The sequence below is a fragment of the Streptomyces sp. NPDC005263 genome (assembly GCF_042872365.1).
Lineage (GTDB): Bacteria > Actinomycetota > Actinomycetes > Streptomycetales > Streptomycetaceae > Streptomyces.
Map to the genome: position 1 here is coordinate 112,406 of NZ_JBIAKJ010000013.1, position 54,159 is coordinate 166,564.

The 54,159-nt window shown below is 71.8% G+C and carries 49 protein-coding genes and 1 tRNA gene (1 of these 50 running past the window's edge); 25 read left to right on the forward strand and 25 right to left on the reverse strand.

Going from position 1 to position 54,159, the window contains the following annotated elements:
- From ACFYRY_RS38925 to ACFYRY_RS38950, 6 genes are all read left to right on the forward strand, one after another.
- A protein-coding gene (locus ACFYRY_RS38925; protein WP_389156978.1) for an MFS transporter crosses the window boundary here: on the forward strand, window positions 1-127 show its final stretch. The gene continues 1,118 nt to the left of window position 1, outside the view; the window shows 127 of its 1,245 coding nt (coding positions 1,119-1,245); the start codon falls outside the window, past its left edge; the stop codon is at window positions 125-127.
- Between the two features lie 102 nt (window positions 128-229).
- Window positions 230-997, forward strand: a complete 768-nt coding sequence (locus ACFYRY_RS38930; RefSeq protein ID WP_389156981.1) for a hypothetical protein — start codon at window positions 230-232, stop codon at window positions 995-997.
- Complete coding sequence (locus ACFYRY_RS38935) at window positions 984-1,604, forward strand: class F sortase (RefSeq protein WP_389156984.1); 621 nt, start codon at window positions 984-986, stop codon at window positions 1,602-1,604. The genes ACFYRY_RS38930 and ACFYRY_RS38935 overlap by 14 nt, the downstream gene beginning before the upstream one ends.
- 233 nt (window positions 1,605-1,837) lie before the next feature.
- The gene (locus ACFYRY_RS38940) at window positions 1,838-3,178 is read left to right on the forward strand and encodes an ABC transporter ATP-binding protein (protein ID WP_389156987.1); all 1,341 of its coding nucleotides are present in this window, start codon (window positions 1,838-1,840) and stop codon (window positions 3,176-3,178) included.
- Window positions 3,179-3,311: 133 nt separating this feature from the next.
- On the forward strand, window positions 3,312-4,700 hold the full coding sequence (locus tag ACFYRY_RS38945) for an aldehyde dehydrogenase family protein (RefSeq protein WP_389156990.1): 1,389 nt from the start codon (window positions 3,312-3,314) through the stop codon (window positions 4,698-4,700).
- Between the two features lie 11 nt (window positions 4,701-4,711).
- A complete protein-coding gene (locus tag ACFYRY_RS38950; RefSeq protein ID WP_389156992.1) occupies window positions 4,712-5,794 on the forward strand; it encodes a Zn-dependent alcohol dehydrogenase in 1,083 nt (360 codons plus the stop codon).
- Window positions 5,795-5,842: 48 nt separating this feature from the next.
- Here ACFYRY_RS38950 and ACFYRY_RS38955 read toward each other — a convergent pair whose 3' ends face one another.
- The gene (locus ACFYRY_RS38955; protein WP_389156995.1) at window positions 5,843-6,484 is read right to left on the reverse strand and encodes a TetR/AcrR family transcriptional regulator; all 642 of its coding nucleotides are present in this window, start codon (window positions 6,482-6,484) and stop codon (window positions 5,843-5,845) included.
- 77 nt (window positions 6,485-6,561) lie between these two features.
- Here ACFYRY_RS38955 and ACFYRY_RS38960 point away from each other — a divergent pair, with 77 nt between their 5' ends.
- From ACFYRY_RS38960 to ACFYRY_RS38970, 3 genes are all read left to right on the forward strand, one after another.
- Window positions 6,562-7,713, forward strand: a complete 1,152-nt coding sequence (locus ACFYRY_RS38960) for an acyl-CoA dehydrogenase family protein (protein ID WP_389157129.1) — start codon at window positions 6,562-6,564, stop codon at window positions 7,711-7,713.
- 99 nt (window positions 7,714-7,812) lie between these two features.
- Window positions 7,813-8,058, forward strand: a complete 246-nt coding sequence (locus ACFYRY_RS38965) for a YiaA/YiaB family inner membrane protein (protein ID WP_389156998.1) — start codon at window positions 7,813-7,815, stop codon at window positions 8,056-8,058.
- A gap of 90 nt (window positions 8,059-8,148) precedes the next feature.
- Window positions 8,149-8,772, forward strand: a complete 624-nt coding sequence (locus ACFYRY_RS38970; protein WP_389157001.1) for a TetR/AcrR family transcriptional regulator — start codon at window positions 8,149-8,151, stop codon at window positions 8,770-8,772.
- Window positions 8,773-8,785: 13 nt separating this feature from the next.
- Here ACFYRY_RS38970 and ACFYRY_RS38975 read toward each other — a convergent pair whose 3' ends face one another.
- On the reverse strand, window positions 8,786-9,247 hold the full coding sequence (locus ACFYRY_RS38975) for a MaoC family dehydratase (RefSeq protein ID WP_389157004.1): 462 nt from the start codon (window positions 9,245-9,247) through the stop codon (window positions 8,786-8,788).
- Window positions 9,248-9,349: 102 nt separating this feature from the next.
- Between ACFYRY_RS38975 and soxR the strand changes: the two genes are divergently transcribed.
- The gene (gene soxR, locus ACFYRY_RS38980) at window positions 9,350-9,868 is read left to right on the forward strand and encodes a redox-sensitive transcriptional activator SoxR (protein WP_389157007.1); all 519 of its coding nucleotides are present in this window, start codon (window positions 9,350-9,352) and stop codon (window positions 9,866-9,868) included.
- A gap of 370 nt (window positions 9,869-10,238) precedes the next feature.
- Here soxR and ACFYRY_RS38985 read toward each other — a convergent pair whose 3' ends face one another.
- Window positions 10,239-10,841, reverse strand: coding sequence for a hypothetical protein (locus ACFYRY_RS38985; RefSeq protein WP_389157009.1), 603 nt, complete (start codon window positions 10,839-10,841; stop codon window positions 10,239-10,241).
- 221 nt (window positions 10,842-11,062) lie between these two features.
- Between ACFYRY_RS38985 and ACFYRY_RS38990 the strand changes: the two genes are divergently transcribed.
- Entirely contained in the window at window positions 11,063-13,858 is a 2,796-nt protein-coding gene (locus tag ACFYRY_RS38990; protein WP_389157012.1) for a penicillin acylase family protein, read from the forward strand.
- Between the two features lie 71 nt (window positions 13,859-13,929).
- Here ACFYRY_RS38990 and ACFYRY_RS38995 read toward each other — a convergent pair whose 3' ends face one another.
- Window positions 13,930-15,159 carry an exo-beta-N-acetylmuramidase NamZ domain-containing protein gene (locus ACFYRY_RS38995; protein WP_389157014.1) on the reverse strand — a complete coding sequence of 410 codons (1,230 nt, stop codon included), beginning with the start codon at window positions 15,157-15,159 and terminating at the stop codon, window positions 13,930-13,932.
- A gap of 201 nt (window positions 15,160-15,360) precedes the next feature.
- Here ACFYRY_RS38995 and ACFYRY_RS39000 point away from each other — a divergent pair, with 201 nt between their 5' ends.
- Genes ACFYRY_RS39000 through ACFYRY_RS39010 form a run of 3 tightly spaced genes read left to right on the forward strand, consistent with a single transcriptional unit; the run spans window position 15,361 to window position 18,429 of the window.
- A complete protein-coding gene (locus ACFYRY_RS39000; RefSeq protein ID WP_389157017.1) occupies window positions 15,361-16,134 on the forward strand; it encodes an SDR family oxidoreductase in 774 nt (257 codons plus the stop codon).
- The gene (locus ACFYRY_RS39005) at window positions 16,131-17,792 is read left to right on the forward strand and encodes a class I adenylate-forming enzyme family protein (protein ID WP_389157019.1); all 1,662 of its coding nucleotides are present in this window, start codon (window positions 16,131-16,133) and stop codon (window positions 17,790-17,792) included. The genes ACFYRY_RS39000 and ACFYRY_RS39005 overlap by 4 nt, the downstream gene beginning before the upstream one ends.
- Window positions 17,793-17,835: 43 nt before the next feature.
- Window positions 17,836-18,429, forward strand: a complete 594-nt coding sequence (locus ACFYRY_RS39010) for a TetR/AcrR family transcriptional regulator (RefSeq protein WP_389157021.1) — start codon at window positions 17,836-17,838, stop codon at window positions 18,427-18,429.
- A gap of 92 nt (window positions 18,430-18,521) precedes the next feature.
- Here the strand turns inward: ACFYRY_RS39010 and ACFYRY_RS39015 are convergent, their stop codons facing one another.
- The 10 genes from ACFYRY_RS39015 to ACFYRY_RS39060 form a co-directional block, all read right to left on the reverse strand.
- Window positions 18,522-18,728, reverse strand: a complete 207-nt coding sequence (locus ACFYRY_RS39015) for a hypothetical protein (RefSeq protein ID WP_389157024.1) — start codon at window positions 18,726-18,728, stop codon at window positions 18,522-18,524.
- An 11-nt stretch (window positions 18,729-18,739) separates the two neighbouring features.
- Window positions 18,740-20,104 carry a diaminopimelate decarboxylase gene (locus ACFYRY_RS39020; RefSeq protein WP_389157026.1) on the reverse strand — a complete coding sequence of 455 codons (1,365 nt, stop codon included), beginning with the start codon at window positions 20,102-20,104 and terminating at the stop codon, window positions 18,740-18,742.
- A gap of 230 nt (window positions 20,105-20,334) precedes the next feature.
- Window positions 20,335-22,011, reverse strand: a complete 1,677-nt coding sequence (locus tag ACFYRY_RS39025) for a helix-turn-helix domain-containing protein (protein WP_389157028.1) — start codon at window positions 22,009-22,011, stop codon at window positions 20,335-20,337.
- A gap of 186 nt (window positions 22,012-22,197) precedes the next feature.
- A complete protein-coding gene (locus ACFYRY_RS39030; protein WP_389157031.1) occupies window positions 22,198-23,412 on the reverse strand; it encodes an acyl-CoA dehydrogenase family protein in 1,215 nt (404 codons plus the stop codon).
- A gap of 5 nt (window positions 23,413-23,417) precedes the next feature.
- The gene (locus ACFYRY_RS39035; RefSeq protein ID WP_389157035.1) at window positions 23,418-24,440 is read right to left on the reverse strand and encodes a phosphotransferase family protein; all 1,023 of its coding nucleotides are present in this window, start codon (window positions 24,438-24,440) and stop codon (window positions 23,418-23,420) included.
- Window positions 24,441-24,627: 187 nt separating this feature from the next.
- Complete coding sequence (locus ACFYRY_RS39040) at window positions 24,628-24,924, reverse strand: hypothetical protein (RefSeq protein WP_389157038.1); 297 nt, start codon at window positions 24,922-24,924, stop codon at window positions 24,628-24,630.
- A gap of 206 nt (window positions 24,925-25,130) precedes the next feature.
- Complete coding sequence (locus tag ACFYRY_RS39045) at window positions 25,131-25,466, reverse strand: DUF202 domain-containing protein (RefSeq protein WP_389157041.1); 336 nt, start codon at window positions 25,464-25,466, stop codon at window positions 25,131-25,133.
- Window positions 25,463-25,855 carry a YidH family protein gene (locus ACFYRY_RS39050; RefSeq protein ID WP_389157044.1) on the reverse strand — a complete coding sequence of 131 codons (393 nt, stop codon included), beginning with the start codon at window positions 25,853-25,855 and terminating at the stop codon, window positions 25,463-25,465. Before ACFYRY_RS39050 ends, ACFYRY_RS39045 begins: the two co-directional genes overlap by 4 nt.
- A 67-nt stretch (window positions 25,856-25,922) precedes the next feature.
- Window positions 25,923-26,438, reverse strand: a complete 516-nt coding sequence (locus tag ACFYRY_RS39055) for an NUDIX hydrolase (RefSeq protein ID WP_389157047.1) — start codon at window positions 26,436-26,438, stop codon at window positions 25,923-25,925.
- Window positions 26,439-26,459: 21 nt separating this feature from the next.
- Window positions 26,460-27,353, reverse strand: a complete 894-nt coding sequence (locus ACFYRY_RS39060) for a DMT family transporter (RefSeq protein WP_389157050.1) — start codon at window positions 27,351-27,353, stop codon at window positions 26,460-26,462.
- A 647-nt stretch (window positions 27,354-28,000) separates the two neighbouring features.
- Between ACFYRY_RS39060 and ACFYRY_RS39065 the strand changes: the two genes are divergently transcribed.
- From ACFYRY_RS39065 to ACFYRY_RS39090, 6 genes are all read left to right on the forward strand, one after another.
- Entirely contained in the window at window positions 28,001-28,945 is a 945-nt protein-coding gene (locus ACFYRY_RS39065; RefSeq protein WP_389157052.1) for a hypothetical protein, read from the forward strand.
- A gap of 130 nt (window positions 28,946-29,075) precedes the next feature.
- Window positions 29,076-30,620 (forward strand): APC family permease, encoded by a 1,545-nt coding sequence (locus tag ACFYRY_RS39070; protein ID WP_389157055.1) that lies wholly within the window; start codon window positions 29,076-29,078, stop codon window positions 30,618-30,620.
- Between the two features lie 218 nt (window positions 30,621-30,838).
- Window positions 30,839-31,582, forward strand: coding sequence for a molybdopterin-dependent oxidoreductase (locus ACFYRY_RS39075; RefSeq protein ID WP_389157132.1), 744 nt, complete (start codon window positions 30,839-30,841; stop codon window positions 31,580-31,582).
- 2 nt (window positions 31,583-31,584) lie between these two features.
- The gene (locus ACFYRY_RS39080; RefSeq protein ID WP_389157058.1) at window positions 31,585-32,211 is read left to right on the forward strand and encodes a cytochrome b/b6 domain-containing protein; all 627 of its coding nucleotides are present in this window, start codon (window positions 31,585-31,587) and stop codon (window positions 32,209-32,211) included.
- A gap of 421 nt (window positions 32,212-32,632) precedes the next feature.
- On the forward strand, window positions 32,633-33,448 hold the full coding sequence (locus tag ACFYRY_RS39085) for an MHYT domain-containing protein (protein ID WP_389157061.1): 816 nt from the start codon (window positions 32,633-32,635) through the stop codon (window positions 33,446-33,448).
- A 50-nt stretch (window positions 33,449-33,498) separates the two neighbouring features.
- Entirely contained in the window at window positions 33,499-35,502 is a 2,004-nt protein-coding gene (locus ACFYRY_RS39090; RefSeq protein WP_389157064.1) for a nitrate- and nitrite sensing domain-containing protein, read from the forward strand.
- Between the two features lie 33 nt (window positions 35,503-35,535).
- Here the strand turns inward: ACFYRY_RS39090 and ACFYRY_RS39095 are convergent, their stop codons facing one another.
- The 4 genes from ACFYRY_RS39095 to ACFYRY_RS39110 form a co-directional block, all read right to left on the reverse strand.
- A complete protein-coding gene (locus ACFYRY_RS39095; RefSeq protein WP_389157067.1) occupies window positions 35,536-36,573 on the reverse strand; it encodes an L-idonate 5-dehydrogenase in 1,038 nt (345 codons plus the stop codon).
- 17 nt (window positions 36,574-36,590) lie between these two features.
- On the reverse strand, window positions 36,591-37,349 hold the full coding sequence (locus ACFYRY_RS39100) for an SDR family oxidoreductase (protein ID WP_389157070.1): 759 nt from the start codon (window positions 37,347-37,349) through the stop codon (window positions 36,591-36,593).
- 10 nt (window positions 37,350-37,359) lie between these two features.
- Window positions 37,360-38,757: a GntP family permease gene (locus ACFYRY_RS39105; protein ID WP_389157073.1), complete on the reverse strand. Its 1,398-nt coding sequence runs from the start codon at window positions 38,755-38,757 to the stop codon at window positions 37,360-37,362.
- Window positions 38,758-38,828: 71 nt separating this feature from the next.
- Window positions 38,829-39,347: a gluconokinase gene (locus ACFYRY_RS39110; protein WP_389157076.1), complete on the reverse strand. Its 519-nt coding sequence runs from the start codon at window positions 39,345-39,347 to the stop codon at window positions 38,829-38,831.
- A 150-nt stretch (window positions 39,348-39,497) separates the two neighbouring features.
- Between ACFYRY_RS39110 and ACFYRY_RS39115 the strand changes: the two genes are divergently transcribed.
- Complete coding sequence (locus ACFYRY_RS39115) at window positions 39,498-40,199, forward strand: FadR/GntR family transcriptional regulator (RefSeq protein ID WP_389157079.1); 702 nt, start codon at window positions 39,498-39,500, stop codon at window positions 40,197-40,199.
- A gap of 43 nt (window positions 40,200-40,242) precedes the next feature.
- On the opposite strand, the gene ACFYRY_RS39120 is transcribed toward ACFYRY_RS39115, so the two are convergent.
- The 4 genes from ACFYRY_RS39120 to ACFYRY_RS39135 all read right to left on the reverse strand — a co-directional run bounded on the left by ACFYRY_RS39120 (window position 40,243) and on the right by ACFYRY_RS39135 (window position 46,578).
- Window positions 40,243-40,653: a YchJ family protein gene (locus tag ACFYRY_RS39120; RefSeq protein WP_389157082.1), complete on the reverse strand. Its 411-nt coding sequence runs from the start codon at window positions 40,651-40,653 to the stop codon at window positions 40,243-40,245.
- 58 nt (window positions 40,654-40,711) lie between these two features.
- Entirely contained in the window at window positions 40,712-42,091 is a 1,380-nt protein-coding gene (locus ACFYRY_RS39125; RefSeq protein ID WP_389157085.1) for a M1 family metallopeptidase, read from the reverse strand.
- 190 nt (window positions 42,092-42,281) lie between these two features.
- Window positions 42,282-46,154, reverse strand: a complete 3,873-nt coding sequence (locus tag ACFYRY_RS39130) for a Pls/PosA family non-ribosomal peptide synthetase (RefSeq protein ID WP_389157088.1) — start codon at window positions 46,152-46,154, stop codon at window positions 42,282-42,284.
- Window positions 46,155-46,493: 339 nt separating this feature from the next.
- Window positions 46,494-46,578 (reverse strand) — tRNA-Leu (locus tag ACFYRY_RS39135).
- 209 nt (window positions 46,579-46,787) lie between these two features.
- Between ACFYRY_RS39135 and ACFYRY_RS39140 the strand changes: the two genes are divergently transcribed.
- From ACFYRY_RS39140 to ACFYRY_RS39150, 3 genes are all read left to right on the forward strand, one after another.
- The gene (locus ACFYRY_RS39140) at window positions 46,788-48,113 is read left to right on the forward strand and encodes a M20/M25/M40 family metallo-hydrolase (protein ID WP_389157091.1); all 1,326 of its coding nucleotides are present in this window, start codon (window positions 46,788-46,790) and stop codon (window positions 48,111-48,113) included.
- 156 nt (window positions 48,114-48,269) lie between these two features.
- Entirely contained in the window at window positions 48,270-48,503 is a 234-nt protein-coding gene (gene chpH, locus ACFYRY_RS39145) for a chaplin ChpH (RefSeq protein ID WP_356772958.1), read from the forward strand.
- A 153-nt stretch (window positions 48,504-48,656) separates the two neighbouring features.
- On the forward strand, window positions 48,657-49,688 hold the full coding sequence (locus ACFYRY_RS39150; protein WP_389157094.1) for a chaplin family protein: 1,032 nt from the start codon (window positions 48,657-48,659) through the stop codon (window positions 49,686-49,688).
- A gap of 128 nt (window positions 49,689-49,816) precedes the next feature.
- Here ACFYRY_RS39150 and ACFYRY_RS39155 read toward each other — a convergent pair whose 3' ends face one another.
- Entirely contained in the window at window positions 49,817-50,005 is a 189-nt protein-coding gene (locus ACFYRY_RS39155) for a DUF5703 family protein (RefSeq protein WP_007380901.1), read from the reverse strand.
- Between the two features lie 47 nt (window positions 50,006-50,052).
- On the opposite strand from ACFYRY_RS39155, the gene ACFYRY_RS39160 reads away from it, so the two are divergent.
- Window positions 50,053-50,736 carry a hypothetical protein gene (locus ACFYRY_RS39160; RefSeq protein WP_389157097.1) on the forward strand — a complete coding sequence of 228 codons (684 nt, stop codon included), beginning with the start codon at window positions 50,053-50,055 and terminating at the stop codon, window positions 50,734-50,736.
- Window positions 50,737-50,829: 93 nt separating this feature from the next.
- Here ACFYRY_RS39160 and ACFYRY_RS39165 read toward each other — a convergent pair whose 3' ends face one another.
- Complete coding sequence (locus ACFYRY_RS39165; protein WP_389157099.1) at window positions 50,830-52,959, reverse strand: helix-hairpin-helix domain-containing protein; 2,130 nt, start codon at window positions 52,957-52,959, stop codon at window positions 50,830-50,832.
- On the reverse strand, window positions 52,956-53,939 hold the full coding sequence (locus ACFYRY_RS39170) for an aldo/keto reductase (RefSeq protein ID WP_389157102.1): 984 nt from the start codon (window positions 53,937-53,939) through the stop codon (window positions 52,956-52,958). Before ACFYRY_RS39170 ends, ACFYRY_RS39165 begins: the two co-directional genes overlap by 4 nt.
- Window positions 53,940-54,159 lie beyond the last annotated feature (220 nt).

Sequence of the window (54,159 nt, forward strand, 5' to 3'; positions counted from 1 at the left end):
GCTGCTGTTGCTCTCGGCGGGCACCGCGCTGCGCGCTCCGGCGCCCCAGCAGGGCGGTCAGGCGGCCGGGGGCGCCCCGCAGGGGAGCGGACCCGGGGCCCGGTTGCGCCGGTCGAGCGATATCTGACGGCGCGTCGGGCCTCGCTCCCGCACGGCGGGTGCTGGATGTGAAAGAGAGTCACGTGAAAGAGCGATTTGTATGAAAATCGTCTGACTCGGAGGAACATCCATGCGCACCTTGATGCCCCCGCCTGTCGCCGGCCGCCTCGGCGTCACGGCCCTGACCGTCCTCACGGCGGCCGGAGCAACCTGGCTCGCGACACCGACTGCCGCGGCCGTCACCGGTCCGGACATCCTGATCCACGACGTGCGCACGCCGTACGGTTCGGCGACGGACGACCTTGTGGTCTGCAGGTTCCGCCTCGACGCCGTCGGCTTCCCAACCACCGCCAACACGACTGTCGGCTACACGATCACCGCGCAGGTGCCCCCCAGCGCCGTCACCACGACGGGCACCATCCCCCTCAACAACGGCGCCGGCCAGAGCAACCCGATCGAGCTGCCCGACGGGCAGTACGTGCTCACCTGGCCCACCCCCCCGGGGACCGTCACAACCCCACCCAACCAGCAGAAGGTCTTCCAGGTCGACTGCGACGAGGAGCGCAAGCACGGCAAGGCGCACGGCCCCGGCGGCCACTCGTACGAGGACCCGAGCGGCGAGAAGGGCGAGCCGGGCGGCTACGAGAGCGAGAAGCCCGGCGGCTACGAGAGCGAGAAGCCCAGCGGCTACGAGAGTGAGAAGCCCAAGGAAGAGGCCGCCTGGGGTGAGCACGAGAGCGGTGGCCCGAAGGGCGGCGTCCACGCCGGTGGCGGCGGTCTCGCCGACACCGCGCAGGCGTACACCCCGCTGAGCGCGGCCGCCGGTGTGGGCCTGGTCGCCGTCAGCGGAGCCGTGTACTTCCGCCTGCTGCGCCGACGCTCGCATGGTGCGGCGTAAGGACAGACGCAGGCCCTGGTACCGGACCCGCGCCTACCGCCTCGCCAGGACGGCCCTGATCGTGGCCGTCCTGGCGACGCTCGTCCGGTGCGGGGGGCACGCGCCCACCGCACCGGACCAGGCCGGGCAGGCCGGAGCGCCCCGGCCGCTGCCCCGGTCGCCGGCGACCACCCTGCGCGTCCCCTCACTGAAGATCGACGCGCCGGTCGTCGGGATGCGGCTCGGCGCCGACGGGCACCTCGGGACACCACCGCTCGACAAGCCCAAACTCGTCGGCTGGTACCAGGACGGCCCCACGCCGGGCGAGAAGGGCACCGCCGTCGCCGTCGGCCACCGCGACACCCTGACCGGCCCCGCGGTCTTCGCCGCCCTCGCGCAGGTGGCCCGCGGAAGCCACATCGAGGCTCGTCGGGCCGACGGCCGTACCGCCGTCTACACCGTGGACCGGGTCAAGGTCTTCGACAAGTCCACATTTCCCGACAAGGAGGTGTACGGGCCGAGCCGGCGCCCGGAGCTGCGGGTTCTCACCTGTGGCGGCCTCTTCAACCGCAAGACGGGTTACACCAGCAACGTCGTCGTCTTCGCCCATCTCACCGCGACCCGCTGACCCGCCGCCGGTCGCTCACCCGCGCGGACCCGCGGGGTCGTGCCGCCCCGCCGCCCCGCCGGCCCGCCGCGTCCGTTTCCGCCCGGCCAAAGGTCGGCCTGGATTCCGTCGTGCGTCTTCCCCCAGGCGCGTACATTCCGTTAACTTCCGTGACTTACAGCCCGTACGACTCGCACGGGCCGTTCGGTCGCGGAGCGTCAGCGCTCGCGCAGTGAGCCCCCGGGGGCACCGTCATGACACGCGCCATCTCCCTTCACGACGTGAGCAAGACCTACACGCGAGGCGTCCGCGTGGTGGACCGGCTGTCGCTGGACATCACGCCCGGCGAGTTCCTCGTCCTGCTCGGCCCCTCCGGCTGCGGCAAGTCCACCGTGCTGAGGATGATCGCCGGCCTGGAGGACATCACCGACGGACACCTGCTGCTCGACGGCGAGTACGCCAACGAGCGGCTCCCGTCCGAGCGGGACATCGCGATGGTGTTCCAGAACTTCGCCCTCTACCCGAACATGACGAGCCGCGGCAACATCGGTTTCCCGCTGCGCTTCGAGGCGCCGGGCGAGGACCCGAGTCCCCGCGTGGACGCCACCGCCCGCATGCTGGGCATCGAGGACATCCTGGACCGCTTCCCCGGCCAGCTCTCCGGTGGTGAACGCCAGCGCGTCGCCATGGGCAGGGCGATAGCCCGCCATCCGTCCGCCTTCCTGATGGACGAACCGCTCTCCAACCTCGACGCCAAGCTCCGCAACCACCTGCGCGCCGAGATCACCACGCTCACCCGGGAACTCGGCGTCACCACGGTGTACGTCACCCACGACCAGGCCGAGGCCATGTCGCTCGGCGACCGGGTCGCCGTACTGCGCGGCGGGGTGCTCCAGCAGGTGGGCACCCCGCGCTCGGTCTACGCCCTGCCGCGCAACGTCTTCGTCGCCGCCTTCATCGGCACCCCGCGCATCAACCTCCTGCGCGGCATGGTCCGCGCCCCGCTCGACGGCGCGATGACCATCAGCATCGGCAAGCAGTCCCTGCGGCTGCCCGAACCCCTGTCCCTGGACCACCAGCTGCTCCGCGTCCAGCAGGGCCGCGAGATCATCGTGGGACTGCGCTCGGAGGCCGTCCGGCTCGCCAAGCCGTCCGCCGCCCGTCCCGGTGAGGTGGCGATCAGCGGCCTGGTGGAGCACGTGGAGTTCCAGGGGCACGAGGTCCTCGTCCACTTCAACACCGGCTCCAGCCCCGCCCTCGTACCGGACCTGGAGGCCCCGCGCCCCGCCGACCGTCTGGCCCGGCGCCGCCACCGCGAGGGCGGGTCGGTCCTCGGCCGCTTCCGGGAGCGTGCGGGCGCCCTGCGCGCCGGACCGGTGGTGGTCCTGGACGACCCGGCGGAACCGGTCACCGTGTCCGAACGGCCGGACAGCCGTTTCCCCGGGGACCTGGTCGTGCGCACCACCCCCGACATCGACCTCCGGCGCGGGATGCAGGTCCCCCTGCTGGTCGACATCGCCCACCTGTTCGTCTTCGACCAGCACGGCGAACGCATCTGCCCGGCCCCGGCGCGGCTGCCGGACCTGGAGGCCTGAGGCCCACCCGGCACCCGCCCGGACCGCACGCCGTCCCCGGAGATCCCTGGCGGTAGAAAACTAACGCCGCTAGTTTATGTGGGTCGCTTACTTTGTGACGCGGACGACGCAGCCCCGCCCGGGAGGACGCACGATGAAGGCACACGACGGCATGTACATCGACGGCCAGTGGCGCCCCGCCACCGGCCCGGACGTCATCGAGGTCGTGAACCCGGTCGACGAGCGGGTCATCGCCCAGGTCCCGGCCGGAACCGCCGAGGACGTCGAAGCCGCGGTACGGGCCGCCCGTGCCGCCCTGGTGTCCTGGGCCGCCACCGCGCCCGCCGAACGGGCCGCCCGCCTCACCGCCCTGCGGGACGTCCTCGCCGCCCGCAAGGACGAGATCGCCGAGACGGTCACCGCGGAACTCGGCTCGCCCCTGACGTTCTCCCAGGCCGTGCACGCGTCCGTGCCGATCGCCGTGGCCGGTTCTTACGCCGAGCTGGCGGCGACGTACGCCTTCGAGGAGAAGGTCGGCAACTCGGTCGTCCACCAGGAGCCCGTCGGCGTGGTCGGCGCGATCACGCCCTGGAACTACCCCCTGCACCAGATCGTCGCCAAGGCCGCCCCCGCGCTGGCGGCGGGCTGCACGGTCGTCCTGAAGCCCGCCGAGGACACCCCGCTGGTCGCCCAGCTCTTCGCCGAGGCGGTCCACGAGGCCGGACTTCCGGCGGGCGTCTTCAACCTGGTCACCGGCCTCGGCCCGGTCGCCGGGCAGGCCCTCGCCGAGCACCCGGACGTCGACCTGGTCTCCTTCACCGGCTCCACGGCCGTCGGCCGGCAGATCGGCGCGACGGCGGGCGCGGCGATCAAGAAGGTCGCGCTGGAACTCGGCGGCAAGTCCGCCAACGTCATCCTGCCGAGCGCCGACCTGGCCAGGGCGGTCAACGTCGGCGTCGCCAACGTCATGTCCAACTCTGGCCAGACGTGCAGCGCCTGGACGCGGATGCTGGTGCACCGGGAGCGGTACGAGGAGGCCGTCGAACTGGCCGCAGCGGCCGCCGCGAAGTACGGCGAACGCATCGGCCCGGTCGTCAACGCCACACAGCGGGCGCGGGTGCGCGGCTACATCGAGAAGGGCGTGGCCGAGGGGGCCCGGCTGGTCGCCGGCGGCACCGAGGCCCCCCGTGAACAGGGCTACTTCGTCAGTCCCACGGTCCTCGCCGACGTCACCCCCGACATGACCGTGGCCCAGGAGGAGATCTTCGGCCCCGTCCTGTCGATCCTGCGCTACGAGGACGAGGAGGACGCCCTGCGCATCGCCAACGGCACCGTCTACGGCCTCGCGGGCGCCGTCTGGGCGGGCGACGAGGCCGAGGCGGTCGCCTTCGCCCGCCGGATGGACACCGGGCAGGTCGACATCAACGGCGGCCGCTTCAACCCCTTGGCCCCGTTCGGCGGATACAAGCAGTCGGGCGTCGGCCGCGAACTCGGTTCGCACGGTCTCGCCGAGTACCTCCAGACCAAGTCCCTGCAGTTCTGAGGAGCGTCGCCGTGGTTCGTGCCGCCGTACTTCCCGCCGTGGGCGCCGCCCTGGAGATCACCGAGATCGACCTCCCCGACCCCGGGCCCGGCCAGGTCCGGGTCCGGCTCGCCGCCGCCGGGGTCTGCCACTCCGACCTGTCCCTGACCGACGGCACCATGCGGGTCCCCGTCCCCGCCGTCCTCGGCCACGAGGGCGCCGGTACGGTCGTCGCCGTGGGCGACGGGGTCGACCGTGTCCGGCCCGGCGACGACATCGTCCTCAACTGGGCCCCTTCCTGCGGCAGTTGTCACGCCTGCACGCTCGGCGAGGTCTGGCTGTGCGCCAACGCGCTCAACGGGGCCGCCGACGTGTACGCGCGTCGCGCCTCGGACGGCACCGACCTCCACCCCGGCCTGAACGTCGCCGCGTTCGCCGAGGAGACCGTCGTGTCGGCGGACTGCGTCCTCCCGGCGCCGGAGGGCGTCCCACTGACCGACGCCGCCCTCCTCGGCTGCGCCGTCCTCACCGGCTACGGCGCCGTCCACCACTCGGCGCGGGTCCGCGCGGGGGAGACGGTCGCGGTGTACGGCGTCGGCGGCGTGGGCCTCGCCGCCCTCCAGGCCGCCCGGATCGCGGGCGCGTCCAGGATCGTCGCGGTCGACGTCTCCCCGGCGAAGGAGGAGCTGGCGCGGGCGGCCGGAGCCACCGACTATGTCGTCGCCTCCGACACCACGGCCCGGGAGATCCGTGCCCTCACCGGCAAGCAGGGCGTCGACGTGGCCGTCGAGTGCGTGGGCCGCGCGGTCACCATCCGCACCGCCTGGGAGTCCACCCGCCGCGGCGGCCGTACGACGGTCGTCGGCATCGGCGGCAAGGACCAGCAGGTCACCTTCAACGCCCTGGAGATCTTCCACTGGGGCCGGACCCTGGCGGGCTGCGTCTACGGCGACTGTGACCCGGCGCGGGACCTGCCGGTCATCGCCGAACACGTCCGGGCGGGCCGCCTGGACCTGGGCGCGCTGGTGACCGAACGGATCGGCCTGGAGGGCATTCCGGCGGCCTTCGAGAACATGCTGGCGGGCAAGGGCGGACGGGCGCTCGTGGTGTTCTGATCTGGGTGGGACGCCCGGAGCCCTCGGCTGCTGCTGCGCGGCCGCGGCCTACGCCGTCCGCCTGACCTGCTCGTACTGCTGGGCGAGCCCGTCCAGCAGTACGGTCAACCCGGTCTCGAAGGCCCGTTCGTCGATCTTCTCCTGCTGCTCGGCGAGGAGGTGGGCCTGGCCGAGGTGCGGATAGTCGGCGGGGTCGTACGCGTCGGCGTCGTCCACGAAACCGGCGGCGAAGGAGCCGAGCGCGGAGCCCATGACGAAGTACCGCATCAGCGCGCCGATGGACGTGGCCTGCGCCGGAGGCCAGCCCGCCGCCACCATCCCGCCGAAGACGGCGTCGGCGACCCGCAGCCCCGCCGGTCGGCGGCCCGGGCCGCGGGCCAGGACGGGCACGATGTTCGGATGGTCGCGCAGGGCGGCCCGGTAGGAGACGGCCCAGTCGTGCAGCGCGGTCCGCCAGTCCCGGCCGTCCTCGAACATCGACAGGTCGACCTGGGCGCTCACCGAGTCGGCGACCGCCTCCAGGATCTCGTCCTTGGTGCGGAAATGGTTGTAGAGCGAGGGCCCGCTGACCCCCAGTTCGGCGGCGAGCCGACGCGTGGAGACGGCCGCGAGGCCCTCCGCGTCCACGAGCACGCGGGCCGCCTGGACGATCCGGTCGGTGCTGAGGAGGGGCTTGCGCGGTCGGGCCATGGCGCACATAGTAGGGCTGCGAGCAAAAACTAGCAGTGCTAATTTAAATGTACGGTCTTCAAGTGGGGTGGCTCGGCGTGAACCTGGAGCTCAGCGAGGAGCAGACTGCCGTGCGGCGGCTCGCGAGGGACTTCGTGGAGCGTGAGATCGCCCCGCACGTCATCGCGTGGGACCGCGCCGAGGAAGTCGACCGCTCGATCGTGAAGAAGCTCGGCGAGGTCGGTTTCCTCGGTCTGACCGTCGACGAGGAGTACGGCGGCTCGGGCGGCGACCATCTCGCGTACTGCCTGGTCACGGAGGAGCTCGGCCGCGGGGACTCGTCCGTGCGCGGGATCGTGTCCGTCTCGCTCGGCCTGGTCGCCAAGACGATCGCCGCCTGGGGGGACGAGGAGCAGAAGCGGCAGTGGCTGCCCGGGCTCACCTCCGGCGCGTACGTCGGCTGCTTCGGCCTCACCGAACCGGGCACCGGATCCGACGCCGGCCACCTCGCCACCCGCGCGGTCCGGGACGGCGCGGAGTACGTCCTCGACGGCACCAAGACGTTCATCACCAACGGCACCTGGGCCGATGTCGTGCTGCTCTTCGCCCGCTCCACCGACGCCCCCGGTCACCGGGGAGTGTCCGCCTTCCTGGTGCCGGCCGACACTCCCGGCCTGACCCGCCGCACCATCCACGGCAAGCTCGGCCTGCGCGGCCAGGCGACCGCGGAACTGGTCCTCGAGGGCGTGCGCGTCCCGGCCTCCGCGATGCTCGGCCCCGAGGGCAAGGGCTTCTCGGTCGCCATGTCGGCGCTGGCCAAGGGCCGGATGTCGGTCGCGGCGGGCTGCGTGGGGATCGCCCAGGCCGCCCTCGACGCGGCCGTCCGGTACGCGGGCGAGCGCGAGCAGTTCGGGAAGACGATCGCCCATCACCAGCTCATCCAGGAGCTGATCAGCGACATCGCTGTGGACGTGGACGCGGCCCGGCTGCTCACCTGGCGGGTCGCCGACCTGATCGACCGCGGCCGGCCCTTCGCCGTCGAGTCCTCCAAGGCCAAGTTGTTCGCCTCGGAGGCGGCCGTCCGCGCCGCCAACAACGCGCTCCAGGTCTTCGGCGGCTACGGCTACATCGACGAGTACCCGGCGGGCAAACTGCTGCGCGACGCCCGGGTGATGACCCTCTACGAAGGCACCAGCCAGATCCAGAAACTGGTCATCGGGCGGGCACTGACCGGGGTTTCGGCGTTCTGAGCCCCAGCGGGCGAGCCTGCCGGGCGGCGAGTGGTCTGAGTACCGCCCTGAGTACTTCGGCGGATGTGACACGCGCCATGTCCGCCGATTCTTTCTCCCATGAGTGACACACCGGGCAAGCAGCAGAACACGGCAGCCTTCTACGGCCAGGCCGTCGCGTCCTTCTCCGTCGCCATGGCGGCCACCGCCATCGGCATCTTCAAGCTGAACGCCGACGCCTGGGTCCGGGCGTTCCTGGCGATCGCCGTCCTGTACCTGGTCACCTCCGCGTTCACCCTCTCCAAGGTCATCCGGGACCGCCAGGAAGCGGCGACACTCTCCTACCACCCCTTCGAGAAGCTCTGAGCTCGCTCAGGGGTCCTTGAAGAGACCCCTAAGCGCTCGCTCACCTTCGGCGGTATGGTGGGAGCCGTGTCAGTGGAGAGGGAGCGTGCGATGGGTACGGCGGAGGAGACGGCCGACGGCGAGGCGTCGGCGTGGGGCGAGGTCACGCCCGACGCGGCTCGGCGGCTGCTCGTCGCGGCGGTGGAGGCCTTCGCCGAGCGCGGCTACCACGCCACGACGACCCGTGACATCGCGGGCCGCGCCGGCATGAGCCCGGCCGCGCTCTACATCCACTACAAGACCAAGGAGGAACTCCTCCACCGCATCAGCAGGATCGGCCACGCGAAGGCCGTGGACATCCTGCGGGTGGCGGCCCGGGGGGAGGGCAGCGCGACCGAGCGGCTCGCCGACGCGGTCAGTTCCTTCGTACGCTGGCACGCGGGCGGTCGTACCACCGCCCGGGTCGTGCAGTACGAACTCGACTCCCTCGGCCCGGACGCCCGCGCCGAGATCCTCGCGCTGCGCCGCCAGTGCGACGCCGAGGTGCGCGGGATCCTCGAGGACGGCATGGCCACGGGCGAGTTCGACGTGCTCGACGTGCCCGGCACCACCCTCGCCGTGCTCTCCCTCTGCGTCGACGTGGCCCGCTGGTTCAACGTCGCGGGTTCCCGGACACCCGAGGAGGTCGGCGCGCTGTACGCCGACCTCGTGCTGCGGATGGTGGGGGCGAAGTAGGGCGTCCCCGGCGTCAGAGGTAGTAGCGCGACACCGACTCCGCGACGCACACCGGCTTGTCCCCACCCTCGCGCTCCACACTGAACGCGACGGTCACCTGGACACCGCCGGTCACATCCGTGACGTCGGTGATCGTGGCGGTGGCGCGCAGGCGGGAGCCGACCGGGACCGGGGCGGGGAAACGGACCTTGTTCGTCCCGTAGTTGACGCCCATCTTCACGCCCTCGACCTTGATCAGCTGGGGGCCGAAGAGGGGCAGCAGGGACAGGGTCAGATAGCCGTGCGCGATGGTGGTCCCGAAGGGTCCCGAGGCGGCCCGCTCCGGGTCCACGTGGATCCACTGGTGGTCACCGGTCGCCTCCGCGAACAGGTCGATCCGCTTCTGGTCGACCTCCAGCCAGTCGGTGTGCCCGAGCTGCTCGCCCACCGCCGCCTTCAGATCGTCGGCGGACGTGAAGATCCTCGGCTCTGCCATGTCCCGGCCTCTCGTGTGATGTCTAAGCGACTGCTTAGCATGGTCGTCCGAGCATCGCATGTCAACGGACCTCGTGGGCGAATGATGGGTAGGGTTCGAGGGGTGCCCCAGATTCCTGAGAAGATCCACGAGCTCACGGTCGGTCAACTCGCCGCACGCAGCGGCGCCGCCGTCTCCGCCCTGCACTTCTACGAGTCCAAGGGCCTGATCAGCAGCCGCCGGACCGCGGGCAACCAGCGCCGCTACTCGCGTGACGCGTTGCGCCGGGTCGCCTTCGTCCGCGCCGCGCAACGCGTCGGTATCCCGCTGGCGACGATCCGCGAGGCGCTCGCCGAACTCCCCGAGGAACGCACTCCGACCCGCGAGGACTGGGCCCACCTCTCCGAGACCTGGCGCTCCGAACTCGACGAACGCATCAAACAACTCAACCGCCTCCGCGACCACCTCACCGACTGCATCGGCTGCGGCTGCCTCTCCCTGGAGGGCTGCGTCCTGTCCAACCCGGACGACGTGTTCGGCGAACGGCAGGCGGGGTCGCGGCTGTTGGTGGAGCGGGGCAAGGACCGCCCCACGCCCGTCGGCCGCCAACAGGGGGAACGGGACCCGGAGAGCTGCTGCTGAGGCCGACGCCCGCGACACGTGCCGGACCTCGCACCCCGCTCTACGGCGGCCGCCGCCGCGCGCGCCCGTACTGGGCAGTTGACGGAAGCGTGGTCGGGAAGCGCGGTCCAACTCAGGATCCGCTCCGCCCGGACCACCGGATCCGGTTCCGCCCGGGCGCCGACTGGACCGCCGCAAGGGAACAAGCGAGGGTGCGGCATCCCCGGCGCACCCCCGCAACGCACGGTTCCTAGGTAGCTTCGGCGGCTCGGGCAGCTTCGTTCCGGCTTGGGTGGTTTGGGTCGCGCTTGAATCGCTCTGGTCGCGTTCAGGTAACTCTGGTCGCGTTCGGGTCGCTCCGGTCGCGTTCGGATCGCTCTGGTCGGTTCGGTCAGGCCGGTACCAGCAGCCTTCCGCGCCTGGCGTCCGCCAGGGCCTCGGGCGTGAGCACGGGTCGCGGTACGAGAATCCCGCAGCCCGCGCAGACCGGGCCGGTCGAGGGTTCGTGGTCCAGTTCGTACTTCCAGACGAGGCGTTCCCCGCCGCACGCCGGACACTCGGCGCCCGGCTCCCGCTCCAGCGCGGAGATCAGGCGGCGCAGTACCTCCGCCAACGGCTCATGGGGATGGACCCGAGGGTCGTCGCACCAGGCGACTCCGAACCCGCCCCAGGTCAGCCGGTGCCAGTCGTCCACGCTGCCCGGCCTGCGCAGCCCGTCGTGCTTCTCCTTCTTGCGCCGCTCGGCGAACTCGACCTCGTAGGCCAGCCAGACCGAACGCGCCTCCTCCAGTTCCTCCAGTGCGGCCACGAGCCGCGCCGGGTCGGGGGAGCGGTCCTCCGGACCGAAACCGGCCCGGGAGCACAAATGGTCCCAGGTCGCCCTGTGTCCGTAAGGGGCGAACCGCTCAAGGCACTTGCGGAGCGAGTAACGCCGCAGCGCCAGATCGCACCGGGGGTCGCGCACCTGTCTCGCCAGACTCCGGAAACCGGCCATCGCCCTGCACCTCCGTCACACCTGCACCTGTACTTCGGTCACTTCGGCGTCGTCCAACGGACGTCGCCGAATAGACGTATCGACAAGCGATTTGGCTCCATCTGATTTCCGATGGCCTCCATAAGCCGACCGACGCCACTCCAAAACTTGACGCATGTTCATCTTCAATCCCGGGGATACCGGCGGTAACGTCCGGCCCACCCCCGTCGGTAGGAGCTGCCATGCCACGGCGCATCCCACACACCGTCCTCCACAGACTGAGAACTCCCGGCAGATTCCCCGGGTTCCTGAAGTCCGCTTCTGTATGCGTCCTGGTTGCCGGTCTCTTGTCCCCGCTTGCCCCGGCGGCGGCCGCTCAGACACCGGCGGCCGAGGCGACCGCCGCCAACGACCACTGCGGCGGACAGTGTTCCGACATCCTGCCGCCGGGTCAGAACGGCAACGCCACCCTCGCGCAGATCCTGCTCAACCAGGCCTTCGGCAGCCAGCCCGAGCACGCCGAGGACCAACTCGCCCCGTACGCCAACCTGGCCAAGGGGTACCCGTCACTCACCAACACCACGATCAACAACTTCTTCAACGACGCGTCCTTCGGGGTCCCCGCCGACCAGGTCGCCTCCACGGTCAAGCCCGCCGGTCGCAGTGACGTGACGATCGTCCGTGACAAGAAGACGGGCGTACCGCACATCACCGGTACCACCAGATACGGCACGGAGTTCGGCGCCGGCTACGCGGCGGCCCAGGACCGGCTGTGGCTCATGGACGTCTTCCGGCACGTCGGACGCGGCCAGCTGACCGGGTTCGCGGGCGGCGCCCCGTCCAACCAGGGCCTGGAGCAGGAGTTCTGGCGCAACGCCCCCTACACCGAGGCCGATCTCCAGGCCCAGATCGACAACGCCGTCGCCTCCGCCGGTGACCGGGGCCAACAGGCCCTCGGTGACGTCAACGCCTACGTCGCCGGCATCAACGCCTACATCGACGCCTCCGACAGCGCCCGCACCTTCCCCGGCGAGTACGTCCTGACCGGCCACAAGGACTCGATCACCAACGCCGGCACGATCGACCACTTCAAGACCACCGACCTGGTCGCGCTGGCCTCCGTCATCGGCTCGCTCTTCGGCTCCGGCGGCGGCGGCGAGGTCAACAACGCGATATCGCTGCTCGCCGCCCAGCAGAAGTACGGCGTGGAACAGGGCACCCAGGTCTGGGAGTCCTTCCGTGAACGCAACGACCCCGAGGCGGTCCTCACCGTCAAGGACGGCAGCTTCCCGTACGCCACCAAGCCCGCCGACGCCCAGGGCGAGGCCCTGCCCGACGCCGGCTCGGTGACCCGGGAACCGCTGGTCTACGACCGCACCGGCAGCGCGGCCACGGCGAAGGCCACCGGTGCCTCCACCACCGCGGCGAAGACGGCCGTCACCTCGGCCAGGCGGGGCATGTCCAACGCCCTCGTGGTGAGCGGCGACCACACGGCGAGCGGCAACCCGATCGCCGTCTTCGGCCCGCAGACCGGTTACTTCGCGCCCCAACTGCTGATGCTCCAGGAGATCCAGGGCCCCGGCCTCAGCGCCCGCGGCGCCTCCTTCGCGGGCCTGAGCATGTACGTGGAACTCGGTCGCGGCCAGGACTACGCGTGGAGTGCCACCACCTCCGGCCAGGACATCATCGACACGTACGCCGTCGAGCTGTGCCAGGACGACTACCACTACCTGTACCGCGGCACCTGCACGGCCATGGAGAAGGTCGAGCAGAAGAACGCCTGGAAGCCGACCACCGCGGACGGCACCGCGGCCGGTTCCTACACGATGCGGGCGTGGCGCACCGAGTACGGCCCCGTCGAGTACCGCGCGACGGTCGGCGGCAAGAAGGTCGCCTACACCACCCTGCGCTCCTCCTTCCTGCACGAGGCCGACTCGATCATCGGCTTCCAGATGCTGAACGACCCCGACTACGTGAAGGGCCCGGCGGACTTCCAGTCCGCGGTGCAGCACATCAACTACACCTTCAACTGGTTCTACGCCGACTCCGAGCACACCGCCTACTACAACAGCGGCGACAACCCGGTGCGGGCGACTGGCGTCGACGCCGAGTTCCCGGTCTGGGCGCGGCCGGCGTACGAGTGGCGCAACTGGAACCCGACGACCAACACCTCGGACTACACCCCGGCCTCGGCCCACCCCCACTCGACGGACCAGGACTACTACGTCTCCTGGAACAACAAGCAGGCCAAGGACTACACGACCGCCTCCTGGGGCGACGGCTCCGTGCACCGCGGCAACCTCCTCGACGACCGGGTGAAGAAGCTGGTCGCCGCGGGCGGGGTCACCCGGGCCGCGCTGACCAAGGCGATGGCGGACGCGGCCCTGGCCGACCTGCGGGCCGAGGACGTGCTGCCGGACCTCCTCAAGGTGGTCAACAGCTCCGCGGTGACCGACTCGACGGCCGCCGCGGCGGTGAGCAAGCTGCAGGCGTGGCTCACGGCGGGCGCCAAACGCACCGAGACGTCGGCGGGTTCGAAGAAGTACGCCGACACCGACGCGATCCGCATCCTGGACGCCTGGTGGCCGCTGCTGGTGAAGGCCGAGTTCGCCCCGGGGCTCGGCAGCGACCTGTACACCGCCTTCACCGCCAACCTGCCCGTCGACGAGGCTCCCTCGGCCGCGCACGGCCCGACCGGCGCGCACGCGGGCAGCTCCTTCCAGTACGGCTGGTGGAGCTATGTCGACAAGGACATCCGGGCGGTGCTCGGTGAGTCGGTGCGCGGTCCGCTCGCCCAGAAGTACTGCGGCGGCGGCAGCCTCGGCGCCTGCCGGGACGTCCTGATCAGCACCCTGAAGGAGGCGGCCGGCAAGACCGCCGCGCAGGTCTACCCCGGCGACGACCTGTGCTCGGCCGGCGACCAGTGGTGCGCCGACTCGATCGTCCAGCGCACCCTGGGCGGCATCAAGCACGGCAACATCAGCTGGCAGAACCGGCCCACCTTCCAGCAGGTGGTGGAGTTCACGTCACACCGGTGAGGCAGCAGTGACGGCGGGCCGGCGGACCCGGCTCGCCGTCACCACCGACGACCTCCGGCGCGTCGGCGTTCTCAGCGGTAGAGGAGGTACTCCCCGCGCATCCGCCGGAACGCCGCCAGTTCCCGTTCCCAGCCCGCCACCACCTCGTCGGTGTCCGCGCCCGCGTCGATCGTCGTGCGCACCAGCGTGGAGCCCGTGAGCTTGTCGATCCAGTTGTCCGGGCGCCAGGCGAAGCCGGTCCACACCTTCTTCGCCGTCACCAGGAGCGCGATCCCGGCACGTACCGGGTCGTAGACGTTCCGGTCGTGCACATGGATCTGCACGCCGCCGATCGTCTTCCCCTGGAACTTGGAGAACGTGGGCGCGAAGTACGCCTCCCTGAAGTGCGCCCCGGGCAGCCGGAGTTCACTCACCGCGGCGGCCCATCTCCCGTCCACGCCCTCCGCGCCAAGGAGTTCGAACGGCCGGGTCGTCCCGCGTCCCTCCGACAGGTTCGTCCCCTCGAACAGACAGGTCCCCGAGTAGACGAGGGCGGTGTCGGGCGTCGGCATGTTCGGGCTCGGCGGCACCCAGGGCAGTCCCCAGGCGTCGTACCACTGGGACCGTTGCCACCCGCTCATCAGTACGGTGTCCAGCTCCACCGGCGCGCTCAGGAACTCTCCGTTGAACAGTCGCGCCAGCTCCGCGACGGTCATCCCGTGCGCCTGGGAGATCGGCTGCCGACCGACGAAGGTCGCGAACTCCCGGTGCAGCACCGGCCCCAGGGCGGCCCGCCCGGTCACCGGATTGGGCCGGTCCAGGACCACGAACCGGCTGCCCGCGAGCCGCGCCGCCTCCATGCAGTCGTACAGCGTCCAGATGTACGTGTAGAAGCGCGCCCCCACGTCCTGGATGTCGAAGACGACGGTGTCCACGCCGGACGCTGTGAAGATGTCGGCGAGGGCCTGGCCGGTCTTGAGGTACGTGTCGTAGACGGGCAGGCCGGTCGCCGGGTCGTCGTAGCGGCCCTCGGAGCCGCCCGCCTGGGCGGTGCCGCGGAAGCCGTGCTCGGGGCCGAAGACCGCCGTCAGTTCGACGCGGGGATCCGCGTGCATGACGTCCACGATGTGGCGGACGTCGCGGGTGACGCCGGTGGGGTTGGTGACGATTCCGACGCGCTGCCCCCGCAGGGAGGCGTAACCGGTCGCCGCGAGGTTCTCGAAGCCGGTTCGCCTGCGGCGGGCCGCGGAGGCCGGGGGTGCGCCGGTGATTGATACGGCTGCGGTGGATGCTGCGAGCAGGGTTCGTCTGGGTAGGTGCATGTGACCTCCTTGGACGGGGGCGTCGGCATGGGCACGTTATGTGCTTCCGCCGGATGTGATGAGGCTGCGGGCCGGATGTGGCTGGTCGCGCAGTTCCCCGCGCCCCTGACTTGCTCCAGTCACCCTTCCTTCGAACATACCGACCGGTTAGTCTGTACGCCGCGGGGGCAGAGCCGTGTCGCGTCGCGTCGAAGGAGACCGATGGTGGAAGCCGTTCAGGGTGCCGGTGTGGTTGTCACGGGGGCCGGGGGTGGGATCGGTGCCGCCCTTGCCCGGCGGTTCGCCGCCGAAGGGGCCCGGGTCGTCGTGAACGACCTGGACGCCGAGCGGGCCGAGGCGGTCGCCGCCCAGATCGGTGGTGTCGCGGTACCCGGCGACGCCTCCGCGATCGTGTCCGACGCCCGGGACGCGCTCGGCGGGACGGTCGACGTGTACTGCGCCAACGCCGGTGTCGCCTTCGAGGACGGGGCCGAGGGACTGTCGGCCGACGAGAAGTCCTGGGCGGTGGCCTGGGACGTCAACGTCATGGCCCATGTGCGTGCCGCCGAGGAGCTGCTTCCGGCCTGGCTGGAGCGCGGCAGCGGCCGCTTCGTGTCCACCGTGTCCGCCGCCGGGCTGCTGACGATGATCGGCGCACCCTCCTACAGCGTCACCAAGCACGGCGCGTACGCCTTCGCCGAGTGGCTGTCGCTGACGTACCGGCACCGCGGGGTGAAGGTCCACGCGATCTGTCCGCAGGGCGTGCGCACCGACATGCTGGCCGCCACCGGCAGCGCGGGTGCCCTGGTCCTCCAGCAGACCGCGATCACCCCCGAGGAGGTGGCGGACGCCCTGTTCAAGGGAATCGAGGAGGACCGTTTCCTGATCCTGCCGCACCCCGAGGTCGGCGGCTACTACCAGGCCAGGGCCGCCGATCCGGACCGCTGGCTGACGAACATGAACCACATCCAGCAGAAGTGGGAGACGACCCGGTGACCGACTCCCGCTACGCAGCCAAGCCCTGGCTCGGCCTGCTCAACGACGCCCAGCGTGCCCCCGTCGACCCCGCCGACTCCTTCGTGCACGCCCTGCGCCGGGCCGTCGCCGAGACCCCGGACCGCACCTTCCTCGCCTACTTCGACGGCCGCCTGACCTACCGCGAGGTCGACGAACTGAGCGACTCGGTCGCCGGTCACCTCGCCGCCCGCGGCCTGCAGCGCGGCGACCGGGTCGCCGTCCTGCTGCAGAACTCCCCGCACTTCGTGCTCGCGGTGCTCGGCGCCTGGAAGGCGGGCGCCACCGTGGTGCCCGTCAACCCGATGTACAAGTCGGGGGAGGTCGGCCACGTCCTGCACGACGGTGAGGTGGCCGCGCTGATCTGCTCCGACCGCGCCTGGGACGCGTATCTGCGTGACGCCGCCGCCGACTCGCCGGTACGGATCGCGCTCACCGCATGTGAGCTGGACTTCCAGACCCGCCAGGACGCGCGCGTCCTGACCTTCGAACGGCTGCCGCAGGCCGACGACGCCGACGACCTCACGGAGGTGGCCCGGGCGGGGCACAAGGCACCCGAGAACCGTGACCCGGCTCCGTCCGGCATCGCGCTGATCAGCTACACCTCCGGCACCAGCGGCACCCCCAAGGGCGCCACCAACACGCACGCCAACCTCATGTACAACGCCGAGCGGCAGCGGACGGGCCTGGGTCTGCCCGAGGCACCCGTCTACTTCGCGATGGCGCCCCTGTTCCACATCACCGGGATGGTCTGCCAGTTCGGGGCGTGCCTCGACAGCGCGGGCACCCTGGTGCTGGCCTACCGTTTCGAGTCCGGGGTCGTGCTCGACGCGTTCGCCGAGCACCGGCCGCACTACACGGTCGGCCCGTCGACCGCCTTCATGGCCCTGGCCGCCCACCCCGACGTCACTCCGGACCACTTCTCGTCCTTCGTCACCATCTCCTCCGGCGGCGCCCCGCTGCCGCCCGCCCTGGTGGAGAAGTTCCGGGCCGGCTTCGGGCCGTACATCCGCAACGGGTACGGGCTCACCGAGTGCAGCGCGCCCTGCGCGTCCGTGCCGCCCACCCTCGAGGCCCCGGTCGACCCGGTCTCCGGGACGCTGGCGGTGGGCGTGCCCGGCCCCGACACGGTCGTCCGGATCGTCGACGACCAGGGCGCGGAGGTGCCCTTCGGGGAACAGGGCGAGATCGTCGTACGGGGGCCGCAGGTCGTGCCCGGATACTGGCGGCGCCCGGACGCCACCGCCGAGACCTTCCCCGGCGGCGAGCTGCGCACCGGCGACATAGGCTTCATGGACCCGCAGGGCTGGCTGTACGTCGTCGACCGCAAGAAGGACATGATCAACGCCTCCGGCTTCAAGGTGTGGCCGCGAGAGGTCGAGGACGTCCTGTACACGCACCCCGCGGTGCGCGAGGCGGCCGTCGTCGGGGTGGCCGACGGGTACCGCGGGGAGACCGTCAAGGCGTACATCAGTCTGCGTCCGGGTGCCGAGACGGACCCCGGTGCGCTCGCCGCGTACTGCAAGGAGAGACTGGCCGCTTACAAATACCCGCGTCAGGTGGAGATCCTGCCCGACCTGCCGAAGACGGCGAGTGGGAAGATCCTCCGGCGGGAACTGCGTTCCCGCCCGCAGGGCTAGAAGCGGCAGCCGAAGAACATTACCCGGAAGGCAGGTGGCGGCAGTGCCCAGGACGACGGACGGTGACGGGATCCCCGTGCCGCAGCGGCTGCTGGCCGCCGCCACCCGGCTCTTCGCCGAGCAGGGCTACGACCGCACCTCGGTGCAGGAGATCGTCGAGGCGGCCGGCGTCACCAAGGGAGCGCTGTACCACTACTTCGGCTCCAAGGACGACCTGCTGCACGAGGTGTACGCGCGCGTGCTGCGCGTCCAGCAGGAGAGACTCGACGCCTTCGCGGGCGCCGACGAGCCGATCGAGAAGCGGCTGCGGGGCGCGGCGGCCGACGTCGTCGTCACGACCATCGACAACCTCGACGACGCGATGATCTTCTTCCGCTCGATGCACCACCTGAGCCCCGAGAAGAACAAGCAGGTACGGGCCGAGCGCCGGCGCTACCACGAACGCTTCCGCGCGCTCGTCGAGGAGGGCCAGCAGGCGGGCGTCTTCTCCAGGGCGACCCCGGCGGACCTGGTGGTCGACTACCACTTCGGCTCCGTCCACCACCTCTCCACCTGGTACCGCCCCGACGGCTCGATGAGCCCGCAGGAGGTCGCCGACCACCTCGCGGACCTGCTGCTGCGGGCGCTGCGGCCGTAGGCCTCCCGGCCGGTGGGACCCCGCCCGGCCCCTGCGGACCGCGGGTCGGGCGGCCCCCTCCCAGACCTGACGGAGTTCTGTCAGCCGTTCCACTAGCCGATGATCTCCCTGAAGAACAGAACGGCCGTGGCCGCCGCGCCGCCGCCGACGCTCACCGCGACGGGCCACGCGTTGCCGCCGAGAGCCGCCAGGACGGTGGCGCCGATGCCGACGAGTGCCGCCAGCAGGAACACGATCGCGGCGCGCTGGGTGAGCAGCGGTCCGTCCCGGTCGGACCGCTGACGATCGGGATGTAACACCTCGGTGCTCCTTACCGGGCCGCACGCTCGACGACGTCCACCGGGCGCCGGAACACGGTGGCCCGCTGGTCGTGGTCCGGCAGGGCCCACGGGTCCTGTGCGGGACGCAGCAACGTGAACGCGATCCGCCCGTCCTCGCCGGTCCGGACACCGTGCACGGCCGGTTCCGGCAGGCTGTTGTAGTGGAACGGCGTCGAGAAGTAGTAGGCGCCGGTGTCCGGGACGACGACGATGTCGCCGGGTTCCAGCGGCGGCAGCGCGCGGTCGCGGGCCAGCAGGTCGCCGGCGAAGCAGGCCGGACCCGCGACGTCCTGGCGAACGGGCCGACCCCGCTTGGCCGCGCCGCCCGCGTCGTGTGCCTCGATCCGTACCGGCCAGGCGTCGGGGCCGAACACGGTCCGCGTGGCGACCTGTACACCGGCGTGGGTGACGGCGATCGGCCGGCCGCCCGCGCTCTTGGTGTACTCGACGTACGCCGCCATGAATCCGTTCTTCGCGAGGACGGAGCGTCCGAACTCGGTGACGACCTGGTACCCGCGCTCGAAGAGGGCCGGGGCGTGTACGCCCAGGTACTCGACGTACGTGTCGAAGGTCGGATCGACACCGTCGTCGGCGAAGTTGACGGGCAGCCCCCCGCCGATGTCGATGCCGACCACCCGGCGTTCACCGAGAGAGGCGTTGACCTCCTCGGCGAACTCCACCGCCTGCGCCACCCCACGGGCCATCAGGTCGAGCGGGCAGCCCTGTGATCCGGCGTGCGTGTGGACCCATGTCAGCCACGGATGGTCCCTGAACGCTTGCAGCAACTGCCGTCGGGTGCCCGGATCCGACAGCGGAACACCGAACTTCGAGGTGGCGGTGGCGGTGCTCATCGCGGCGATGGCGCCGCCCCCGACCTGGGAGTTGACACGCACCCCGATGTTCGACGCGGGGCGGCGGCCGGCCAGTGCCCGGTCGATCCTCGCCAGTTCCTGGAAGTTGTCCGCGTTGACGGCCACCCCCAGGGCCAGCGCGCGGTCGAGCTCCGCACGGGTCTTGGCCGGCGAGTCGAAGACGATCCGCTCCGGCGGGAAACCCGCGGCCAGCGCCCGGGCCAGCTCGCCCGCGGTGGCGACCTCACAGCCCATGCCCTCGCGTTCCAGCTCCGTGAGGACGGGCACCAGGCAGTTCGCCTTGGCGGCGAAGGCGTGCAGGACGGAGCCCGGCGCGGGAAGGACACGGCGGAAGGCGCGGTGCAGACTATCGACGGTCGCGGTGACGCCGTCGAGGTCGACGAAGGCGACCAGCAGCGACTGCTCCGGGTCCAGCAGTCCCTGCCGCACCGCCTCCCGCAGAATACGTTCACGCCGCGCGGCGGCGGGGGTCGGACCGTTCATGGTGAGCCCTCCGATGTCGGGATCGCACCGCCCGGGGGAACTCCCGGGCGCCATCCCAGGCTGCTCGCCGCGACCGGACGCCGTCTTCGTCGGGTCGTCAAAGGCTCCGCGGCCACAACGGCGGCCGGGTCCAACGCCGGACGCCGCGGCCCACGGCGTTGTGCGTCACGACGAGAACGGCGCCCTTCGGTGGTGCGGACGGCCAAGGGGCGGACCCGTCGTCCTCGCGGTCACGGCCCCGCCGACGCTCCCGGGCCCGTGCCGTTGCCCCGGTCCCGCAGGCGTAACTGCAACTCGGCCAGCAGCCGGGCATCCGGGCTGTCGAGGTCGAGACCCGAGACCTGGGTGATCCTGCGCAACCGGTACCGCAGGCTGTTGGGGTGCACCCCGAGCGTACGAGAGGCGCTCGCCACGTCCCCGAAACGGTCGAGGTACGCGCGCAGGGTCTCCACGAGGCAGCTTCCGCTGTGCTCCGCGTCGAACGCGGCCAGCCGCGCCACCGACGTCCGGGGCGGCAGCGCCACGTCCCGCAGCGCGTCGACGACCTGCATGACACCGACCGTGTCCGCGACGTCCTCGGCCCGCGCGACGGTGTGCGTTCCCGCGGCCCGAGTGAGCGCCCGGAGCGCCAGCTCGGCGGACCGGCGCGACTCGGCCGCCCGCGCCAGCACCGGGGCCACGTCCCCCAGACCCACTCTCACCGGCGCGCCGGTGGTGGCCCGCAGCTGTCTCGCCAGCGACTCTCCCAGACGTGTCACCTGATCGTCGGCCCGTCGCGGATCGTGGTCCAGCGCACTCACCAGCACCAGGATCCGGCCGCCCGCCGGCACGACCACGGTCCGGTGACCGAACGCGGCGCAGTGCAGGGTGAGCAGCGCGTCCAGCCTCGACGGCTCGTCGTCGGCCGGTCCTGGACCCGCGCCCACCGCCAGCACGGCGCAGGGCTCCCGGGCCGGGAGCGACGCGCGCTCCGCCAGGACGTCGGGTGAGCCGCGTCCCTCCAGCAGCGCCCGGGCCGCGTCCTCCGCCAGCCGGCCGTCCGCGCCGCGGGTGCGGACGTGCAGGAGGTGCGCGGCCGCCGTACGGGTCGCCGCGCGCAGGGCCTCGGAGGCGCCGGGGGCCAGGGGACGGCCGCCGACCGCGGCCACCCAGATCGACCCCAGTACCTCACCGCCCGCCCGGACGGCCCCGACCAGCCGCTCCGGGTTCTCCCCCTGAGCCCTTCGGTACAGCACGTCGTCCGTGCTCCACAGGGCCCGGAAGAACCCGGCCTCACGCATGGCGGCGACCCGCCACGGGGGCACGCGCCGGCCGAGGATGGTCAGCCGGCGCAGCTCGTCCACGTTCTCCTCCGTCGAGGAGTAGGCCAGCACCCGCGACTCCGTGTCCTCGATGGTCACCGCGCCCCCGACCAGCGCGGCCACCGCGTCGGCCAGTCCGTTGAGGTCGCCCGGGGACAGACCGCGGGTGGCGGGCACCGGCGGCGCACCCGCCGAGGCCAGCCCGGCCCGCAGGTCGCCGACCAACTGGGCCCAGGTGCACCAGGCGGTGCGGGAGAGCACCGCGACACCGCTCTCCTCGGCGACCGCCCGCAGTGCCGCGTCGGCCCGCTCGGGGCGCCCGGGGCCGAACACCACGCCGGTCGCGCCCGCGTCGCCCGCCCGGCGCAGCAGATCCACCGCGTGCGCCGATCCCGCGTCGACGCCGACCGCGAGCAGCAGCTCCCGCGGCCGGATCTCGGGGTCCAGCACATCGAGTACGGTGACGCCGGCGACGGCCACCGCCAGGCCGCCGGGAGCCGTGTCCAGTTCCAGGGCCCCCGAGCCCACGACCGACAGCAGCCGTTCCAGAGTCACCTGCGACTGAGCCGCGACGCCCCATCCCGGCACTTCATCCAGGTCCGTCATCGTCCCCCGATCCCCGCCCGCGCCACCGGCCTCGCGCGACCGATCCGCAAGACGTACGACACCACAGACCGGGTGCGCGCTCAACGGCGCACGAAGGCACACCGAGGCACCGCGCACCGCGCAGGGGCGTCGGGCCGGGCGGCGTGGGCGGGGGAGGCCCGCGCCGCCTTCGTCAGGCCCCGCGCCTCACAGGTACTTCTTCAACTCCCGCCGCGCCAGCGACCGCTGGTGCACCTCGTCCGGGCCGTCGGCGATCATCAGGGTGCGGGCGCCGGCGTAGAGCTCGGCCAGCGGGAAGTCCTGGCTGACGCCGCCCGCGCCGTGCAACTGGATCGCGCGGTCGATGATGTCGACGACCGTGCGGGGCGTGTCGATCTTGATGGCCTGGATCTCCGCGTGGGCGCCCCGGTTGCCGACCGTGTCCATCATCCAGGCCGTCTTGAGGACCAGCAGCCGCAGCTGCTCCACGGCGACCCGCGCGTCCGCGATCCAGTTGTGCACCACGCCCTGCTGGGCCAGCGCCTTGCCGAAGGCGTCGCGTGAGACGGCCCGCCTGCACATCAGCTCGATCGCCCGCTCGGCCATGCCGATCAGTCGCATGCAGTGGTGGATGCGGCCGGGACCGAGACGGGCCTGGGCGATGGCGAAGCCGCCGCCCTCCTCGCCGATCAGGTTCGACACCGGCACCCGCGCCCCGTCGAAGACCACCTCGGCGTGGCCGCCGTGGTAGTGGTCCTCGTACCCGAAGACCCGCATGGCGCGCTTCACCGTGACGCCCGGGGTGTCGCGCGGGACCAGGACCATGGACTGCTGACGGCGGATGTCCGCGCCGTCCGGATCGGTCTTGCCCATCACGATGAAGATCTTGCAGTCCGGGTTCATCGCCCCGGAGATGTACCACTTACGGCCGGAGATGACGTACTCGTCGCCCTCCCGCCGGATGTGCGTGGTGATGTTGGTGGCGTCCGAGGAGGCCACGTCCGGCTCGGTCATCGCGAACGCCGAGCGGATCTCGCCCGCCAGCAGCGGCTGGAGCCACTGCTTCTTCTGCTGCTCGTCGCCGAACTGGTTCAGCACCTCCATGTTGCCGGTGTCCGGAGCCGCGCAGTTCGTCGCCGTGGGCGCCAGCTGCGGGGAACGGCCGGTGATCTCGGCGAGGGGCGCGTACTGGAGGTTGGTCAGGCCGGCGCCGTACTCGGAGTCCGGCAGGAAGAGGTTCCACAGACCCTGCCTGCGGGCCTCCGCCTTCAGCTCCTCGACCACGGCCGGGGTGTCCCACGGCGAGGCGAGCCGCTCGCGCTGCTCCTCCACCACCGCCTCGGCCGGGTAGACGTACTCGTCCATGAAGGCGAGCAGCTTGGCGCGCAGTTCCTCGGTGCGCGCGTCGAACGCGAAGTCCATGTCTGTCAGCCTTCCTGAAGGGTGGTCAGGCCGTGCGAGATGAAGACCGGGACCAGGTCGCCGATGCGGTCGAAGCCGCGGCCGACCGTCTGGCCCAGGGTGTAGCGGTAGTGGATGCCCTCCAGGATCACGGCGAGCTTGAACCAGGCGAACGCCGTGTACCAGGAGACAGCCGACACGTCACGGCCCGAGCGCGTCGCGTACCGCTCGATCAGTTCGGCCGGATCCGGGTGTCCGGGGGCCTCGGCGGTCGTCGACACCGGGGAGTCGGGCGTACCGAGCGGCATGCTGTACATCACCAGCAGACCCAGGTCGGTCAGCGGATCGCCGAGCGTCGACATCTCCCAGTCGAGGATGGCCTTGATCCGGTCGTCCTCGCCGATCAGCACGTTGTCGAGCCGGTAGTCGCCGTGCACGACCGCCGGGGCGGGGGAGTGGGGCAGGGCACGGCCGAGCGACGCGTGCAGCTCCTCGATCCCGGCCAGCTCGCGGTTGCGGGAGGCGTCCAACTGCTTGCCCCAGCGCCGCAGCTGCCGGTCCAGGAAGCCCTCCGGCCGGCCGAAGTCGGCGAGACCCACCGCGGCGGGATCCACCGCGTGCAGCTCCACGAGCGTGTCGACCAGCGCGAGGACGGCCTCCCGGGTACGCGCGGGGCCGAGCGGGGCCAGCTGCTCGGCGGTGCGGTACGGGGTGCCCGCGACGAACTCCATGACGTAGAAGGGCGAGCCCAGCACGTCCTCGTCCTCGCACAGCAGCACCGGCCGCGGCACCGGCACATCGGTCGGGTGCAGCGCGCTGATGACCCGGTGCTCGCGCTTCATGTCGTGCGCGGTGGCCAGGACATGGCCGAGCGGGGGCCGTCTGACGACCCAGTTCGCGCTGCCGTCGGAGAGCGCGTACGTGAGGTTCGACCGTCCGCCCTCGATCAGCCGGCCGGTCAACGGACCCTGCACCAGGCCGGGCCGCTCTCGGTCGAGCAGGGCACGCAGCCGGTCGAGATCGAGTCCTGGCGGGTGGTCGGGGCTCATCGGTGCTCCTTACGAGTGCGCGTGCACGGGTCCGCGGCGCGTGAACGGGACTGCTCCATGATGCCGACCGGTCGGTATGTCGTCCAGAGTCGGGACGGAACGTGATCGGAGCCACGATAGGCCGACAGCTCCCCGCCTCGGGCGGCGGGGAGCTGTCGGCGGGCCGCTTCCTGACCGGCGGGTCGGCTCAGTGATCGTCCCAGTGGCCGTCGTGCCGGGCGTGCCGGTGTCCGTCGTGGAGGTAGTCGACGTGGTCGCCGTGCAGCACGCTCTCGTGCCCGCAGTCGTGCCCGTGCCGGTGATCGTGGTCCTCGTGCGGGACGTGTCCTGCGGCCTCGCACTCGTCCCAGTGGCCGTCGTGCGCGCGGTGCAGATGCCCGTCGTGCGCGTAGTCGAGGTGCTCGCCGTGCGGCACCTCGGCGTGCCCGCAGTCCGGGCCGTGGGTGTGCGTGTGGGAGGCGTGTGCGCGGTGAAGGGTGCTCATGGTGCTCGCCTTCGGATGTGGGGGTGGCCGGCTGCTCGCAGGAGGGGTCGAGGTCGAGTCTGCTCGATCGCATAAAGGTCGGCTCGCGGGCCTGCGGCGCAGTGGGCCGACCGGGTCAGCGCCGCCGTGCGGTCCGGGAGGACGGGGTTCCGGTGGCGCGACCTCTACGGGCGAAGGAGACAGGGGAGCCCCTCTGCGGAGACCCCCTAGAAGACGAGCGCCGCCGCGCAGACGGCCAGCGCCACCGTCAGCAGCGCCCCCGTCGTCGCGTGCCGCGGGGTCAGCGCCGGGGTGGGGCTGCTCGTCGCCGACAGGACGCGGATACGGCGGTGGGCGACGAGCAGGAAGCCCAGCCACAGGACGCCGCACAGCGCGCAGACGGTGATCGAGGCCGCCGAGGCCCCGTTGTGCAGCGTGGTCTTCATGGCCAGCAGGGCGGCCACGGTGCTGGACAGGGTCGTACGCCGCCAGGCCAGCCGGGTGCGCTCCGGCTGGAGCCCGGGATCCCGGTCGACGCCCTCCGACGGGGCCGCCCCGCTCACCCGGCCCACCCGACGAGCACCACGAAGACCATCGCGACGGCCACGACCGCGACCGCGATGCTCAGCAACGCCGGGAACCGTGACACCGGCAGATCCTCGCCACGGCGCATGGCCCGTTCGCAGCGCACCCAGTGGTTGACCGCCCGCAGCGAGCACAGCACGCCCGCCGCGAGCAGCGCCAGCGCGAGCCCGACCCGCCAGCCCCAGCGCAGGTCCGGCAGGAACTGGTCCACGGCGAAGCCGCCGCCGATCAGTGCGAGCGCGGTGCGCAGCCAGGCGAGGAAGGTGCGCTCGTTCGCCAGCGAGAAGCGGTAGTCGGGGGTGCCGCCCTCCTGCCGGAGATCCTGCGGGGCGAACCACAACCGAACGTTCCGTGCCAAACCGTTCACGCCGAGGACCCTACCCGGAGCCGCCGCCACGCCCGGATCGGGGCGTCGCCCGTCTCAGCCCGCCGTCTCAGCCCGCCGACCGGTGCGCCTTCAGCCGCTCGTACGCGGCCAGCCCGTCCGGTACCCACTGCCACTCCGGCAGGCGCCGCTCCACCTCGTCCTCGGGCAGGAAGGCGTGCCAGGCCACCTCCTCGGCCTGGGGGCTGACCGGGAGCTCGCAGCGGACCTGGTACACGGCCGACCACCAGGTCCGCCCGGAGCCGTCGTCGTAGAGGAACCGGAAGAGGTGTTCCGGGCGGGGAAGGCCGGTCACCCCCAGTTCCTCCTCGGCCTCGCGCAGGGCCGCGTCGTCGTAGGACTCGCCCGCGCCGACCACGCCGCCGACGAACATGTCGTACAGCGAGGGGAAGACCAGCTTGGTCGGTGTGCGGCGGTGGACGAAGAGCCGGCCCGCCGCGTCCCGGGCCTGGATGAAGACACAGCGGTGGCGCAGGCCCCGCGCGTAGGCCTCGCCGCGCGGGGACTGGCCGATGACCTGGTCGTTCTCGTCGACGATGTCGAGGATCTCGTCAGCAGCGCTCATGACTCCATACAACCTGAGCCGTCAGCGCGGCTGCAGGTCCCTTGCACGTTCGGACGGTGCCATGCCGCGCGGCATGGCCGGGTGCAGGCCCAGCAGGACGATGCCGGCCACGATCGCCGCGAGTCCCGCCGCCTCCCAGGCCAGCGCGCCGGTGTCGGTGCGCAGCCGGTCGCCGAGGAAGCCGACGCCGCAGACGATCCCGGCCAGCGGCTGGGCCGCCGTCAGGGCGGGCAGCGACATGCGCAGGGGCGCCGTCTCGAACGCGCTCTGCACCAGGACCAGTCCGGTGACCCCGAGTGCCAGGACGGCGTACGGCTGCCAGCCGGTCAGTACCTCGAGGAGGCCGCCCTCCGAGAACCGCTGTCCGCTCACCCGGGTCAGGGCGTCCTGAACGCCGTACAGCAGACCGGCCGCCAGCGCCAGCAGAACCGGGCCGGAGCTGAGCCGGGACCGCTTCGCGTACGTCGTGAGCAGCAGCGCGAGGCCGACCATCACGCCGATGATCAGCCAGTGCCGCACTGGGTCGCTGACCGCGTTGCCGCCGCGTGGCTGGCCCGCCACGATGAACGCGGTCACCCCGCCGGCCAGCAGCAGAAGCCCGGCCCAGCCCTGCCGGCCCAGCGGCTGCTGGGTCTGTCTGCGGGAGAGGGCGAGGGCGAACAGCAGGTTCGTCGCGAGGAGTGGTTCGACCAGGGAGATCTCGCCCTTGCCCAGCGCGATCGCGCCGAGCACCATGCCGGCCACCATCAGTCCGATGCCGCCGAGCCAGCGTGGCACCTTCATCAGGTCCACGAGGAGCCGGAGCGACAGGAAGTCGCTCATCGGCGCCTGGCGGGCAGCGTTCTGCTGGAGCACGAACCCGAAGCCCAGACAGCAGGCCGCGCTCACGGCGAGAACAAGAACCAGTACCGACACGCTGCGTACCTCGATCATCCGGCCGGGTAACGGGATGCGTAGGAGCTGACTGTAGTGGCCCAGGGCCCGGCTTGCCCCGGGAGTACCCGGATTCGGGTGGTCGACCCGGTCACGCCGCCCGATCGATCAAAGGCGGGACCACGTCCGTCCTGCCATGGTGCGGTGCCGGACGTGCCCGCGCCATGGCGTACGACACAGCCGCCGCCCCCGACCGGGGCCCGCGCTCCTCCTGTGATTCACAAGTCCGTTGTGAATGAGCGGAGTTGACGCGTGTAACGTGCCGACGGCCCTTGACGGAAACCGTTGGCTGGGGATTGGCTGTGCGTGATCAGCCGACGACAAGCCGCGACGTCCGGACCGGACGACCGGCCGACCCGTCGGCACAACCGACCACGAGCCGCGTCGCGTGAGGAAGTCCCCGCGGTGTCCCCACCCCCGCCCCACGGCCCCGAGGCCTGCCGTTCCGATCACACCGTGCCCGAGGAGGGCGGCCAGCGCCCACCAGGAACCGTGACCGGCATCGCGTCGCCGCCCCCCGCGCCCCGCGACCGCGCCCTCCCTCCGGCCACCCGCGGATCCGCTCGGGCCCGGGCAGTCCCTATGACCCCTCTCACCCGCGCTTCCAGGCGCCGTCCCGCGGAGCCGACGTGATCCGAAAGACAGGACTCAGCCGCAAGCGTGCCGCCGCCCACGCGCTCGACGCAGCCCTGGACGACACCGAACTCGTGTCCGCGCGGGCCGCGCTCGCGCAGGGGCGATGGCAGGTGGCCCGTGCGCTGCTGGCCGCCACGGGCGACGAGTGGGACCGCCGGGGACACCGGGTGACCGTTCTCGCCCTGGAGCCCTACTGCGCCGCCTGGGCCAACGACTGGCTGCTCGCCGAGCCCGACTCGGCCGACGCCGCCGTCCTGCTCGCCCTCGCGCAGGTCCGGCGCGCCCTGCGCGGCAAGGAGGACCCGTCCCGGGCCCGCGAGGCCTGCCGGTCCGCCGCCTCACGCGCGCCCGCCGACCCCACCCCGTGGCTCGGGCTGCTCCTGCTGGAGCACTCCCGGGGCTCCGGTGACGAGGTCGGCCGGCTGTTCGACGAGGTCCGCGAGCGGCACCCCGACCACCACCACGCCCACCATCTGATGGTCGCCCACCTCGCCGAGTTCCGCTCCGACGCCGGACCGGACCCGTTGCACAAGGTCTACGACTTCGCCGCCTGGGCCGCCGAACAGGCACCCGCCGACTCCCCGCTCGCGATCCTCCCGGTCGTGGCGCACGCCGAGCGGTACCGCGTCCTCGCCGCCACCGGCCACGAACCCGCCGACCCGGCCGCCTCCCGCCACTGGGCCGGCCGCCGGGCCCGGCAGGTGATGAAGGCCGCCTTCGACTGGTGGCTGGAGTGGGAGCAGGAGGGCCACCCCCGTCGGCTGGTCGACCTGAACTTCCTCGCCCACGCCAAGGTCTACGAGGGCCGGGGCGCCGAGGCCGCCGCCCTGTTCCACCGCATCGGCGAACACCCCGCCCCGGCCCCCTGGTCGTACCCGGACCGGGAGCCGTACCCGGCCTTCCGCGCCGCGCGCGACCACGCGCTCGGTACGGCGTGACGCCCCACCCTCACAGCCGCTGAACAGTCCCCATCAGTTCCCGATCTCCCCATCAGTCCCCGAACAGCCTCGATCAGTCCCCGAACAGTCCCGACAGCCCCACACAGTCCCCGAACAGGACGGTCCTCCCGTGACAACGGACAGCTCCAGCACCAGAAGAACCACCGGCGACGGCAGCATCAGCACGTTCAAGGGCCAGGAGCGGGCCCTGCGCGCCGACCGTCTCGGCACCGGGGGCCTGCTGCTCTCCGTCCTGGCGGCCACCGCGCCCCTCATGGTCGTCGCGGGTGTCATGCCCACCACGTTCGCGGTGATGGGCATCGTCGGACAACCGCTCCTTTTCGTTGTCCTCGGCGTGGTCCTCGTCCTGTTCGGCGTCGGCTACGCGGAGATGAGCCGGCACGTCCACAACGCGGGCGCCTTCTACGCGTACATCTCCCGGGGCCTCGGTGCCACGGCGGGGGCGAGCGCGGCCCTGGTCGCCCTGGTCGCCTACAACGCCCTCCAGGTCGGCATCTACGGGATCTTCGGCTTCGAGGTCTCCGGCCTCTTCTCCACCTACGCCGATCTCCAGATCGCCTGGTGGATACCGGCCCTGCTGGCCGCGCTGGTCGTCGGCGCGCTCGGCTGGCTGAAGATCGACGTCAACGCCCGCGTGCTCGGCGTGCTGCTGGTCATCGAGGTCGCCCTGGTCGTGATCTTCGACATCGCGGCGGTCGCCGATCCCGCCAAGGAGGGCCTGTCCCTGCACGCCTTCAACCCGGACACCCTCAGCGGCGCGGGGGTCGGCACCGCGCTGTGCTTCTGCATCGCGGCCTTCCTCGGCTTCGAGCAGGCACCCGTGTACGCGGAGGAGACCAGCCGACCGCACATCCTGGTGCCGCGCGTGATGTTCCTCGCGGTCGGCGGGGTCGCCGTCTTCTTCGCGCTCAGCAGCTGGGCCCTCACCGTCGCCGCCGGCCCCTCCGCCATCGTCGGCGAGTCGCAGAAGCAGAGCGCCGGACTGCTGTTCTCCCTCACCGAGTCCCGCCTCGGCGGCACCTTCACCGACGTCCTGCACGTCCTGTTCGTGACCGGCATGTTCGCCGCCCTGCTCAGCTTCCACAACGTCGTCGCCCGGTACGCCTTCGCCATGGGCCGCGAGGGCCTGCTGCCGGCCGCGTTCGGTCGTACCACCGGCGCGAGCGGCGCCCCCGGCACCGGGTCGCTGCTCCAGACGGCCGTCTCCGTGGTGATCGTCGTCGCCTTCGCGGTCGCCGACGACAAGCCGGCCGGCGACCCGACCGAACCCGTCCTGCACCTGTTCACCTGGTTCGGCAACATCGGCGCGCTCGGCGTGATCGTGCTGATGGCGGCGGCCTCGTTCTCGGTCGTCGTGTTCTTCGCCCGGCGCGGGGCGGTGGGCGCCCAGGCCTGGCGGCTGCTCACCTCGGTCGTCGCGGGCGTCGCCCTGCTGGTGATCGCGGGCTACACGGTCAAGGACTTCGACGTCCTGGTCGGTGCGGGCCCGGACTCCTCGCTGAGCTGGATCCTGCCCGGCAGCATCGCGCTCGCCCTGATCGTCGGCCTGCTGCAGGGCGTGGTCCTGCGGGCCCGCCGTCCCGAGGCGCACGCCCGCATCGGGCTCGGCAACGAGGCGTTCCAGCTGGAGAAGGCGGCGGAGCGGACGCCGTAGACGCTGAGAGCAGGGTGAGAAGTGGTTACGGAACTCTGACGGGCACCCGCCATCCCTGGCAGGACGGGGACCGCGGGTGTTCGAATGAGAACGTGAACTCCGAGCAGCCCGAGGAACACGGCACGTACCCCGCCGAAGAGCCCGGCACGGACCGCGCCGAGGCACCTGGCACGCACCGCGCCCAGCGACCCGGTACGAACCGCCCCGAGGACCCCGGCATGAGCCGCCCCGAGGAGCCGGGCGCGGACGGCCCCGAGGAACGGGGCGCGCCGGTCGGCCGCCGGGTCTTCCTCGGCACCCTCGGCCTGGGCGCGCTCGGCGTGCTCTCCGCCCCCACCCTGCAACGCGGCCTGGAGGCCTTCCTCGGCAGCGCCGCCGACAAGGACCCGACCGGCCTGACCGGTCTGCTCCCGAACGGCGGCGGCTTCCGCTACTACTCCGTCACGTCCTCCGTGCCCAAGAAGAACGCGGCCACCTACCGCCTCACCGTCGGCGGCCTCGTCGACCACCCACGGTCGTACACGCTGGACGACCTGCGTGACCTGCCGCAGACCCGCATGATCAAGGACGTCCAGTGCGTCACCGGCTGGCGGGTCCCGGACACCCCCTTCGAGGGGGTACGCCTGTCCCGGCTCCTGGACGCGGCGGGGGTGCGCCCCTCGGCCGGCGCGGTGCGCTTCACCTGCTTCGACGGCGCGTACACCGAGAGCCTCACCCTCGACCAGGCCCGCCGTGCGGACGTCCTGGTCGCCCTGCGCATGCAGGACAAGGACATCGGCCACTCCCACGGCGGCCCGGTCCGCCTCTATGTGGCGCCGATGTACTTCTACAAATCCGCCAAGTGGCTGTCCGGCATCACCGTGACCGAGGATGTGAAGCCCGGCTACTGGGAGGAGCGCGGCTACGACGTCGACGCCTGGGTCGGCCGTTCGAACGGCCGCGACGACAAGCCCACGAGTTGACCATGAGCCTGCCCACCGACACCCCGACGCCGCAGGCGTCCCACGTCCGCCGCTTCGGCCCCGCCCAGCGGTGGGTGCACCGCACCACTGCCGCGCTGATGGGCGTGTGCGTGCTGACGGCCGCCTGCCTCTACGTCCCGCAGCTCGCCGAACTCGTCGGCCGCCGCGAGCTGGTGGTCCGCGTCCACGAGTGGGCCGGCCTCGCCCTGCCCGTGCCCGTCCTGGCGGGCCTCGCCTCCCGCGCGTTCCGCGCCGACCTGCGCTTCCTCAACCGCTTCGGCCCGCACGACCGCGTCTGGCTGCGCGCCGCCCTGCACCGCGACAAACGGACCGCGTCCCGCCCGGCCGGCAAGTTCAACGCCGGGCAGAAGGTCTACGCGGCCTGGATCGCCGGCGCCACCCTGGTGATGCTCGGCACGGGCCTTCTGATGTGGTTCACCCACCTCACCCCGATCCAGTGGCGCACCAACGCGACCTTCGTCCACGACTGGCTCGCCCTCACCATCGGCATCGTCCTGGGCGGCCACATCGGCATGGCACTCGGGGACCCGGAGGCCCGCCGCGGCCTGCGCACGGGGAGGGTGAGCCGGGAATGGGCCGAGCGGGAACACCCGCTGTGGCGGCCGTAGCTGATCGCTCCTGGTTCGTCGCGTTGAGCTCGTCGCCCCTGCTGCTTCGCCCTTGCCGCGTTTCTCGCTGACGGATCGTGAGGCGGAGGCCGTCGCCGCCGACGGGTCTTCAGAACGCCTTCAGGGGACACCTTTCGGCCATGCTCGAAATGGGTGGATACCCGCCGACCCTGGCCGCCCCGAGCCCGGTCTCGCAGCCCTCGGCGGCCGGGCCACCCGTACCGACAGTGGAAAGTATGGGCACCGTAAGGGGAATGTGAAGCACTCGCATGCAAATGGGGATGTAACCCACACCGCAGTATTTTGATCCTCACCGGCCTCCGGAAAGCAGTGGCTTGATCTCGTTCCTTCAGGTCCCTGCCCACCGGCGGCACCACCGTGCGCGCTGCGCTGTCCGCCCGGCGGGCGAGAGGGGTTTTCCGTGGGACACATGGACCACTTCAGCGCCGGATGGGTCACGCCCGTCCTGTCCTATGTCATGGCCTGCGTCGGCTCGGCGCTCGGCCTGCGCTGTACCGTCAGAGCCCGTGAGGCCGACGGCGCCTCGAAACGGAACTGGCTGCTGCTGGCCTCGTTCGCGATCGGCTCCGGCATCTGGACCATGCACTTCGTCGCGATGATGGGCTTCGGCGTCGAGGGCACCCCCATCCGCTACGACGTCCCGCTCACCGTCCTCAGCCTCGCCATGTCCATCGGCGTCGTCAGCGCCGGCGTCTTCACCGCCGGGTACGGACGCTCGCGGGTGACGGCGGTGGTGCTCGGCGGACTCGGCACCGGCCTGGGTGTCGCCGCCATGCACTACACCGGCATGGCAGCGCTCAACCTGCACGGCTCCGTCGGCTACGACCCGCTCCTCGTCGCCGCCTCCGTCGTGATCGCCGTCGTCGCCGCGACCGCCGCGCTCACCCTCACCCTCGTGGTGCGCGGCCCCGTCCTCACCGTCGCCGCCGCGCTCGTGATGGGGCTCGCGGTCAGCAGCATGCACTACACGGCGATGTTCGCCGTCCACGTCAGCCTCGCGCCCAGCAGCGCGGAGCTGCCCGGAGCCACCGCCACCGAGTTCCTCTTCCCGCTCGCGGTGCTGCTCGGCTCGTTCCTCTTCCTCGCCTCCGCGTACGTGGCGCTCTCCCCGACCGGCAAGCGCGCCGAGTCCGTCGCCACCGAACTGCTGCGCGAGGTCGAGCTGTCCACCGCGACCACCACGGAGCCCGCCCCCGCCACCTCCGTGACCGCCTGAGCCGTACCCCGGCCCCACCGCACCGCACACACCCCCGAAGAGGTCTCCCCATGCGTGTCACCCCTCCAGCGGCTCGGCTGCGCCCCAGATCGGTCCGGGCCAAGATCGTCGCCCTGCTGATGTTGCCCATCGTGTCCCTGATGGCGCTGTGGGGCTACGCCGCGGTGACCACGGCCTCCAACGTCGGTGACATCCAGCGGGTCAAGAAGGTCAACACCCAACTCCTCGCCCCCGTCGACGAGTTCGTCAGCGCACTGCAGACCGAGCGGACCGCCGCGACGCGTCACGCGGCATCCCGGAGCACGGCCGACCTCGACGCCCTCAAGGCCGCGGGCAAAGCCACCGACGACGCCGCCACCGCACTGCGCAACGGCGCCGACGCCGCCACCGCGGACGCCGAGCTCCTCGACGCCGGGCTGCCCACCCGCATCGACCGGCTGGAGGCCGACGCGCGCGGACTCACCGAGCTGCGCAACCAGGCCGAGGAGAAGGACGCCCCCCAGACGGCGTTCACGGGGTACTCGACCATCATCGAGCACGCCTTCGCCGTCACCGGGGCGCTCACCGGCCAGCACGGCACCGACGCCGCATCCGACGCGCGGGTCGTCCTCGAACTCGCCCGCGCCCGCGACGCCGTGGCCCAGGAACAGGCTCTCCTCGCCGCGGGAAGCGGGGCCGGGAAGCTCACCACTCAGCAGTACACGCAGTTCGTCGGCGCCGTCGCCACCCAGCGGGAGCTGCTGAAACCCGCGATCGCCGACCTGAAGGCGCCCCACCGTGCTGAGTACAACGCGGTGCTGCAGAACGCGAGTTACGCCCAGCTCGCGGCCGGTGAGGACAAGGTGCGCGGCGCCGGGCCCGGCGCCCCGGTCGTCTCCGCGGGCTTCCTGCGCACCTGGGACAAGAGCGCCGACGACGTGCTGAAGGGGCTCGGCGACGCCCAGGCGGACGCCGGCACGAAAGCCATGGCCAGGACGAACCCGTTCGGCTGGGACACCCTGGGCGCCTCCGGCGTCGCCGTCATCCTCGGCCTGGTGGGCGTGCTGCTGTCGCTGCTGGTGTCCGTGGGCGTCGGCCGGGGGCTCATCGTCGAACTGCTCGACCTGCGCGACGACGCCCTCGAAGTCGCCGGGCGCCGGCTGCCGCAGGCCATGCGCCGACTGCACGCCGGGCAGGGCGTGGACATCGACGCGGAGGCCCCGATGCGCCGCCTCGTCGGTGACGAACTCGCCCAGGTGGGCACCGCGCTCACCGCCGTGCAGCGGGCCGCGCTCAAGGCCGCCTCCGAGCGAGCCGAACTGATCAGCGGCATCTCCGGGGTGTACGTCAGCATCGCCCGCCGCGGCCAGGTGCTGCTGCACCGGCAGCTCGACCTGCTCCACCAGCTCGAGCAGCGCCCGCGCGACGCGGCCGAGGTGCAGGAGCTCTACCAGGTCGACTACCTCGCCACCCGGATGCGCCGTCACTCCGAGAGCCTGCTCATCCTCTCCGGCATCGCGCCCGGACGCGGCTGGCGCGACCCCATCCCGCTGGCGGACGTCCTACGGGCCGCCGTCGCGGAGATCGAGCAGCCGGGGCGGGTCCAGATCTGGCCGGTACCGCCCGTCTCCGTCCACGGCGGCTCCGTCGCCGACGTCATCCACCTGCTCGCCGAACTCGTGGAGAACGCGGCCTCGTTCTCACCGCCCAGCGCCCGGGTCCGGCTGCGGGCCGCCCGGGTGCGCGACGGCCTCCTCATCGAGATCGAGGACAGCGGCTTCGGCATGAACGAGGAGGCGCTGGCCGAGGCCAACCGCAAGATCCAGTCCGAGAACATCGACCTGCTCGACGCCAAGCAGATCGGCCTGTTCGTGGTCAACCGCATCGCCGCTCGGCAGGGTTTGAGAGTCGAACTGCGCTCCTCGGCGAGCGGCGGCGCCACGGCGGCCGTCCTCATCCGCGAGAACCTCATACGGGACGACATGCCGGTCCACGACGAGGCGCTCCCCGACGAGCAGGACGGCGGCCGCGCACTGGCCCCCGCGTCGGCGTTGATTCCTCCGCAGCGGGGGTAGGGGGTCGCGCCGCTCGCCGGCCGCCGTGCCGTCTCAGGCTGTGCCGGGGACGCCGAAGTCCAGCAGCACCTTGCACGAGCGGCTCCGGTCGGCGGCCAGCGCGAACGCCGATTCCGCCTCCTCGACCGGGAGCACCGCGCTGACCAGCTCGTCGAACGCCGGCTCGGACGCGAGCAGTTCCAGCGCCTCGTCGAACTCCCCGTCGAAGCGGAACGCGCCCCGCAACTCGATCTCCCGGCTCACCACGAGGTTGCCCGCGAAGGGGCTCGGGCCGGGCGGCAGCATGCCGAGCTGCACGACGACCCCGCCGCGCCGCACCCGCCGCAGACAGGCGTCGAGCCCGGCCGCCACCCCGGACGCCTCCACGGCCACATCCGCGTCCGCCGGCCACCCGGCGTCGTCCGGATCGTCCGCCCGTACGACGGTGTCGGCGCCCGCGGCCGACGCGTACCGCAGCGCCGCCGGGAGCAGGTCCGTCACCGTCACCCGCGCGGCGCCCGCGGCCTTCGCCGCCGCGACCACGAGGCACCCGATGGGACCCGCGCCGGTGACCAGCACGTGCCGTCCGTGTACGTCCCCGGCCCGCCGCACCGCGTGCAGCGCCACCGACAGCGGTTCCGCGAGCGCCGCCCGACGCAGCTCCAGGCCGGCCGGCAGCGACCGCAACTGATCGGCCGGTACGACCACTTGGGCCGCGAAGCCACCCTGGACGTGCGGGAACCGGGCCGCGCTGCCGAGGTAGCGCGTGTCCCGGCAGACGTTCCGACGCCCCTGAACGCACTCCGGGCACACCCCGCAGGGACTCGCCGGGTGCACGGCGACAGCGCTGCCCACGGCGGGACCTGACGCTCCGGCACCGTACGAGACGACCGTCCCGACCACCTCGTGGCCGAGCAGCATCGGCTCCTTGAGCCGGAAGTCACCGACCCCTCCGTGCCGCCAGTAGTGCAGGTCGGACCCGCACACGCCGCCGTAGCGGACGGCGATCAGCGCCTGGCCGGGGCCCGGTGACGGTACCGGCACCTCCTCGACCCGCAGATCGTCCTGACCGTGGATCACACATCCCAGCATCGCCGTCTCCTTCGAGGTCACAGCACGCTCGTCATGCCGCCGTCGACATACAGCACCTGCCCGCCGACGAAGTCCGCGGCGGGCGAGGCGAGGAACAGCACCCCGCCCACCAGGTCCTGGGTACGGCCCCAGCGTCCGGCCGGGGTGCGCCGCCGCACCCAGGCGCTGAACTCCTCGTCCTGGACCAGGGGCCGGGTCAACTCGGTCTCGATGTAGCCCGGGCCCAGACCGTTGACCTGCACGCCGTGCGGTCCCCAGTCCGCGCACATGCCCTTGGTGAGCATCTTCAGCGCGCCCTTGGTGGCGGCGTAGGGCGCGATGCCGGGCCGGGCCACCTCGCTCTGCAGCGAACAGATGTTGATGATCTTGCCGTGGCCGCGTTCCGTCATCCGGCGGGCGGCTTCCCGGCCGACCAGGAAGGCACTGGTCAGGTTGGTGTCCAGGATCCGGTGCCAGTCGGATTCGGCGAACTCCAGGAGCGGGGCGCGCAGTTGCATCCCGGCGTTGTTGACCAGGATGTCGAGCGGGCCCACCCGCTGTTCGACATCCGCGATCCCGGCGGCGACCGACGAGCCGTCGGTCACGTCGAACACGGCCGTGTGGACGTCGCCGGGCAGCCGCGCGGCGGCCTCGGCGAGCCGTTCGCCGTCCCGTCCGTTGAGGACGACCCGGCAGCCCGCCTCCGCGAGCCCGCGGGCCAGCGCCAGCCCGATGCCCCGACTGGAGCCGGTGACCAGGGCCGTGCGGCCGCTGATGTCGAACAGGGGGTGACTCATCGTCGTACTCCTAGATGACCAGGGAAAGCAGCAGCACCAGGCCGCCCGCGACCACGGAGATGATCGTCTCCATGACCGACCAGGTCTTGACGGTCTGACCCACGCTGAGGCCGAAGTACTCCTTCACCAGCCAGAACCCGGCGTCGTTGACATGGCTGAAGAACAGCGAGCCGGCGCCGATGGCCAGGACGAGCAGGGCCGTGTGGGCCGTCGACATGTCGGCCGCGAGCGGGGCCACCAGGCCGGCCGCCGAGATGGTCGCCACGGTCGCCGAACCGGTCGCCAGCCGGATCGCCACCGCGATCAGCCAGGCCAGCAGCAGCGCCGGGATCGACCAGTCCTTGGAGATGTCCAGCACCATCTGGCCGACGCCGGAGTCGATCAGCGTCTGCTTGAAACCACCGCCCGCGCCGACGATCAGCAGGATGCCCGCGATGGGCGCGAGCCCCTTCTCGACCAGCTGGGACACCCGGTCCTTGGCGAACCCGGCGGGCCGCAGCAGGGTGAAGATGCCCACCAGCACCGCGGCGAGCAGCGCGATCAGCGGGGAGCCGGCGACGTCGAAGACCCGCTGCACGGTGTTCTCGGGGTCGTCGATGACGATGTCGACCAGCGCCTTGGCCAGCATCAGGACGACCGGCAGCAGGATCGTGGCCAGGGTCGCGCCGAAGCTGGGACGCCGCTCCAGTTCCTCCGAGGCGCGCGCCGGGATCATGCGCTCGGGCGCCGGGACGTCCACCCAGCGGGCGGCCACCTTCGAGAACAGCGGACCGGCGATGACCACGGTCGGGATGGCGATCAGCACGCCGAGCGCCAGGGTGACGCCGAGGTTGGCCTTGACCGCGTCGATGGCGACCAGCGGGCCGGGGTGCGGCGGGACCAGGCCGTGCATCACGGACAGGCCCGCGAGAGCCGGGATGCCGATCCGCATCAGCGAGTAGTTGCCCCGCTTGGCGACCATGAGGACGACCGGGATCAGCAGCACCACGCCGACCTCGAAGAACAGCGGCAGCCCGATCACCGAGGCGATCAGCACCATCGCCCACGGCATGGTGCGGCCGTTGGCCCGAGCCAGGATCGTGTCGACGATCTGGTCGGCGCCCCCGGAGTCGGCGAGCATCTTGCCGAGGATCGCGCCCAGGGCTATGAGCACGCCGACGCCGGCCACCGTCGATCCGAGTCCGGTGGTGAAGCTGAGAATCGTCTTGTCGAGCGGTGCCCCGGCGAACGCGCCGAGCGCCAGCGTCCCGAGGGTCAGCGACAGGAAGGCGTGCAGCTTGAACTTGGTGATGAGCAGGACGATGACGGCGATGCCCGCCAGAACGGCGATACCCAGCTGAGCATGGCCGGCCGAGGTGATCGGCTCGGGTGCGTCCGCTGCCAGCATCTCGACACTGAGTCTGGTCACGGGGGATTCCCTTGCAGGTACGGGGATTGGGGGAGTGGTACTGCGAGTGGGGGGTGCTGTGGGGGGAGTGGCTACCGGGATGTCTCGGGAAGGGCGTCGAGTGCGTTCGCGGCCCGCTCGGTGATCTGCTCCGGGCTGCCCGTGACGTCCACGACGACCCCGGCCTCGTCCGCGCCGAGCGGCTGGAGCGTGGCGAACTGGGAGTCCAGCAGGGCGGTCGGCATGAAGTGACCCTGGCGATGCGCCATGCGGTCCTCGATCAGCGCCCGTTCACCCGCGAGATGCACGAACACGACGCCCGGCGCCGCGGCCCTGAGCCGGTCACGGTACGACCGCTTCAGCGCCGAGCAGCTCACCACCCCGCCGAGCCCGGCCCTCAGGTGCGCCCAGTCGCCGATGGCATCCAGCCACGGCCACCGGTCCGCGTCCTCGAGCGGGGTACCGGCCGACATCTTCGCGATGTTGGCCGGCGGGTGGAAGTCGTCGCCCTCGGCGTACGGGACGCCCAGCCGGGACGCGAGCAGCGGACCGATCGTGGTCTTGCCCGTGCCCGCGACGCCCATCACCACAACGACGTGAGGGGTACGCATCAATGCCTCGCTGTCTTCTTCGACATCCGACGTCGACATCTGACGTCCGCCACACTGAAACCCATTAGGTACGACGAATTCAAGCCCCTGTAGCAAATAAGTCTGACCTTTTCTGGCCGTGGCGTGTGGCGTGCCCCGTAGGCTGAGTGCATGAGCACATCGGGCCGGGGACTGCACGGCCAGGTACTGGACGCCCTCGGCCCCGAGATCACCGCGGGTGACTATCCGCCGGGCAGCGTCCTGCGCACGGACGAACTCGCCCAGCGCTTCGACGTCTCACGTTCCGTGATGCGCGAGGCGGTGCGGGTCCTGGAGTCCATGCACCTGGTCGAGTCCCGCCGCCGGGTGGGCGTGACCGTGCTGCCCAAGAACGAGTGGAACGTCTACGATCCCCAGGTCATCCGCTGGCGTCTGGCCGGCGCCGACCGCCCGCGCCAACTGCGCTCACTCACGACGCTGCGCTCCGCCGTCGAACCCGTGGCCGCGGGCCTCGCCGCCAGACACGCCACGGCGGAACAGTGCGCCGAACTCACCGAGTGCGCCCTGGGCATGGTGGCCCACTCACGCGGCCACCAACTGGAGGGCTACCTCGTCCACGACATGGCCTTCCACCGGGTGATCCTCAACGCCTCCGGCAACGAGATGTTCGCCCGTCTCGGCGACGTCGTCGCCGAGGTCCTCGCGGGCCGAACCCAGCACGAGGTCATGTTCGAGGACCCCGACCCGGCGGCCGTCACCCTCCACGTCCAGGTCGCCGAGGCGGTCCGCGAGGGCGACGCGTGGCGCGCGGAGGAACTGACCCGCCAGATCACGGTGGGCGCGCTCCACGAACTGGACATACTGGCGCCGTAACCCAACCGGACGTCAACGGCCGTCAACGACCGCCACCGGTCTCCTACTGGTCGAGGAACTCCCCGTCCACGTACACCCAGGCCCCCTCCACCCGCTCGAACCGGCTGCGCTCGTGCAGCGATCCGCCCCGGAACGAGGCCCGGAAGGTCACCGTCCCCGTGGTGTGGAACGCGGACCCCTCCGTCGCCCCCAGGATCTCCAGCCCCGTCCACCGCTGCCCCGGATCGAGGTCGACCCGCGTGGGCCGGGTCCGCGGATGCCAGGTCCGCAGCAGATACGCCGAGTCACCCTTCACGAAGGCGCAGTAGCGGGACCGCATCAGCGCCTCGGCGGTGGGAGCGGCCACGCCCCCGTGGAACCGTCCGCAGCACGCGTCGTACGGCTCGGGCCCCCCGCAGGGGCAGGTACCGGCCAAGCGGGCGGGTCGGGCGGGACGGGAACTGCGTCGGGACATGCGCCCATTGTGCCGCCGCCCCCACCACGCTCGGCCACCGGCCCGTCGCCGGGGCGTCCTACGCGGGCCCGGTGTTGGTCGGCGGATGCGTGGGACGGGCCGGTATCCGCGCGCCCGGCACCGGCAACGGCGGCAGCGCGGTGCCGTACACCCACGCCTCGAACACCTCGTCCAGCGGCTCCGGAGCGAAACGGGCCGCGTGCGCCGTGAACGTCGTCGTGCTCACCACCCCGCCCCGGTGCAGCGTCGCCCACCCGCGCAGGATCCGGAAGAACGCCTCGTCGCCGGTCGCGCACCGCACCGCGTGCAGGGCCAGCCCACCCCGCTGGTAGAGCCGGTCGTCGAACATCGACTTGCGCCCCGGATCGGCCAGCCGCAGGTCCTGAGGCTGAGAGGACAGCAACCGGTGGGCCGCCGCCGCGAGTTGATGAGCCGTACGGTCACCCGACCGCTCCGACCACAGCCACTCGGCGTACTTGGCGAACCCCTCGTTCAGCCAGATGTGCCGCCAGTCGGCGATCGACACACTGTTGCCGAACCACTGGTGCGCCAGCTCGTGCGCCACCAGCCGCTCCGAACCCCGCGCCCCGTCCACATGGTTGGCGCCGAACAGCGACAACCCCTGCGCCTCGACCGGGACATCGAGCTCCTCCTCGGTCACCACCACCGCGTACTCGTCGAACGGGTACGGACCGAACAGCTCCTGGAAGAGGTCCATCATCTGCGGCTGGCGCGCGAAGTCCCGCGAGAACTCCGGCAGCAGGTGCGCCGGAATGTGCCCGTGCTGCGGCACCCCGCCCGGCCCCGGATCGCCCAGCAGCACCGTCTGGTACTTGCCGATGGACAGTCCGACCAGATAGCTGGACGTGGGCGCCGCCTGCTCGTACACCCAGGTGGTCGTCGAGGCCTTCGTCGTCCGGGTCAGCAGCCGCCCGCCCGCCACCACCGCGTACGCCGACGGAGTCGTCACCGAGATCTGGTACGACGCCTTGTCGGCGGGCCGGTCGTTGCACGGGTACCAGGACGGCGCCCCGATCGGCTGGCTCGCCACCAGCGCCCCGTCCTCCAGCTCCTCCCAACCGAGCCCGCCCCAGGGACTGTTCACCGGCGTGGGGTTCCCCGACCAGTGCACCTCCACCGTGAAGGCGGCGCCGGGCCGCACGGGCTTGGCCGGACGGACCCGCAGCCTGCCGCCCCGGTGCGTGTAGTGCGGCTGCCGGCCGTCCACCCGGACCCGGCCGATCTTGAAGTCGGCCAGGTTCAGCTGGAACTCGGCCAGCGGCGACCGTCCCGCGATGGCGTTGATCCGCGCGGTCCCCGACAGCCGGTTGGGAGCCGGGCGGTAGTCCAGCGCGAGTTCGTAGCGGTGCACCCGGTAGCGGGGATCGCCGTTCGCCGGGAAGTACGGGTCCGGACCCACTGACTGCTGAACGGTCACTGCTGCGTCTGCTCCCTGCGCTGTGCTCGGACGTGGTGCCGGTGTGCCGTACGGAAAGCCTGTCCGGTAGATCATGCCGCAGGAACGGGGGCCGGCACGCGCGTTCGCCACCGCTCACCGGCGTTCCTCCGACGCCGCCCTGCACGCGCGCTGATCCGCCGGACAGCGCCTGACCCCGGCCGGTCCGCGCTCAGGAACGCCATGACTCGATCGGGTTGCCCAGCCAGCGGGTGTCGTCCGGAACGGACTCCGCCGCCATCACCAGCGACGCCGGCCCCAGCGTCGTACGGGCGCCGATCGTGCTGCCGGGCAGGACGATTCCGCCAGGGCCCAAGGTGGCGCCCTCACGGAGGACCACAGTATCCGTCCGCAAGATCCGGTCGTGGAAGAGGTGCGTCTGCAGCACACAGCCCCGGTTCACGGTCGCCGCGTCCTCGAGCGTCACCAGGTCGGTCTCGGGCAGCCAGTAGCTCTCCACCCACACACCCCGGCCGATCCGGGCGCCCAGCCCACGCAGCCACGCCGTCAGCACCGGCGTACCGGGCACCGAACCCGCCAGCCACGGCACCGCCAGCACCTCCACGAAGGTGTCCGCCAGCTCGTTGCGCCACACGAAGGAACTCCACAGCGGATGCTCCCCGCTGCGGTGGCGCCCCACCAGCACCCACTTGGCCACCACGGACACCAGGCCCGCCACGAACCCGGCCCCGAGCAGCACCAGCCCCGACAGCAGCGGCGCCCACCCGCCCAGCGCGCCGGCCGACCCGAGCGCGCACAGCGCGGCCACCGTCAGCACGGCCAGCGCCGCCGAGCAGAACACCGGCACCAGTCGGCACAGCTCCACCAGCCCACGCGCCCACAACAGCCGGGCCGGCGGGTCGTACGTCCTGCTCTGGTCGCCGCCGGACGCCGCCCGCGGCAGCTTCATCGGCGGCAGGCCCAGGTATGAGCTGCCCTTCTTCGCCTTCTTCGGCGTGGCCGACAGCACCCCCACAAGACCGCCGTCCGGCACGGACCGTCCCGGCGCGGTCATCCCCGAGTTCCCGAGGAAGGCCCGCCGGCCGATCTCCGCCCGGCCGATCCGCATCCAGCCGCCACCGAGCTCGTACGGCGCGGTCAGCGTGTCGTCGGCCAGGAACGCGCCCTCACCGACCGTCGTCAGGCTGGGCAGCGCCAGCACCGTCGACACCTCGGCGCCCCGACCGATCCGCATCCCCAGCAGCCGCAGCCACACCGGCGTGATGAGCCCGGCGTACAGCGGGAACAGCATCTCCCGCGAGCGGTCCATCAGCTGGGTGACCGTCCACGCCTGCCAGCCGATCCGGCTGTGCGTGGGATGCGTGCCCTCGCGCAGGCCCAGACTGAGCAGCCGTACCGCGACCAGGAGCAGCAGCGCGTACGCCAGCCCGAAGGCGAGGGTCGCCGGCACCAGGCCGAGCGCGACACCCGAGGCCGTCACCTCCGGCGTCACGAACCAGCGGCCCACCAGGAGCGCGGCCGCGCCCGCCAGCACCGGCAGCGCACTGAGCGCGAAGCCCGACAGGCCGTACATCACACGCCAGTACGTGCCCCGCGCCGGCCGCTCCTTGGGCCAGTTCCGCTTGGCCTTGCCGAGCTTGACCGCGGGGGCGCCCGCCCACCGCTGCCCGGTCGGAATCTGAGCGGTGACCGCGGAACCCGGCGCCACCTCGGCCCGCTTGCCCACCCGGGCCCCGGGGAAGAGGATGCTGCGGGTGCCGACCACGGCGTGCGCGCCCACCTTGACCGGGCCGATCTCCAGCCGGTCGCCGTCCAGCCACCAGCCGGACAGGTCCACCTCGGACTCCACGGCAGCGCCCCGGCCCAGCTTGAGCATGCCGGTGACCGGCGGCAGCGAGTGCAGATCCACCTCCGGTCCGACCTTGGCGCCCAGCGCCCGCGCGTACCGCTCAAGCCACGACCCGGTCAGCGAGGTCGCCCCGCTGAACTCGGCCAGCCGTTCGGCGGCCCACAACCGCAGGTGCACGCTGCCACCGCGCGCGTACCGCCCTGGCCTGACCCCCTTGAGGAGCAGCCGTGCCCCGCCCGCGGCGATCGCGAGCCGCCCCGGCGGGCTGAAGAGGAGCAGTGCCCCGCCGCCGACGAGCCACCACGGCCCGGTCGGCAGCCAGGAGTACCCGGGCAGCAGGTTCCCGAACGCGGCAAGCACGACGGTCCAGCGCAGCCCGAGCACGGTGAACAGGGGGAGCAGCAGCAGGAGCTGGGCCACCTGGGCGCGCACCGGAACCGGAGCGACGACCCGCGTGGCACCGTCGTCCTGTGCCGATTCCTCCAGATGCCGGGCCAGCTTCCGCAGCACCGGCTGCTGGTAGATGTCGAGGACGGCGGCGCTCGGGTAGCGGGTGCGCAGCCGCGTGGTCAGCTGGGCCGCGGCGAGACTGCCGCCGCCGATGGCGAAGAAGTCGTCCCGCGCGCTCGTCACGGGGATGCCGAGCACCTCGCTCCACTGCTCGGCCAGCCAGGCCTCGGTGCCGTAGAGCTGCTCGACGGGACCGTTGCCCTCCAGCTCCTTCAGCGGCCACGGCAGGGCGTTCCGGTCGACCTTGCCGCTGGTCCGGGTCGGCAGCTCGGCGACCGGCGCGAGCAGCGGCACGAGGGCTGCGGGCAGCTCCGCGCGCAGCCTCTCGACGGCCGTCGCATGGTCCCAGCCGTCCTGGGTGACGACATACCCGACCAGCAGCTGATTGCCGCTGCGGGCGGTCCGTACGGCGGCGGCGGCCCCGGCGACACCGGGCAGCGCCTGCAGCGCCGCGTCCACCTCGCCGAGCTCGATGCGCCGCCCGCCGAGCTTGATCTGCTCGTCGGCCCGCCCGAGGAACACCAGTCCCTCGGGCTCCGCCTTGACCAGGTCACCGCTGCGGTACGCCCGCTCCCAGCCCAGGGACTCCAGCGGCGCGTACTTCTCCGCGTCCTTGTCGGCGTCGAGGTACCGGGCGAGGCCGACCCCGCCGATCACCAGCTGACCGCTGGCGCCCATCGGCACCGGCTCCCCGGCGTCGTCGACGACCGCCAGCTCCCAGCCGTCCAGCGGCAGCCCGATCCGGATCGGCTCCTCGCCGCTCAGCAGCGAGGCACAGGCCACCACGGTCGCCTCGGTGGGCCCGTAGGTGTTCCACACCTCGCGCCCCTCCGTCACCACCCGCTGCGTCAGCTCGGGCGGGCACGCCTCACCACCGAAGATCAGCAGCCGTACGTCGTTGAGGGTCTCCGGCTCCCACAGCGCGGCCAGCGTCGGCACCGTAGACACCACGGTGATCTCCTGCTCGACCAGCCAGGGCCCGAGGTCGGCTCCACTCCTGACCTGGGCACGCGGCACCGGCACCAGACAGGCCCCGTACCGCCATGCCAGCCACATCTCCTCGCAGGACGCGTCGAACGCGACCGACAACCCGGCCATGACCCGGTCCCCGGGCCCGATCGGGTCCTCCGTGAGGAACAGCGCGGCCTCGGCGTCCACGAATGCGGCGGCGCTGCGGTGGCTGACGGCGACACCCTTGGGCTTCCCGGTGGACCCCGAGGTGAAGATGATCCAGGCGTCGTGCTCGATGCCGGGACGCGCGGCGGGAGCCTCGGACCGGCCGTGCACGGTCAGTTCGTGCCCGCCCCCGACGACGGCCCGCACCGCCGCCTCCCCGAACACCAATTCGGCCCGCTCGTCCGGGTCCTCCGCGTCCACGGGCACATAGGCGGCACCCGCGGCCAGCACGGCGAGGATCGCCACGTACAGGTCATTGGTCCCGGACGGCACCCGGACCCCCACGCGGTCACCGAGACCCACTCCGGCGTGCGCCAGCCGCCGCCGCAGTCTCTCCACCTCCGCGGCCAGTGCGCGGTAGGTGAGCTGCGTCGTGCCGTCGTCCAGGGCGAGTTCGTTCGGATACGACCGTACGGAAGCGTCGAAGACGTCCACGAGCGTGCGCGGGGAGGCCGCCGGCCCCCCGGAAAAACGTGCTGTGTCGCCGAACCGTTCGCGGATCTCTTCGTCGAGCAGACCGAGAGCGCTGCTCTCGTGTGTGGCTGCCATCGGGTCCTCGCGTCTCGTTCCCGGAAGCCCGGGGCGCCGGCGGGTCCGCAGGTCTGCCTGGGGTTGTCCGGTCCAGCTCACGTAACAAGCCGGAAATTTTAGTACGAAGTTAGGTTCAGCCGTTTGGAACGGCCACCCGGGGCGGCCGTTCGAGGGGGCCCGGCAGTCCTGCGTACGGCGATGACCAGCACGTTCGTACCGGAAGGAGAGATCCCGCACACTCGTCGGCGATCCCACCAGCGGCGACGTGGACCAGGACCGCGGACGGACCCCCAAAAAAGCAGAAGACCCCTGGTCAACAGGGGTCTTCGGGAGGTACTTCCGTCAGAAGTACGTCTGTGTCCGAGGGGGGACTTGAACCCCCACGCCCGATAAAGGGCACTAGCACCTCAAGCTAGCGCGTCTGCCATTCCGCCACCCGGACAAGGTGTCTGTCGCGTGCGGGGTGACCCCGCGGCGACAGAGAAAACATTACCAGGCTTCGACAGGCCCCTGATCACCCCCCGGCCCACCGAGCGCACCCCCTCCGTGCGTGAACGGGGTGTGACGGGCCGGGAGCGCCCTTGGGGTGCGGCCGGGGTGAGGGGGAGGATGACAGGGACCACCAGCGGCGACAGTGCGGGAGGAAGCAGCGTGAGCGAGACGGACAGCGCCAGGGGCGTCACCGGCGAGGACGAGGTCGTGGACCTCTGCCGCGAACTGATCCAGATCGACACCAGCAACTACGGCGACCACTCGGGACCCGGCGAACGCAGGGCGGCCGAGTACGTCGCCGAGAAGCTCGCCGAGGTGGGGCTCGAACCGGAGATCTTCGAATCGCACCCGGGGCGCGCCTCGACGGTGGCCCGGATCGAGGGCGAGGACTCGTCCCGGCCCGCGCTGCTCATCCACGGCCACACCGACGTCGTACCGGCCAACGCCGACGACTGGACCCACCACCCCTTCTCCGGCGAGATCGCGGACGGGTGCGTGTGGGGGCGCGGCGCGGTCGACATGAAGGACATGGACGCGATGACCCTGGCGGTCGTCCGGGACCGGCTGCGCAGCGGGCGCAGGCCCCCGCGCGACATCGTCCTCGCCTTCCTCGCCGACGAGGAGGCGGGCGGCACGTACGGCGCCAAGCACCTCGTCAAGAACCACCCCGCTCTCTTCGACGGCGTCACCGAGGCGATCAGCGAGGTCGGCGGGTTCTCGTTCACCGTGAGCGAGCAGCGGCGGCTCTATCTGATCCAGACGGCCGAGAAGGGCATGCACTGGATGAAGCTGACCGTGGCCGGCACCGCCGGGCACGGGTCGATGATCCACCGGGACAACGCCATCACCGAACTGTCGGAGGCCGTCGCCCGGCTCGGCCGGCACACCTTCCCGGTGCGGGTCACCAAGACCACCCGGGCCTTCCTCGACGAACTCGGCGACGCGCTCGGCACCCCCCTCGACCCGGAGGACATGGAGTCGACCCTCGCCCGGCTCGGCGGCATCGCCAAGCTCATCGGCGCGACCCTCAGCAACACGGCCAACCCCACCCAGCTGGGCGCCGGTTACAAGGTCAACGTCATCCCGGGCGAAGCCACCGCGCACGTCGACGGACGGTTCCTGCCGGGGCACGAGGAGGAGTTCCTCGCCGACCTGGACCGCATCCTCGGTCCGAACGTGCGACGCGAGGACGTGCACTCCGACAAGGCTCTGGAGACCACCTTCGACGGGGCGCTGGTGGAGGCGATGCAGTCCTCGCTGCTGGCCGAGGACCCGACGGCACAGGCGGTCCCCTACATGCTCTCCGGCGGGACGGACGCCAAGTCCTTCGACGACCTGGGCATCCGGGGCTTCGGCTTCGCACCTCTCCAGCTGCCGCCCGAGCTGGACTTCGCGGGCATGTTCCACGGAGTCGACGAGCGCGTCCCGGTGGAGGGGCTCAAGTTCGGCGTGCGAGTGCTCGACAGGTTCATCGATGCGTCCTGAATTCGCCCACTGAAACGAAACTTCAGCATTCGGGCGCCCGTACGGAATCGACTGAGAAGAGTGAATGCGACGATAAGCTCGTAGCTCGATTACTCCTTCCTCGTTACAGGTGATGCGATCCGCTACATGGGATCGCATTGCCAACGAGGAGGAATAATGATCAAGAACATCTTCACTGCCGCCGCTGTCACCGGTGGTCTGGTTCTCGCGGGTGCGGGCATGGCCGTTGCCGACTCCGGTGCCCAGGGTGCCGCCGTGCACTCCCCGGGCGTCCTGTCCGGCAACGTGGTCCAGGTTCCGGTCCACGTCCCGGTGAACGCCTGTGGCAACACTGTCTCCGTGATCGGGCTGCTGAACCCCGCGTTCGGCAACACCTGCATCAACAAGTGACGTTGTGCGTCGCCTCGTGAGGGGCTGAGCCGGTCGGCCTCGGAGCGCACGCCCTGCGCCCCGAGGCCGACCGGCCATAAACAGCTCCTCACGGTTATGCGTTCTTTCTGAACGTCGAGATTCCGGGACAATGTCGAAGGCAGGGATTCAGTAATGCGACAGGTCACCCGCAAGGGCCTGATGACCGTGGCCGCCGCGACCGGTGTGATCGCCGCCACCGGCGGTGCCGCGCACGCCGGCTCGGGCGCGAGCGGGTCGAGCGTCGACTCGCCCGGCGTGCTGTCGGGCAACTCGGTGCAGGCGCCGGTGCACGCGCCGGTGAACGTCTGCGGCAACACGGTCAACGTCGTCGGGCTCCTCAACCCGGCGATGGGCAACAAGTGCGTCAACACCGACGTCCGGGCCGGCGGCGGCGACTCGGGCGGTTATGGCGACGACTCCGGCGGCTACGGCGACGATTCCGGCGGTTACGGCGACGACTCGGGCGGCTACGGAAGCCATGGCGGTCACTCCGGTCATGGAGGCCATGGCGGTCACTCCGGCAACGGCGGCGGCTATGGCGGCCACGGCGGCTATGGCGGCCACGGCGGTCATGACGGGTCCGGCGGCTCGCACGCCGGCGGTCACACCGGTGGCTCGCCGGGCGTCGGATCCGGCAATCACGTCGAGGTGCCGATCGACGCACCGGTGAACGTCTGCGGCAACACCGTCGACCTCATCGGGATCGGCAACGCCACCGCGGCCGCCGACTGCGAGAACGGCGACGGTGTCGGCGGCGGACACCCGGGCACGCCTCCGGGCGGCGGCGACAGGACGACCCCGCCCAGCGGTTCCGAGCACCCGGGTCACCCCGGCACTCCGGGCCACCCGGGCACTCCGGGTCACCCCGGCACTCCGGGTCACCCCGGTCACCCGGGCGACTCGGGCGGCCCGGTGGAGCCCAGCCGCCCCGGAAACCCGAACACCAACCCGAACACCCCTCACGCCCCGAACGACGGGACGCAGGTCGGCTCCTCGCACGCCAACCAGCCCGGAGCCCGCTTCGTGGCGACCCAGTCGGCGGGCGGCACCGCGCAGCTCGCGCACACCGGCAGCGACCTGCCGATGGGCCTCGTCCTGCCGATGGGCGCGGGTGCGCTGCTGGCAGGCACCCTGATCTACCGGAAGGCCCGCGCCTCCGCGTAGACACACAAGCCGCGGCCTAGACCCACAAGCCGCGCGGAGGGATACCAGCACCGCGAGATCTCCCCGGCGTTGCACACGACGGAGCGGGCCCTGCCTAGGTGGGGCCCGCACCGTTTCGTCGCCTCAGCTCACCAGGTGGCGCGAACCTGACGGATGATCCTCCGCCGCAACCGCACCCTGCGGCTGCCGTCGCGCATCAGGCTCAGGCGGTCCAACTCCCAGTGACCGTACTCGGCATGGTCCGTCAGTAGACGTGTGGCGTCCTTGCGGGATACCCCGCGCGGTACGTAGACGTCGACAAATTCGTATTCCGGCATCGCATCTATTGTGCGGGCTGGGGCCCGGTACGGATAGCGTCTGCACTATGTCTGATGCTGCGCAGCCCACCGCTGCCGAGGTACGAGCCGCCGCCGAGGCGGTCAAGACCGCGCTCGACCGCCACCTGGCCGCGGTCGAACGCAGGTCGGGGGAGGACGACCCGGCCGTCTACGAGGCGTTCAACGAGCTGGCCGCGGCCGCCGAAACCTACGACGAACTGCTCTACGACCGATACGACGAGGTCACACCCTTCGAGATCCCCGGAGCGGACGACTCGCTCCCGCCGTACACGGGCCCCGAGGAACCGAACGCCCTCAGTGTGCTGATTCGCCGCGACTACGCCGTCGTGGAGCCGCAGCGGCTGTTGGCGCAGGCCCAGCGGATCGAGGCGGCGGACGAGGAGGCCGGCAACGGCGCGGGGGCCTCCGGCACGGTCCACGGAGCTCTGGGGCTGCTGTTCGGCGAGTTCGAACCGGACGAGATCGCTTCCCGGCACAAGGAGTTCGGCCTGGAGGAGGGCGACTCCACCCTCTGGGTGACGGCAGCCGACGAAGCGCCCGAGCCCGGAGAGTGGCTGGAGGCCCCGTTCGAGCAGGCCGACGCCCAGCGAGTGGTCTGCCGCTTCGACGTCAGCGCGGTCTTCGACGACGAGATCGACGACGAACCCGACGACCTCGAAGCGGACCTGGACGAGGACGAGGACCTGGAACCCCTGGACGCTGACCGCTGAGCGCCCCCACGGGCGAGGACGACGTCTGAGAACCAAGGCGGCGGTCCCGGAGGCTGAACCTCCAGGACCGCCGCCGTTCTGCTGCCGTCGTGCTCAGCCGGCCACCGGCACCTGCGGCGCCAGCAGAACGGGCAACCGAGTCGTACGAGGCTTGGCGAGGACCTCGGCGACCGCCCGGGGCAGAGCCTGCTCCGCGCCGTGCACCACGGACAGATGCCGCTCCGCCCGCCCGAACGCCGTGTAGACCCACGGTCGGCTGAGTGCCTGCGCCGCGTCACCTGGCAGCACCACGACCACCGCCGGCCACCGGCCCCCTACCGCCTGATGCGCGGTCAGCGCCCACCCGTGCCGCAGATCCTGCTCGACCCGCTCCCTCGGTACGACGACGGCCTCGCCGGCGCACGACAGATGCAGCCCGTCGGCGTCGGCCGTGACCACGTGGCCCGGCAACGTACGCCCGGGCGTGGGGGAGTAGGCGATCCGGTCGCCGGGGTCGAAACCGCCGAAGCGGCCCGGGCCCGGGTTGAGCCGCTCCTTGAGAACCACGTTCAGCGCGCGGGTGCCCGCCGCACCGCCGTGGCCCGGCGTGATCACCTGGGTGTCCTCGGCGGGCACGCCGATGGCCCGCGGCACCGAGTCCGCGACGAGCTGCACGGTCCGGTGCACGGCCTCACCCGCGTCCCGCGCCGGCACGATCACGACCTCCTTGCCAGGGGCCTCGACCTGGTTCAGCTCGCCAATGCCGATGCCGGACACCAGCTCGCCCAGCGGCCCGGGATCCGGCCGCCGCGAGGCGACCTGCGGGCAGACCCGGGCGGCCAGCAGGTCCGCGAACACCCGCCCGGGACCGACGGACCACAGCACCGCGGGATCCCCGGCCAGCACCAGCCGGGCACCGTCCGGCAGCGACTCGGACAGCAGGGCCGCCGTCTCGACGTCCAGCTGAGGCGCGTCCAGGACGACGAGCAGATCGAGGTCGAACGCGCCCTCGGCATCCCGTCCCGGCCCCTCGGCCCCGGACAGCAGCCCCGCGACCGTCACGACACCGGGCAAGCCGCCGCCGGACGACTCCTCCCGCTCCGTCGCCCCGCCCGACAGGGACGCGAACCGGTCACGCCCCAGCGGACCGTGGGCGGCGGCCCAGGCCCGCAGCCCGAGCTCCCCCGCAGCACCCAGCAGCGCCGCGGGCTCGGCCAGCGAGGACTCGCCGCCGGTGTGCAGCACGAGCCCGTGGCGGGCCACCGCGCGGATCAGCTCTCCGGCGGACCCGCCGGCCGAGTCCGCGATCCGTTCCCACTCCCCGTCCGAACCGTCCTTCTTCGGCACGGAGTTGATCAGCCGGGCCAGACCGTCGGCGAGGCTCTCCTCCGCGAGGGCGTACCGCTCCAGCCCCACAAGGACACGAACCGGCCGCTCCTCTTCCTCGTCCTCCTCGTCCTCCTCGTCGTCCCCCCGCGCGGACACTCCAGGCTCCTCCAGGGCGTCCTGGAAGGCCAGGGCATCGCCCTCGGCGAGGGTCTCCTGGATGGCCGCGTCCGGATCCGGCACGCCCCGCTGGGAGAGCGCCGCGACCAGGGCGGGCATCTCCAGGACGGTGTGCCCCGCCAGGGCGGCCTGCTCCAGCAGCCACACCGTGACGGCCCGCCCGCGCCGCTCGTCGTCCGGCCCGCACTCCGCGCCCAGCAGCGCCCGCGCGAACCCGTCGGCCTGCTCGGGCCGCACCCCGCCGACCCGCAACAACTGCCAGGGGTCCGCCCGCAGCCGTTCACCGGCGCCCTCGCCGAGCACCGCGGCGACCTGACCCGCGAGCCCGTCCGGCGCACCCCCCTGGACCAGCACACCCCGCACGGCCTCAACAACTTCCGCCGCCGGAACGGCAGCCTCCAAGCGGACCTGCGGCTTCACCTCCGGCTCCGGCACGTATCCACGAGACACCGGCTCCTTGACGACCGCCGCGGCCGTCACCACCGGCTTCTCACCACTCTCCACGGCCCGCACGGCCGCGAGCAGATCGGCGGCCGTGCCACTGAGCTTCGTCCCGGCGGCGATCGGCGCCTTCTCGGCCTTCCGCTTCGCGATCCGCTCCCGCTCCAGCCGCTGAGCGGCGAGCTCGGCCGCGGCCTCCGACACCTGACCCGCGTCCTCACCAGCGTCCGCGGCATCCGGTGTCTTACCCGTGACGCCCTCCTCCAGGTCCTCAGCGGGCTCCGGCTCCGTGCTCACAGCGTGCTCCAGTCGTGATCGGGATAGCGGTGCACGGGCGCCGACACATCGTCGAGCGCCCGGCAGATCTCGTCAGGAAGACTAAGGGCCTCCACTGACAACGCCGCCGTGAGCTGCTGCGCGTTGCGCGCGCCCACGATCGGCGCGGCCACTCCTGGCCGGTCCCTGATCCAGGCGAGGGCCACCTGGAGCGGCGTCACAGCGAGCCCGTCCGCCGCCGTCGTCACGGCGTCCACGATCCGGGTCGCCGTGTCGTCGAGATACGGCGCGACGAACGGCGCCAGATGCTCCGAGGCGCCCCGCGAGTCGGCCGGCGTCGAGTGCCGGTACTTGCCGGTGAGCACCCCACGCCCGAGCGGCGACGAAGGAAGCATGCCGATCCCGAGGTCCAGCGCGGCGGGCAGCACCTCCCGCTCGACACCGCGCTGGAGCAGCGAGTACTCCAACTGCGTACTGGCCAGCCGGGTCCGGCTGCCCGGCGCCGACATCTGCCACGTCGCCGCCTTGGCGAGCTGCCAGCCACAGAAGTTCGACACCCCGACATACCGGGCCCGCCCGCTGCTGACCGCCAGATCCAGCGCTTGGAGGCTCTCCTCCAACGGCGTGTCCGGATCGAAGGCGTGGATGTGCCACACATCGACGTAGTCCGTGCCGAGCCGGGCCAGCGAGGCGTCCAGCGCGGCGAGCAGATGCCCGCGCGACCCGTCGAACCGACGGTCGGGATCCGGCACGCTCCCGGCCTTCGTGGAGATGACCAGGTCCCGACGAGGCACCAGGCCTTCTATGAGACGTCCGAGCAGATACTCGGCCTCCCCGTCGCCGTACACATCCGCCGTGTCGACAAGACTCCCGCCGGCTTCCCAGAAGGTCTTCAAGAGGTCCGCGGCGTCATGCTCATCGGTGTCCCGCCCCCAGGTCAGGGTGCCGAGCCCGATGCGGGACACACGCAGGCCAGTGCGGCCGAGATGCCTCTGCTCCATGAACGCCGAGATTACTGGCCAGAACCTGCCATGTGGGTGCCTGTGGATAACCAGTTCGGTCCCCCCGCACCCACCCACGGCCGGAAGGGAGCATGTCGCCGCACCCGCCCACGGCGCGAAGGGGCCGGGTCGGGGGTGTCCGCCCGCAGCGGTTGTCGCGTCAACACCGCCCACCCCCCAACAAACCGATTCCGCGACGTTCCGAGGACGGACACCCCCG

What these genes read in the sequence shown, in the direction of transcription:
- ACFYRY_RS38930 (WP_389156981.1), top strand. Translation starts at nt 230, where the DNA reads ATGCGCACCTTGATGCCCCCGCCTGTCGCCGGCCGCCTCGGCGTCACG.
- ACFYRY_RS38935 (WP_389156984.1), top strand. Translation starts at nt 984, where the DNA reads ATGGTGCGGCGTAAGGACAGACGCAGGCCCTGGTACCGGACCCGCGCC.
- ACFYRY_RS38940 (WP_389156987.1), top strand. Translation starts at nt 1,838, where the DNA reads ATGACACGCGCCATCTCCCTTCACGACGTGAGCAAGACCTACACGCGA.
- ACFYRY_RS38945 (WP_389156990.1), top strand. Translation starts at nt 3,312, where the DNA reads ATGAAGGCACACGACGGCATGTACATCGACGGCCAGTGGCGCCCCGCC.
- ACFYRY_RS38955 (WP_389156995.1), bottom strand. Translation starts at nt 6,484, where the DNA reads ATGGCCCGACCGCGCAAGCCCCTCCTCAGCACCGACCGGATCGTCCAG.
- ACFYRY_RS38965 (WP_389156998.1), top strand. Translation starts at nt 7,813, where the DNA reads ATGAGTGACACACCGGGCAAGCAGCAGAACACGGCAGCCTTCTACGGC.
- ACFYRY_RS38970 (WP_389157001.1), top strand. Translation starts at nt 8,149, where the DNA reads ATGGGTACGGCGGAGGAGACGGCCGACGGCGAGGCGTCGGCGTGGGGC.
- ACFYRY_RS38975 (WP_389157004.1), bottom strand. Translation starts at nt 9,247, where the DNA reads ATGGCAGAGCCGAGGATCTTCACGTCCGCCGACGATCTGAAGGCGGCG.
- ACFYRY_RS38985 (WP_389157009.1), bottom strand. Translation starts at nt 10,841, where the DNA reads ATGGCCGGTTTCCGGAGTCTGGCGAGACAGGTGCGCGACCCCCGGTGC.
- ACFYRY_RS38990 (WP_389157012.1), top strand. Translation starts at nt 11,063, where the DNA reads ATGCCACGGCGCATCCCACACACCGTCCTCCACAGACTGAGAACTCCC.
- ACFYRY_RS38995 (WP_389157014.1), bottom strand. Translation starts at nt 15,159, where the DNA reads ATGCACCTACCCAGACGAACCCTGCTCGCAGCATCCACCGCAGCCGTA.
- ACFYRY_RS39000 (WP_389157017.1), top strand. Translation starts at nt 15,361, where the DNA reads ATGGTGGAAGCCGTTCAGGGTGCCGGTGTGGTTGTCACGGGGGCCGGG.
- ACFYRY_RS39020 (WP_389157026.1), bottom strand. Translation starts at nt 20,104, where the DNA reads ATGAACGGTCCGACCCCCGCCGCCGCGCGGCGTGAACGTATTCTGCGG.
- ACFYRY_RS39025 (WP_389157028.1), bottom strand. Translation starts at nt 22,011, where the DNA reads ATGACGGACCTGGATGAAGTGCCGGGATGGGGCGTCGCGGCTCAGTCG.
- ACFYRY_RS39030 (WP_389157031.1), bottom strand. Translation starts at nt 23,412, where the DNA reads ATGGACTTCGCGTTCGACGCGCGCACCGAGGAACTGCGCGCCAAGCTG.
- ACFYRY_RS39035 (WP_389157035.1), bottom strand. Translation starts at nt 24,440, where the DNA reads ATGAGCCCCGACCACCCGCCAGGACTCGATCTCGACCGGCTGCGTGCC.
- ACFYRY_RS39040 (WP_389157038.1), bottom strand. Translation starts at nt 24,924, where the DNA reads ATGAGCACCCTTCACCGCGCACACGCCTCCCACACGCACACCCACGGC.
- ACFYRY_RS39055 (WP_389157047.1), bottom strand. Translation starts at nt 26,438, where the DNA reads ATGAGCGCTGCTGACGAGATCCTCGACATCGTCGACGAGAACGACCAG.
- ACFYRY_RS39075 (WP_389157132.1), top strand. Translation starts at nt 30,839, where the DNA reads ATGAGCCGCCCCGAGGAGCCGGGCGCGGACGGCCCCGAGGAACGGGGC.
- ACFYRY_RS39080 (WP_389157058.1), top strand. Translation starts at nt 31,585, where the DNA reads ATGAGCCTGCCCACCGACACCCCGACGCCGCAGGCGTCCCACGTCCGC.
- ACFYRY_RS39090 (WP_389157064.1), top strand. Translation starts at nt 33,499, where the DNA reads ATGCGTGTCACCCCTCCAGCGGCTCGGCTGCGCCCCAGATCGGTCCGG.
- ACFYRY_RS39095 (WP_389157067.1), bottom strand. Translation starts at nt 36,573, where the DNA reads ATGCTGGGATGTGTGATCCACGGTCAGGACGATCTGCGGGTCGAGGAG.
- ACFYRY_RS39100 (WP_389157070.1), bottom strand. Translation starts at nt 37,349, where the DNA reads ATGAGTCACCCCCTGTTCGACATCAGCGGCCGCACGGCCCTGGTCACC.
- ACFYRY_RS39110 (WP_389157076.1), bottom strand. Translation starts at nt 39,347, where the DNA reads ATGCGTACCCCTCACGTCGTTGTGGTGATGGGCGTCGCGGGCACGGGC.
- ACFYRY_RS39115 (WP_389157079.1), top strand. Translation starts at nt 39,498, where the DNA reads ATGAGCACATCGGGCCGGGGACTGCACGGCCAGGTACTGGACGCCCTC.
- ACFYRY_RS39120 (WP_389157082.1), bottom strand. Translation starts at nt 40,653, where the DNA reads ATGTCCCGACGCAGTTCCCGTCCCGCCCGACCCGCCCGCTTGGCCGGT.
- ACFYRY_RS39130 (WP_389157088.1), bottom strand. Translation starts at nt 46,154, where the DNA reads ATGGCAGCCACACACGAGAGCAGCGCTCTCGGTCTGCTCGACGAAGAG.
- chpH (WP_356772958.1), top strand. Translation starts at nt 48,270, where the DNA reads ATGATCAAGAACATCTTCACTGCCGCCGCTGTCACCGGTGGTCTGGTT.
- ACFYRY_RS39150 (WP_389157094.1), top strand. Translation starts at nt 48,657, where the DNA reads ATGCGACAGGTCACCCGCAAGGGCCTGATGACCGTGGCCGCCGCGACC.
- ACFYRY_RS39155 (WP_007380901.1), bottom strand. Translation starts at nt 50,005, where the DNA reads ATGCCGGAATACGAATTTGTCGACGTCTACGTACCGCGCGGGGTATCC.
- ACFYRY_RS39160 (WP_389157097.1), top strand. Translation starts at nt 50,053, where the DNA reads ATGTCTGATGCTGCGCAGCCCACCGCTGCCGAGGTACGAGCCGCCGCC.
- ACFYRY_RS39170 (WP_389157102.1), bottom strand. Translation starts at nt 53,939, where the DNA reads ATGGAGCAGAGGCATCTCGGCCGCACTGGCCTGCGTGTGTCCCGCATC.